Source organism: Paenibacillus nuruki (genome assembly GCF_001721045.1).
In the GTDB taxonomy this organism is placed as follows: domain Bacteria; phylum Bacillota; class Bacilli; order Paenibacillales; family Paenibacillaceae; genus Saccharibacillus; species Saccharibacillus nuruki.
Genome location: NZ_MDER01000043.1, coordinates 57,672 through 115,342 on the forward strand (window position 1 = coordinate 57,672; position 57,671 = coordinate 115,342).

Below are 57,671 nucleotides of genomic sequence, written 5' to 3' on the forward strand. Positions count from 1 at the left end.
CAGCTCGGTGCTTATCCTGTCAAACGTGGCGGTGTAAGCAAAGAATCGATCAAAACATCCCTTTTGATTTTACGTGAAGGCGGTGTATTGGGGATTTTTCCTGAAGGTAGTCGTAATGCAGGAGATGCTGCTGCCAAAAATGGCGCTGCAAGCTTTGCACTACGAACCGATGCAGCAGTAGTACCTGTCGCTATTGTAGGTCAATACAAGCTGTTCGGCAAAACGAAAGTCGTCTATGGTCCACCTATTAATCTCGATAATTATCGGGGTAAAGGGGCAATAGGTACTGTAGATGAAGCAACAGACAAGATTATGCTAGCGATACGCCAATTAATTCAAGAAAATCAATAATGTTTAATGAAGTTTTGAACCCTGCATTTTGCGGGTTTAAATAAATGGGGTTTGAATTGAGGAGGGCATTGACATGTCGGAAGAAAATAATAACCAAGAAACTACCGAAGTTACAAACCAGGAGGCGCTTGATCAGTTCGTCTCACTGAACAAAGGTGACACTGTCACAGGAACGATCGTCAAAATTGAAGATAACCAAGCTTATGTAAGCATCGGATATAAATATGACGGTATCATTCCGATCCGTGAACTTTCTTCACTACAAGTAGACAATGCTTCTGCAGCTGTTGAAGTAGGACAAGAAGTAGAATGTAAAGTTGTAAGTATCGACGATGAGAAAGAGAAATTGGTTCTTTCCAAACGTGCGATTGACAGCGAAAATGCTTGGGAGGTTCTTGAAAAGAACTTTGAATCAGGCGAAATATTTGAAGTGACTGTATCAGACGTGGTTAAAGGTGGCGTAGTTGCTGATGTTGGCGTACGCGGTTTTATCCCGGCTTCTATGGTAGAACGTCATTTCGTAGAAGATTTCAGCGATTACAAAGGACGCACATTGCGCGTTAAAGTAAAAGAATTGGATCGCGAAAACAACAAAGTCATTCTTTCACAAAAAGATGTATTGGAAGCTGAATACGAAGCTAACAAACACACAGTGATGGAAAGTCTTAAAGAAGGACAAGAATTGACAGGTACTGTACAACGCTTGACTCAATTCGGTGCTTTTGTAGACGTTGGCGGCGTAGACGGTTTGGTTCACGTATCCGAGATCGCTTGGAATCACGTAGACAAACCATCTGATGTATTGTCTGAAGGCGACGAAGTAAAAGTAAAAGTACTTCGTGTTGACCCTGAAAAAGGTAAAATCAGCTTGAGTATCAAAGCTGCTCAACCAGGACCTTGGGATTCAGCTTCTGACAAATTCAACATCGGTGATATCGTAACTGGTGAAGTTAAACGTCTTGTGAACTTTGGTGCTTTCGTTGAGATCGCTCCAGGAGTAGAAGGTTTGGTTCATATTTCTCAAATCTCTCACAAACACATCGGTACTCCACAAGAAGTTCTTGAAGAAGGACAAACGGTTTCTGTTAAAGTACTTGATGTTAACACAGAAGAAAAACGTGTTAGCTTGAGTATCAAAGAAACAGAAGAAGCTCCTGCACAATCTGCTAAACCAGAACGCAGCAACAACCGTGGCGACAGAGCTCCTAAACAAGAAGAATTGAACAACCCTAACGTATCTCTAAGCAACCAAGGATTAAGCATCACTCTTGGCGAACGTTTTGGTGACAAACTAAGCAAATTTAAGTGATCATGAGCGAGTGATTTCCTCGCTTAAGCAAACATTAACGTTTTAATAATGATTGCACTGTTTTGAACTTCAAAACGATAGCGAGTGATTTTCTCACTTCATTATTTAAATCATAGTACGGGCTTTTTATGGACGGTCCATTGATAGTCAAGCGACCGCCTTTCTAGTAAAAGTCACTCAATCAATCGGCGAATCCGCAATGGATTCGTCGATTATTGGTTTTAAAGGAATAAATGAAACAGTCGTAAAGTTCATCATAATGTTAGCCAAGTGCAATGTTTTTTGCTATGATGAAAAGCGGAAAGAATGAACAGGAGGAATGGATCGTATGGCAAGACCTGTAGTTGCAATCGTGGGCCGCCCGAATGTGGGGAAATCCACAGTATTTAACCGCATGATCGGTGATCGGCTAGCTATTGTTGAAGATAAGCCTGGTATTACGCGTGACCGTATCTATGGAACATCTGAATGGAATGGTAAAGCATTCAGTGTGATTGATACCGGAGGTATCGAATTAGATGGGGAAGATATGATGCTGAAGTCGATTCGGATGCAAGCTGAACTTGCGATCGAAGAAGCAGATGTTATCGTATTTATGTGTGATGTCAAAAGCGGATTGACTCAATCCGATGAAGAAGTAGCTGGAATACTCTATCGTTCAGGTAAACCGATTATTGTTGCTATTAACAAAGTAGATAACATGGGTCGTATGAATGATATTTATGAATTTTATAATTTAGGATTTGGCGAGCCAATCGGAATCTCAGGAAGTCACGGTAGCGGTATGGGTGATTTGCTAGATGCTGTAGTGAAAGAATTGCCTGAAACTGTTGATGATGAGTATGGCGATGATGTAATTCGTGTAGCTCTAATCGGTCGTCCTAACGTAGGTAAATCTTCGTTGGTCAATGCGATTTTGGGTGAAGAACGCGTTATTGTAAGTAGTGTAGCAGGTACAACACGTGATGCGATTGATACTCCTTTTGAGCGTGACGGACAACGTTATGTATTAATTGATACAGCAGGTATGCGTAAACGTGGTAAAGTATATGAGAATACAGAAAAATATAGTGTCATGCGTGCGATGAAAGCGATTGAACGTGCAGATGTAGTGTTAACGGTTATCAATGGTGAAGAAGGTATTATTGACCAGGATAAACACGTAGCAGGTTATGCACATGAAGCAGGAAAAGCAGCTATTTTCGTAGTAAACAAATGGGATGTTGTAGAAAAAGATGACAAAACCATGCGTCAATTTGAATCCAATATCCGTGATCATTTCTTATTTATGAGTTATGCTCCTGTTGTATTCTTGTCTGCATTGACGAAGCAACGTGTTCACAAATTATTACCGGTTGTGCAACAAGTAGCTGAGCAACACGCACTACGTATTCCAACTCATTTATTAAATGATGTAGTCTCTGATGCGATTGCTATCAATCCTCCACCGACAGATAAAGGGAAACGGATGCGTATTAACTATGTAACTCAGGTTGCAGTTAAGCCACCAACAGTAATTGTCTTTGTGAATGAACCGGAAATGATGCACTTTTCGTATGAGCGTTATTTGGAAAATAAAATTCGTGCGGCGTTCGACTTTATTGGTACACCGATTCGAATATTTACACGCCGAAAATCAGCATCAGATAATTAAGGAGAGAAGCATGTGATTTTATCAGTCGTGGCTATTATTATTAGTTATCTGATTGGTTCGATCAGCTTTAGCGTACTTATTGCTAAATGGCTGAAAGGAATCGATATCCGTGATCACGGAAGCGGCAACGCCGGAGCAACCAATACATTGCGCGTACTAGGCAAAGGACCTGCTATATTTGTACTTTTGTTAGATGCGCTCAAAGGTGTGGTAGCTATTTGGCTTGGCGTTTGGTTCAGTATCGGGCTATCCGGACATACGATGTACTGGGTTCCTGCTTTATGCGGAATTGCAGCTATTTTGGGGCATAACTGGCCGATCTATTTCCGTTTTCGCGGAGGTAAAGGAATTGCAACAACGATTGGTGTTCTCGCCACGTTATGTATTGTTCCGACATTGATTGCAGGCGTATTCGCTATTGCATCGATTGTGATCACTCGTTATGTATCATTAGGTTCGTTAATTTTTGTTACGTTAACGCCTATTGTATTACTGATTCAAGGATATTCTGCACCGATTGTTACAGTCAGTGTAATTATCTGGTTGCTTGCAGTATGGCGCCATCAGACGAATATTGTCAAAATATTCAAAGGCACTGAAAACAAAATCGGATCCAAAGCAGACAAGGGAGGAAACAAAGTTGTCTGAAAAAGTGACCGTTCTAGTAGCTGGTAGTTGGGGAACTGCGCTTGCTTCTGTGCTTGCAGACAATGGTCTACAAGTAACCGTATGGGCGCGTAGTGAAGAGCAAGTTGCCGAGATGAATCAACAGCACACCAATACAAAGTATTTACCAGATGCAGTTCTGTCCACTCAAATTACAGCAACTTCTGATCTTGCTGCTGCAATGGATGGAACAAAAGCAGTTGTGATTGTTGCCCCTTCCAAAGCAATGCGTCAAGTATGTAGTGATCTTAAGCCTTATTACCATCCTGATATGCTCTGTATTCATGCGACCAAAGGGTTTGAAACTAAGACACTGAAACGCATGTCTACTGTCATCAGCGAAGAACTAGGCTGTTTAGAGTCAGATGTGGTTGTTCTATCTGGCCCTAGTCATGCCGAAGAAGTGGTGAAACGTCTACCGACTACGGTAGTGGTTGCTTCTCACAATGCCAAAGCAGCAGCGGCGGCACAGTCTTTATTTATGAATGAAGATTATTTCCGTGTCTATACCAATCTAGATCTAGTTGGTGTAGAGCTTGCAGGTGCACTTAAAAACATTATTGCGCTAGGCGCAGGAATGGTCGACGGTCTTGGATTTGGTGATAATGCCAAAGCCGCTTTGTTGACTCGTGGACTTGCTGAAATGGTACGTGTGGGTAGTGAAATGGGTGCGAATCCATTAACCTTTTCAGGACTTGCCGGGATTGGTGACTTGATGGTCACAGCTAGTAGCCAACATAGTCGTAACTGGAGAGCAGGCTATATGTTAGGTCAAGGCAAATCACTCGATGAAGTGATGGCTTCGATGAATATGGTTGTTGAAGGTATACGTACGACGGAAGCAGCACGGGATATCTCTTTAAAATACAATGTACAAATGCCGATAGCTGAGCAATTGTATCATGTGTTATTTGAGCAGAGTGATCCTCGTACAGCAGTAGAAACGTTAATGGGACGTAATCCCAAAAATGAAATGGAAGTCATGAAGCTAGAAACATGGCAACAATGGCATTCCTAAAAAAAGAAATAGGCAGGAACGACGGGGTAGATATCATCCTTTCGTTCTTTTTGCACAGGAAGGAGTAGGAAATCATGGTGGAAACGCAGCAGCAGGTACAGCAGAAAAAAGAGCTGATACCGTCTCTGGAGCAGCTTGTTCGTCTGCTTCAACCTTTGGAGGAGCAATCTCCATGGTTGCTTGGTGGAAGCTGTGGTCTTTTACTACATGGTGTGAAATTAGACAAAGCTCCACGCGATATTGATTTATATACCGATGAGATTCGGATAGATACGCTTCACAAACAGTTGTCGAGTGAGTTCTCTATTTTGGATGAACCGATACTTGACGAGACAAGAACCTATCGCTCAACATTAAGCCATTATCAGTTAGGTACTTATACAATCGAATTGGTAGGTGGATTTGAAGTTCGAGCCAGAGAATCCTATTATCGTGTGCATGTAGAGCCTGTGCTTTATCCTGCTGCTCCTGTATATACGCTAGAATCAGGTGGTAGTATTCATTTGATGCCTTTAGCCCATGAATTGATTTTTAACCTATTACGTGATCGACCGGATCGTTACGAACCTATTAGTGAGCGTATTCGTGAGCAATCACAGGATCATGCAACACTGATTGAACAGATCATTCAACATAATGGATTTCACCCTCAATTTATGCAGCGTATACGTAGATTAGCTGGAATAAACGGTTAAAAGGAGAAAATAATGTCCAGAACAGACAAAGCTCAAGTCACCTTTTTGCCATCTGGTAAGTCGATACAGGTCAGTTCAGGAACCACAGTACTTACAGCCGCACGTAAAGCAGGCGTTCATATTGCTGTGCGTTGCGATGGCAAAGCCGCTTGTTTGATGTGCAAAGTGAATATTGCTCATCCGTATGATGAGGAGAATCAATCATGTATTTCAACAGCAGAACCTGCCGAAACACGCAAATTAGGAGTTTTGATCGGTCAGGGTGTACGATTGTCATGTCAAGCCAAAGTGATCGGTGATTTGACGGTAGAAGTTCCAGAAGATCGGCTTAAAGCCGCGATTCGCAAACAAATGGAGCAACAAAACGAAGATCTGAGTGATTGGTAGATAAAAAAGCGTAAAATGCTTGAAATTAAAGGGTGAGTATATTACTATAGGTTTGTTCCGCCTTCTGCGCTCTATAGGCAGTTGGTGATATTTTCGAAAATTCCGCGGTGTTTACGTATATTTCGTGCAAACGAAAAACCTAGCAGCAAGTGGAGCAATCGATACAAATACTTTAGGAGGTGAAACATATGAACAAATCCGAATTGATCGCGCAAGTATCAGAAACAACTGATTTGCCGAAAAAAGACGTAACTAAAGCAGTTGATGCTGTTTTTGAAGCTATCGCTGGTGCACTACAAAGTGGTGATAAAGTACAATTAGTTGGATTTGGTAACTTCGAAGTTCGTGAGCGTTCTGCACGTAAAGGACGTAATCCACAAACAGGTGAAGAGATCGATATCGCAGCTAGCAAAATCCCGGCTTTTAAACCTGGTAAAGCATTGAAAGATGGAATTAAATAAGTTATTACATATTCCATGTGCAGGAAAGACCGTGACGATCATGTTCACGGTCTTTTCCATATCTGATCTACGTTGAATACGAAAAGGGGATAACATTTATGGAATCACCAGACAATAATTATACCAATAGTGACTATATTGTGATCAAAGCGAAAGATAACGGAGTACAGGTAATTGGCTTGACTCGTGGACGTGATACTCGTTTTCATCATACAGAGAAATTGGACAAAGGCGAAATTATGGTTGTGCAATTTACAGAGAATACATCAGCGATTAAAGTGCGTGGTAAAGCGGAAGTCATGACTAAACATGGCTCTATGGATACAGAAGTATAATCAATATGGCATCTAATCTTGAATACGTAATGTACTTAAATACTGGCTTCCTCATGTTTAATAGTTGATTAAGGTTGAGGAAACCAGTATTTTTCTATGCCATGAATGAACTTACAAATCTTCACTAGCCCTGTCTTGTCAAAAAAACATATGGTATAATGAACTGAAATGGCTGAAAAGATATCTTTTAGGCTATACTATGTTTGTGAAAATAAAGACTTGCACTATAAAGGCGTCGGAGGCTGAGATGAAACCATACCGTTTGTTGGAAACATCCCGAAAATACACAGAATACGATATGATTCAAAAGCATACAGGAGTTCCCGAGTTTCCAGACACTCGTGTACATTTACTTCATGCCTTTTTGAATATGAAAGATCAGGATGATACTGTCTCACATCGTGGAGAATTATTCCCCCTTGTAGCAGGTATTGTACAGATGGCAATGGATACCCATGATATGATCGATACACTGGCTGTTCATCAAGAAGAAGAAGCAATGCGTGCTAGACAGTTAAATGTGTTAGCAGGTGACTTTTTCAGTAGTCGTTTTTACGAATTGTTGTCCAAAGCAGGCGAGATTGAAATGATCTCATTACTAAGTGCAGCCATTTGTGAAACGAATCGTCTCAAGATGAATCTGTATCACAATGTTCAAAGTGAACAATTTACAGCAGAGCAATATGTAGAGTCGCTGACACAGCTTAAAATGGAGCTGTTTATTTTGTTTACACCGTATATTCCTACAGAAGTAGCTGAATTATGGCAAGCATTATTGGTTGATTTTAGTCGTGCAGAGATACTAGCTAATGAATTGACACGTGCACATGGAGAACAAGGGCCTTTTGGTAGCTATGCTCTGTATAAAGTGCTTGCACATGTACAAGAGCAAAATAAAGAGAATCTGATGAGTGATGCCGTCACTACAGACCATTGGAATAAATGGGATCAGACGTATCAGATCAATGAACATCTTCGTTCAGAATTAAATGCTGTGTTGACAGATATTAAGCAACGTCTAGCGCAAGCCGGTTATGCTGAATTGCAGACTGAAATTGTACAGCTGACAGAGGCTTATCAGGATATAGCATCGACTAAAAATCGCTAAGTCTTTTAGTTAAAATCATAATATTCCCAAAGTAGTTACTTTAAAATGAGGTGATTGTATCGTGAGTAAACCAGAAGCTGTCAAACCTAAAGAGCAATTTGTACAATCTGTTTTTGAGTCTATTGCTCCAAAATACGATATGATGAATGATTTGCTCAGTTTCCGTCGCCACAAAGCATGGCGCAAATTTACAATGAAAAAGATGAACGTGCAACCAGGGACTTCGGCGCTGGATGTGTGTTGCGGAACATGTGATTGGACACTAAGTATTGCTGAAGCTAGCGGTACGGGTCAAATCAAAGGGTTAGATTTCAGTCCAAATATGTTGCAAGTTGGTCAGCACAAAATCAACCGTGATGGTTGGAAAGATAATATTACGTTGACTCAAGGGAATGCAATGGATCTTCCATACGAAGATAATTCTTTTGATTATGTAACAATAGGGTTCGGATTACGTAATGTACCAGATCTGGTTCAAGTGTTAAAAGAAATGCAGCGTGTTGTGAAACCTGGAGGTATGGTAGTTTGTTTAGAATTATCCAAACCCACATGGCAACCATTTAAAGGGCTGTATTATTTCTATTTCCAAAACTTATTGCCACTTATGGGCAAACTTGTAGCCAAACATTACGAGCAATACAAATGGCTGCCTGATTCACTCAAGCTGTTCCCGGGACGTGCAGAACTGGCGCAAATTTTCCGAGATGTTGGGCTAGATAATGTTCAGGCGTACCCCTTAACAGGTGGTATTGCGGCACTTCATATTGGGATCAAGGAGAAGTAGAATGTTTAAGAAATTTAAAGTATTTTTAGAAATGATTAAAATAGAGCATACGCTATTTGCGTTGCCTTTTGCTTTTATGGGAGCAATCTTAGGATCCTATGTGATTAATGGTCATTTGCCTTTATGGTCACAGATTGGATGGATTTTGTTAGCGATGATCGGAGCACGTACAGCTGCGATGAGTCTTAACCGTCTCATAGATCAGGTATTTGATGGCAAAAATCCACGTACAATGATGCGTGCGATTCCAGCAGGTCTGTTGCGTTCAAGTGAAGTGGTATTATTTACACTGATTTCATTAGTGATCTTTTTCTGGGCAGTGACACAGTTAGATCCGTTAGCTTTGAAATTATTACCGATTGCTATCTTCATGCTGGTGATCTATTCCTACACCAAACGTTTTACATGGCTTTGTCATGTGATACTGGGTATGACGCTGGGTCTAGCTCCATTAGGTGGATGGATTGCAGTAACCGGTCATTTTAGCTGGACAGCGATTGTGTTTTATATTGCAGTTACATTTTGGACAGCTGGTTTTGATGTGATTTATGCTTGTGCAGATGAAGAATTTGACCGTGAAGAAGGGTTATATTCGATTCCAAGTCGTTTTGGTATTGCTAGAGCACTCAAAATCGCACAGGGATTCCATGTGATTACAGCAGTCGGTCTGATTGCGATTGGTATTATGGCAGGATTGGGTTGGTGGTATTTCGCCGGCGCTGTGATTGCACTTGCTATCTTGTTCTATCAACATTATATTTTGACACCTAAAGATTTAAGTCGTTTGCAGACTTCATTCTTTACATTAAATAGTACGCTGAGTCTGATCGTATTTGTATTTACATTGATCGATCTGGTGGTGAAACAGTGGTGGTAAATTCTACAGAACATACAGCGAATCAACGCTATATTGTAGGAATTACAGGTGCTAGTGGTTCGATATATGGCATTCGACTAACCGAGGTATTATTATCCCTCGGTTATACTGTTCATCTAGTGATCTCGAATGCGGGTTGGCGCGTACTTAAAGAAGAGATGGACTGGGAAGCGTCAAGCCGGGAAGAAATGCTAGAGCAGTATTTCAGTACATGGTCAGCACAATTAGTCTATCATTCCTTTGCAGACATCGGAGCTACGATAGCGAGTGGATCATTTCGGGTCAAAGCAATGATCATTGTTCCTTGTTCGATGGGCACTCTGGCGAATATTGCAGGGGGAATGTCTGCTAACTTAATGACACGAGCAGCAGATGTGGTGCTTAAAGAGGAGCGTAAACTGGTTATAGTACCAAGAGAGACTCCGCTTCAAGCGATACATTTAGAAAATATGTTAAAACTAGCACGTATGGGCGTGAGTATTGTTCCGGCTATGCCTGCTTTTTATTATCGTCCGAAAACGTTGGATGATACGGTCGACTTCATGGTTGGCAAGGTGCTCGATATTCTGGACATCGAACATCAATTATTTGAACGATGGGGGAATGGTCGTGAAAAGTTTTGAACAGCCTTTCAAAATTGGTAAAATAGAATATACAAACGATTGGCCGGTGTATCATCATTTTGATTCGTCGGCTCTATCCTTGCCCGCAGAGATTCATAGCGATCTTCCTGCTAACTTGAATCGTGGTTTGTTAGAAGAAACATTGTATCTTACCCCTGTGTCTTCATTTGCTTATGGTACGCGTTCATCTGATTTCTGGTTATTGCCCGATCTATCAGTGAGTGCTAAAAATGCAGTCGGATCGATTCTTCTGTTTTCCAGAAAGCCTATTGCGGAACTGGGAAATGGAACGATCGCACTGACCAATACATCAGCTACTTCGATCAATCTACTCAAAATTATTCTGCATAAACGTTATCAATTGACACCAGAATATATTTCGATGGATCCAAGCTTGGATGAAATGATGGAACAAGCAGATGCAGCATTATTGATTGGCGATCATGCTATTGCAGCGGCACAAAAAGAAACAGGTTATATTGTGACCGATTTAGGGCAAGAGTGGAAGTCATGGACAGGACTCAGTATGACTTTTGCTGTATGGGCTGTTAACAAGAAATTTGCAGCTACATATCCTGAGTTTGTAACCGAAACAGCGCAACAATTAGTGAAAAGTAAACAACGTTCTATCGCTGATCTGAATCCAGTGATTCAAGAAGCTCAGCAAAAAATGGGCGGCGATCATGCGTATTGGAAACATTATTTTCAGCAATTATGGTATGATTTTGGAGAAAAAGAGCAACAAGGTCTAGCATTGTATTTTAAATATGCGTATGAACTCGAATTATTAGATCATGAAGTACACATGGAATTATGGACTGACAATACACTGATACGGGTGAACGAATGAAACTACTGGATATTTTCGGGACACTAAAAAAAGATATGAATGTGATAGAAAGACAGCTTAGTCATAGTATAGACAGTGAACATCCTTTATTGAATGAGACATCACTGCATCTGCTCAAAGCGGGAGGCAAACGACTTCGTCCCGCTTTTGTGTTACTTGGAGGCAAGTACGGTACGTATGATCTAGATCGTCTTAGTAATGTCGCTGTAGCTTTGGAATTGATTCATATGGCTTCACTGGTACATGATGATGTGATTGATGATGCAGATACACGTCGTGGTCAGCCCACTGTCAAATCCAAATGGGATAACCGGATAGCGATGTATACAGGCGATTATATTTATGCCAAAGCATTGATGATTGTTGCTCGTCTGGAAAATCCTCAAATTCATCAGGTATTATCTAAAGCGATGGTACAGATGTCGATTGGTGAGATGGAACAGATTAGAGACTTTTTCAATACAGGGCAAAGTATTCGTCGCTACTTACTGCGTATTCGTCGTAAAACAGCGCTATTGATTGCGATCAGTTGCCAATTAGGTGGAATTGCAGCGAATGCACCCAAAGAAATCACTCGCGAGTTGTATCGTTATGGCTACAACGTAGGTATGGCTTTTCAGATTCGTGATGATGTACTTGATCTGTGTGGTACCGAGAAGCAATTAGGTAAACCACCGGGTAGTGATTTGCGTCAAGGCAATATTACGATCCCTGTTTTGTATGCTCTTCAAGATGAATCACGTAGAGAACCGCTACTTGCTGAAATTACAAGAATTCATAACGCTAACGGCGAGACAGATGTAACGACAGCAGTACGTATGGTACGTGAAAGTCAGGGTATTCAAGAAGCTGAATTATTAGCTGATCGTTATATTCAAAAAGCAATGCATGCACTGAGTCAATTGCCAGCGGGTAGAACCCAAAAGCATTTGCAAGAGATTGCTAAATTTGTCGCTAATCGTTCACATTAATCTACAACAATGTTCGACAATTTAATGTTTTATGGCACAATATAGAAGATTGTGTAAAATAAAAGTCTTTTGGATACGTAAAATATTTCTTAATCACTAATAGAGTGGGATCATACGGTCGATATATACATTACAAAGCATATTGAATAGCGGTTCAAAGCTATATTTTGTTCAAATATTCGATATGTCCAGTAATGTATGCTACTCAGGTTTGAGTACAATCAGAAAATGTCGAAAATTGCTATGAAACGCTTCCTTTCTGTAAACAATGGTTTCTGTTAGAATACACAGGTGGGCATAATTACCAATCGTGTCCAATGCAGATCACATTGTAGATAATGGGAGAGTGAACCAATGGAACGCACATTTTTGATGATTAAACCTGATGGTGTGCAGCGGGGGTTAATAGGACGCATTGTCAGTCGTTTGGAGGACAAAGGCTTTAAGCTGGTAGGTGGCAAATTCGTAACCGCAACAGAGGAACAGGCAAAACGTCATTATGCTGAGCACGAAGGCAAAGCATTCTATGATAATTTGATTAGCTTTATTACTTCAGGTCCGGTATTCGCTATGGTCTGGGAAGGTGATGATATCATCACAATCTCTCGCATGGTTATCGGCAAAACCAAAGTAACTGAAGCACAACCTGGAACGATTCGTGGTGACTTTGCTAATCATACTCCACTCAATCTGATTCACGGTTCCGATTCAGTTGAAAGTGCTGAACGGGAGATTGCTAATTTTTTTGACGAGAACGAACTAAGCGTTTACGACAAAAATATTTCAGCATGGATCTAAACATACCCTCGCATGGACTGCACTTATAATGATGATCAAGGAAGTGATCCCATGCTTATTAATGATACTATTCATTCAGATTCGGATTATGTAGGTTTTATAAAAAAAGTAAAAGATAATACTGGAATCGATTTGTCTCAATACAAAGAAGCTCAAATGAAGCGTCGTCTGACCACATTACGTACCAAAAATGGTTTTTCTACATTTAGCGCTTTTTTCGATGCGATGTTAAAAGATAAAACGTTATTTTATGAATTTTTGGATCGTATGACGATCAACGTATCTGAATTTTGGCGTAACCCGAACCGTTGGGAAGTATTGCGTGATTCCATTTTACCGCAATTGCAAAAAAACAACGGTAAAAACTTGAAAGTATGGAGCGCAGCATGTTCTACAGGTGAAGAGCCATATACATTGTCTATGATCCTTGCTGACAAAAATCTGTTGTCCAGTACAACTTTACATGCTACGGATATTGATGATGGCGCATTGGAAAAAGCTAAAAAAGGAATGTATCTAGAACGTTCGCTTAAAGATGTTCCTGCTGATGTAGCCAAACGTCATTTTACAGCAGATGGTCATATGTTCCATATTAGTGACTCGCTGAAAAAAGCGGTTAATTTCCGTAAAGGTAATCTACTGACCGATACGTTTGAAACAGGATACGATCTAATCGTATGTCGTAATGTTATGATTTATTTTACAGAAGAAGCTAAAAACATGCTGTATCATAAATTTGCTAACAGTCTGCGTCCTGGTGGAGTATTATTTGTAGGCAGTACGGAGCAGATTTTCTCTCCGGCACAATATGGGTTTGAGACATCAGAAACATTCTTCTATTACAAAAAAGGCTAATTATTGCCTAGACTGCAATAGAAAAAGTGCACATGATTGAGGCTAGTACTACGCGATACTTATCTATGTATAGAGTGATCTGTTATGTTCTACATGCAGAAAAACGATACAATAACTTTAAATAAAAACACGCTGCTTGTATCGTCGATGACGAAAAGGTAGCGTGTTTTTTATGATACACAGGGAGAAAGAACACTTTAAATCAATGTTTTGCGCTTTCTTGTCAAACCGCTAGATGCTGTACTATAATAAGCAAAGATAATTACGGATTTTAGCAATGCACAGTTTAACAGTTTAAAGGGGGAACGCAACAATGAGTTTACGTTATTTAACAGCAGGGGAGACACATGGTCCCCAATTGACTGCGATTATTGAAGGATTACCAAGCCAGCTTGAGCTGGATTTTGAAGCATTGAATTTCCAACTAGCACGTCGTCAGAAAGGGTATGGACGAGGTCGCCGGATGCAAATTGAAAAAGATACAGCTGATATCGTAGGCGGTGTACGTCATGGATACACAACAGGAGCGCCTGTAGCTCTAGTTGTAGCGAACAATGATTGGAAACACTGGACAAAGATTATGAATATTGAGCCGATGGAAGGTACAGATGAAGAAAAACGTCGTGTACACCGTCCACGTCCAGGTCATGCGGATCTGAATGGCGGTCTTAAATATAATCATAAAGATTTGCGTAACGTATTAGAGCGCTCCAGTGCGCGTGAAACTGCTATTCGTGTAGCTTGTGGAGCAGTAGCACGTCAGTTCCTTGAAGCATTCGGAATCAAAGTAGCTGGACAAGTCATTCGTATCGGTGAAATTGTAGCTCCACCTCACAATCTTCCACTGGATGAGCTGGTTGCTCAGACAGAAGAGTCTTCTGTACGTGTAGTGGATAAAGAAACCGAGCAAAAAATGGAAGCTTATATTGAGCAAATCAAAAAAGAAGGCGACTCGATCGGTGGCGTCGTTGAATGTATTATCGAGGGCGTGCCTGTAGGTTTGGGAAGTTTTGTTCAATATGATCGCAAGCTCGATGCACGTATCGCTCAAGCTGTAATGTCGATCAATGCTTTTAAAGGCGTAGAGATTGGCATAGGCTTTGAAGCAGGTGAACTTCGTGGTTCACAAGTGCATGATGAGATTTTATATAATGAAGAGCGTGGATATCACCGTGCAAGCAATCGTTTAGGCGGATTTGAAGGCGGAATGACAAATGGTATGCCTATCGTGGTTCGTGGTGTCATGAAACCTATTCCTACTTTGTACAAACCGCTACAAAGTGTAGATATCGATACCAAAGAAGCATTTACAGCTCAAGTCGAGCGTTCAGATGCTTGTGCTGTACCTGCCGCTAGTGTTGTGCTTGAAAGTGTTGTTGCTTGGGAAGTAGCCAAGGCTTTCCTTGAGAAATTTGGTGGCGATTCGATGGATGAGATTCGTAATAATCTTAAAAATTATTTAGCTCAAGTGGAGCAATACTAATGTCTGCGGTGAGAACCGTTGATGTCCAACTTGGCGAACGCTCTTATCCGATTTATATTGGAGAAGATTTGTTACAACAGGCAGGAACGTATTTAGACAATCATCGCATTTCCAAGCAAAGCCCGATACTGATCGTTACCGATGAACATGTGGCTGATCCTTATTTTGCTATCGTGGAGCAGTCTTTGACTGCTTCTGGATTTACAGTTGTGACAGCGATTGTAGGTGCAGGTGAACAATCCAAATCGATGTCTGTATTTGAAGAAGTGATGACCAAAGCCATTCAAGGCGGTCTGGATCGGAAATCGACTGTAATTGCACTCGGTGGCGGCGTAGTAGGCGATCTAGCTGGGTTTGTAGCTGGTTCATATATGCGCGGGATTCGTTTTATCCAAATGCCTACCAGTGTACTTGCCCATGATAGTAGTGTGGGTGGTAAAGTAGCGATTAATCATCGTCTAGCGAAAAATATGATTGGTGTTTTTCATCAGCCGGAGTTCGTATTATATGATCTGACAACACTTCAAACATTACCCAAACGTGAAGTTTATGCCGGACTTGCAGAGATGGTGAAGCATGGTTTAATCTGGGATAAAGAATTTGCTTACTGGTGTCTGGAACACGCTGACGAACTGAAATCAGTCGATATGACAGCGATGGGTTATGGTCTGGAAAAAGGCTGTTCTATCAAAGCGATCGTGGTTTCTCGTGATGAGCGTGAGAACGACTTGCGAGCTATTCTTAATTTGGGACATACGATAGGGCATGCCATCGAAGCTGTAGCAGGGTATGGCGAGATTATTCACGGTGAAGCGATCTCAATCGGTATGGTTGGTTCTGCGCTTATCGGTGAACAATTAGGTGGAGAACCGGGTCTTGTTGATACCACCCGTCATATGTTGACAGCTCTTGGGTTACCTACAGTATTGCCTCAGCGTCTAGATGTCGATCAGATTATGGAAGCAATGATGCATGATAAGAAATTCCAAGAAGGATCAATGACATTTGTGGTTCCCAAATCAATCGGTGTTGTGGAAATCAATCACAACGTAGATTATGATCTGGTACGCCGGGTTGTTGAGCAATTAAAGGAAGAGGTGTAAACGATGTACAATCGAGGAATTCGTGGGGCTACTACAGTGATCAATAACGAAAAAAAGGAAATATTGGATGAAACCGTAGTATTGCTGAAGGAGATTGTAGACCGTAATCAATTTGAACCTGAAGATATCAGCTGTATCTGGATTACGATGACCCCTGATCTGGATGCTATTTTTCCAGCACTTGCTATTCGTGAGATGGAAGGTTGGAATATGGTTCCTTTAATGTGTGCGGTAGAAGCAGCGGTACAGAACAGCTTACCTCAATGTATCCGGTTAATGATTCAAGTGAATACGACGAAATCACAACAAGAAATCAGACATGTGTATTTAAACGAAGCCAAGCGATTACGTCCTGATTTGGCACTTTCAGAATAGGGATAAGATGTAAGGGTTGCGTTAGACGTTTCTTTTGCTGTATAGTAGTCGTTAAGATAAATAGTAAGAGCCGTGTAATGAGCTGAGATGCAAGTTAGAGGTAGAGAAGAGTATAGATGAGAATGAAACGTAAGCCTTGTCGGCGGGCAGAGCGGATTGATCCATAGGTGTGAAGACACTGTATGTTATTCAATTCGGATCGTGTGCCAGCAGGAAGACAACAGCGAAGACGTTTCAAGCAGTATAACGGAGTATAGCTAGAAATAGAATCATAGAAAGAACTGTATGGTGAGATAGTCATCATCGATTGGATTATTATTGTATTCATTATTTATAGATAACGAGAGGTACAAGAGTGTATCGCTGTTATGCTAAATAAACAATAAGAGATTCATAGATGCTAACTTGATCGCTAACAGATTATAAGTCAGCCGTATACATAGATATGTTATACGATTGCTACTTTCTTTATACTATTTGTAGTGTAATACTTCGGGTCTGCCAGAATCTGAGGTAGTCGATTCTGACATTTGTACATTTTGTACGTCTATTGTAGCCTTCATGCGTCAACACGCGTGAAGGCTTTTTTAGTACCCAAAATACAAATCTGAGGAGCGACTTCTATGATTCAACCTAATATCGAACAAGTGATTGCAACATCGAAAGAATATAATTTGATTCCTATTGTCAAACGTTTGCTAGGAGATATGGAGACACCGATTCGGATTTTTCAACGTTATGCTGATCATAAGCGTGCATTTCTGTTGGAAAGCGTAGAGGGCGGTAGCAAATGGGCGCGATATTCATTTATTGGTAGTGATCCATTTTTATTGATCTCTGGGAAAAAGGGTAGAATCAAGCTTGAAATCAATGGTCAAGAAGCTGAATTAGCAGGTAAGCCGATTGAACAACTCAAAACATTATTACAGCGTTATCGCAGTCCCAAAGTAGAAGGCTTACCTCCATTTACAGGTGGAGCTATTGGTTTCTTCGGTTACGATCTACAGCAATATTATGAAAAATTACCTGCTCATCGAATAGATGATATGCAGATGGACGATATTCAGTTTATGTTCTGTGATCAGATTGTCGTCTTTGATCATGTGAAGCAACATATTTTGCTAGTTGGTAATGTACATGTACCGGATAACGCAACAGAACAACAGATTCGTGAAGCGTATATCAAAGCTAGTCGTAAGCTAGAAGCAACAGAAGATTTGTTGAAAACACAACCTTCTATAAGCACGATGGGACGTAGCCCGGTATCGGAAGATGTAGAAATGGGCGAAATTCAATCCAATATGACCAAAGAAGAATATATAGATGGTGTGCATCGTGCCAAAGAATATATTCGTGCCGGTGACATTTTTCAAGTGGTGTTGTCACAACGTTTTCATATCGAGACTGAGGTTTCACCACTTGAAGTGTATCGGGTGTTACGTACGATGAACCCGTCGCCTTATATGTATTATTTGAAAATGGATGATGAGATTATCGTCGGGACATCACCAGAAGCGCTTGTCAAAGTAGCGGGTGATCGCTTAGAGACTCGACCGATAGCAGGCACACGTCCTCGCGGTAAAACAGAAGCGGAAGATCAAGCTTTGGCTGAAGAATTGCTTCAAGATGAAAAAGAACGTGCAGAGCACCTTATGCTTGTCGATCTAGGACGTAATGATCTAGGACGTGTCTCTGAATTCGGAAGTGTCAAAACAGATACGTTTATGGAAATTGAACGTTATTCGCATGTAATGCATATTGTGTCTGGAGTATCAGGTACACTGCATAAAGATAAAGACTTTTTCGATGCTTTCTTATCTTGTCTACCCGCAGGAACCGTATCAGGTGCACCTAAGTTAAGAGCGATGGAGATTATCGCTGAGATCGAAAATGAAGCACGTGGTGCGTATGCAGGTGCTATCGGATATCTTGGATTCTCTGGCAATATGGATGCTTGTATCACGATTCGGACGATTATTTTCAAAAATGGTAAAGCTTATGTGCAAGCCGGAGCAGGTATTGTATGGGACTCGGTTCCAGAAAAAGAATATGAAGAGACGGTAAATAAAGCAAAAGGAATGCTGAAGTCGATTCGTGTAGCGGAAGCGATGTTTTTACCTAAACCACAAGATCATGATTCTGAAATTAATCAAGATTATATGTACGGATATGATCGTTAAATAGCATTACATCAAGTTATTAAGTATTACATCCATAAATATAGAAAGATAAAAGAGTTAAAGGAGAGACAGAGATGGTTGGGAATGAACTGATGCAACAAGCGATAGCTACCATTATAGAAGGCAAGCACTTAACACGAGAGCAATCCAATCAAGTGATGCATGTCATTATGAGCGGTATTGCGACACCTTCACAGATTGGAGGGTTACTGACAGCTCTTCGTATTAAAGGAGAAACGGTCGAAGAAATCACAGGTTTGGCTGAAGCTATGCGTACAAATGGTGGGAGCGTGCCTGTATTATCCGATGGATTATTAGATACTTGTGGAACAGGCGGTTCCGGGATTCACAAATTCAATATTTCAACCGTATCGGCGATTATTGCTTCTTCGATCGGTGTAAGGGTAGCAAAGCATGGTAACCGCTCTGCTTCAGGTAAAGCTGGAAGTGCAGACGTATTAGAAGCTTTGGGTGTGAATATTAGTCTTAATCCGGATCAAGCAGCTAAATGTCTAGAAGATATCGGCATCTGCTTTATGTTTGCACAGGTCTTTCATCCATCAATGAAGCATGCCGCAGCGACTCGTCGTGAATTAGGCGTACGAACGGTATTTAATATGTTAGGGCCTTTAACCAATCCAGCAGGAGCAGATCGTCAATTGATTGGACTGTATGATATTACAAAAATCGAGACCGTAGCACATACCCTTCATTTATTAGGGCTAAAACGTGCACTGGTTGTTGCAAGTCTGGATGGTCTGGATGAGATCAGTATATCTGCACCTACAAGAGTCGCTGAATTAAAAGATGGACACGTACACACATATGAGATCAGTCCTAGCGATTTTGGATTACCGACTCATCCAATTGAACATACATTAGGCGGAGACGCTATGGAAAATGCAGATATTATTCGTAGTGTGCTTCGTGGAGAAGAAAGTGCTTATCGAGATGTAGTCGTAGCGAATAGCGCAGCTTGTATTTACCTTTCAGGGCAAGCAGAGACATTGGCTCAAGGAGCGATTATAGCAGCACAAGCGATAGATTCAGGTGCGGCTGCTCATAAGTTACAGCAATTAATAGACACAACGGAGGGATTAAGTTATGTATCTTGATCGTATTGTAGTGACCAAACAGCAGGAAGTAGAACTATTGAAAAAAACATTTTCGGTAGAACAAGCCAAAGAACAGATTAAAGCATTGCCTGCAACTAAAGGTTTTCGCAAAGCTTTAATTCAGCATCCTCATCATTCAATGGGCTTGATTGCAGAAGTGAAAAAAGCTTCACCGTCTAAAGGTTTGATTCGTCCTGATTTTGATCCTGTTCAGATTGCTCAAGCGTATGAAGATGCAGGAGCTGATTGTATTTCTGTATTAACTGATGTTGACTATTTTCAAGGAAGTAAAGAGTATTTAACGGCTATTCATCAAGCGGTAAAGCTTCCGTTATTGCGTAAAGATTTTATTATTGATGAAGTACAGATTTACGAAGCACGCTTAATCGGTGCAGATGCTATTTTGCTTATCGCGGCTATTTTGACACCTGAACAATTACAATCCTATTTCGATCTAGCATTATCAATCGGGTTGGATGTATTGATTGAAGTGCATGATCATGAAGAATTGGCAACCGTCCTGCAAATAAAAGGTGCTGCTGAACATGGATTGATTGGTGTAAACAATCGCAATCTCAAAACATTCGAAACTTCACTGGCGACAACGGTTGAACTGATTAATCTTGTTCCTGAAAATGTTCCTTTGATCAGTGAAAGTGGTATTTCTGGTGTGGACGATATGGTCTATTTATCGGGTGCAGGAGCTAAAGGAGTATTGGTAGGCGAATACTTTATGCGTAAAGACGATATTCATGACGCTGTAAAAACACTTATGGAACCTACCAAAAAACAAAATCATGACTGAAAAAAAATACGTAAAAATTTGTGGACTTCAAAGCGTTGAAGTGCTAAAATCTATGATACAATTACCGATTGATTACATCGGTTTCGTTTTTGCTACAAGTAAGCGTCAGGTGAATTCTGAACAAGCCTCTATTCTGATTCAAACACTTCAGGAATGGGAAGATTACCCTGCTCCTCAAAGTGTTGGCGTGTTCGTTAACCCGACGCTGGAACAACTCAAAGAGATTGTTGAGATCGCTCCACTTGATGTGATTCAGCTTCATGGTCAAGAAAGCCCTGAGCTATGCAGACAGATCAAGGAACAATTGCATAAGCAGGTATTCAAAGTGGTTTCACTCACACAGACAGACCAACCACAACCGGTAGAACAACAACTTTTACCTTACAAAGGCGTAGTCGATGCCTTTTTATTAGATACGTATGACCCTCTATATGGAGGAGGCTCAGGTAAGACATTTGCTTGGGATCAGATACAACCGTATCACCAGTGGACAGCGCAACAAGGGATTCCATTGCTTGTAGCTGGAGGATTAACACCGGAGAATATATCTTCTCTATTGGACAACCATTTGCTTGAAGGCGTTGATGTATCGAGCGGCGTGGAAACGGATGGTATCAAAGACATCATGAAAATAACAACATTTGTAGAAAGGGTGAAGGCATAATGACTACATTACCAGATGCAAAAGGACGTTTCGGCGATTTCGGAGGAAGATATGTGCCTGAGACTCTTATGAATGCACTTATCGAATTGGAGCAGTCTTATTATCAATATGCAGAAGATGAAGAATTTCAGACTGAGCTGAAATATTTGCTCAAAGAATATTCAGGTCGGGAAACGCCTCTTTATTATGCACAACGCTTAAGTGAAGAATTGGGTGGTCCTAAAATTTATCTCAAACGTGAAGATTTAAATCATACAGGTGCACATAAAATCAATAATGCGCTTGCTCAAGGGTTGCTTGCGAAGCGTACCGGTAAAAAGAAAGTTATTGCTGAAACGGGTGCAGGGCAGCATGGTGTGGCGACAGCGACGGTAGCCGCATTGTTTGGACTTGAGTGTAAAGTATTTATGGGTGAAGAAGATATTCGCCGTCAGCAATTGAATGTATTTCGGATGAAGTTATTGGGAGCAGAAGTGGTTCCTGTGACTTCAGGTACGATGACACTTAAAGATGCAGGAAATGAAGCATTACGCTACTGGGTAAGTAATGTCGAAGATACGTTTTATATTCTAGGATCAGCGGTAGGTCCTCATCCATATCCGATGATGGTGCGTAATTTCCAACGTATTATTGGAGATGAGACACGCCGTCAGATACTTGAACTTGAAAATCGCTTACCGGATACAGTCGTAGCTTGTATCGGTGGCGGCAGTAATGCAATCGGTATGTTCTATCCATTTATTGAAGATACTGAGGTTAATTTGATCGGTGTAGAAGCAGCAGGACGTGGGATTGATACGCCTTTGCATGCGGCAACGATGAGTCTGGGAACCAAAGGTGTCTTTCAAGGTTCTATGAGTTATTTACTACAAGATGAATATGGACAAGTACAGCCTGCACATTCGATTTCAGCTGGTCTCGATTATCCGGGTGTAGGTCCTGAACATTCGTATCTTAAAGATATCAAGCGTGTTCAGTACGTGCCTGTAACCGATGCAGAAGCGTTAGATGCTCTAAAATTATTGTGTCGTACCGAAGGTATTATCCCTGCACTCGAGTCTTCACATGCAATTGCCCATGTGGTTAAAATGGCGAAAGATATGAATAGTGATCAGTTGCTAGTGATCTGCCTTTCCGGTCGTGGCGATAAAGATGTAGAGTCAATTATGCAGTATGAGGAGGGCGTACAATGAGTATGACTGATCAAAGTCAGAACCGTATGGATGCTACATTTGCTAGACTCAAAGAAGAAGGCAAAACAGCATTGATTCCCTTTCTCACTGTAGGCGATCCTGATCCACAGACAACGATCGATATTATTGTAGAATTGGAAGCAGCAGGTGCCGATATTTTGGAATTAGGCGTTCCTTATTCTGATCCACTGGCAGATGGCCCTGTCATCCAGCGTGCTTCTCAGCGTGCACTTACCCATCATGTAACGATCAACACTTGCCTCGAAGTTGCTGACGGAGCACGTCAACGCGGGGTAGAAATGCCTTTTATTTTGTTTACGTATTATAATCCGATTTTGCAATTTGGACTAGAACGCTTTTTTGAGACGATGCAAGCTCATGGCATTAGTGGCATGATTATTCCAGATCTACCAGTTGAAGAATCCGGCGAAATGAGAGAGCGTTCCAAAGCCGCAGGTGTTAGCTTAATTCCGCTAGTGGCTCCTACATCACATGATCGAATTGCAGCCATTTTAGACGGTGCGCAAGGATTCGTCTATTGTGTATCTTCACTTGGAGTGACAGGAGAACGAGCTTCTTTTCATAATAACGTAGAGCAATTTATCCGTGATGTGAAAAGCAATACCGATCTTCCCGTTGCTGTTGGGTTCGGTATTTCAAGTAGTGAGCAAGTGAGAGAATTTTCAAAATTCTGTGATGGCGTTGTTGTAGGTAGTGCGATTGTACGCCAGATCGAATCACAAATACCTCTTCTAACTAATCCAGAGCGCAAAATCGAAGGATTATTGCAAATTCGCAAATTTGTGGCAGAATTAAAAGAATAACAATAGTCATTACTATATCCAATAAAGATGGAGCCCTATATTAGTGGCTCCACCTTTTACATGAAGGAGTCAAAAACCATGAAGCCAAAATCTCGTATTGTCAATATCCCTGTATACCAACCAGGTAAGCCTTTAGAAGAAGTAAAGCGTGAATTAGGTCTAAGTGAAGTCATTAAGTTAGCTTCGAATGAAAATCCATACGGTTCTGCTCCATCTGTTCAGGCTGCGATTGCTCAAGAATTAACGCAACTACATATCTATCCTGATGGTGGAGCTGTAGAGCTAACTGCACAATTAGGCGCACATCTAGGTGTTCAGTCGGATCAGATTATTTTCGGTTGTGGATCAGATGAGATTATTGCATTGATCACACGTGCTTTTTTAGAGCCCGGCGACGAGACGATTATGGCAGATCAGACTTTTTCAGTCTATAAAAGTAATGCCGATATCGAAGGAGCGCTTGTGCATGAAGTGCCTTTAAAAGACGGCGTACATGATCTTGAAGGTATGATGGCGCAGGTGAATGGTCGTACCAAAATCATCTGGGTATGTAATCCTAACAATCCGACAGGTACGATTGTATCTCATGAAGAATTAATTGGCTTTTTGGAACAAGTCCCTAGTAGCGTAATGGTGGTATTGGACGAAGCATACTATGAGTATGTAACCGATGCGGCTTACCCACAAAGTCTTAAATTGCTTGAAAAATATACAAATCTAGTGATCCTACGTACATTCTCCAAAATCTATGGTCTGGCTGCACTCCGAATTGGTTATGGTGTAGGACATGCCGACGTTATTAAATTGATCAATCAAGTGCGTGAGCCGTTCAATACTTCACGTATTGGTCAAGCAGCTGCACGTCAAGCTTTGGCAGATCAAGATTTCGTGCAAGAATGTCATAACAAGAATAAAGAAGGTATCGAGTATCTAACGGCGGAGTTTGACCGTCTAGGACTTCATTACTTCCCAACACAGACAAACTTCATTATGGTCGATGTGAAGCATCAAGCATTAGAATTGTTCCAATCGATGCTTCGTCGTGGAGTCATTGTACGTGCAGGGCATCAGAAATATCCAACGTATATTCGTGTTACGGTTGGAACAGCACGTGAAAATGAAATCTTTATTCGTGCATTAGAAGAGTCGATGCAAGAACAATCAACAACTGTTTAATTTCGTAAGCAAGTGCGTTCGTATCAGGATCAATGCAAGCAGAAAAGATCTAGCTAAGCATGGTCCTGATATGAACCATACTTGATATCAGATAAAGAATGAGTGGGATATGTGATGACAACTAAAATTGCAATTTTCGGTGTAGGGCTGATTGGTGGCTCGCTTGCACTATGTTTTAAAGGCAAGCCTGATCTATATGTAACGGGCTACACGCACCTCCCTGAATTAATACATACGTATCAAGAACGGGAAGTTGTTGACCATGCTACACTTTCGATAGAAGAGGCGGCGTTAGATGCCGACTTTATTTTTTTATGTGTGCCTGTTAGCTTGATTGGTACTTATTTGGACAAGTTAAGTCATTTGCCACTTAAAAAGGGTTGCATTATAACAGATGTAGGCAGTACCAAAGCATCTGTAATTGCTCATGCAGAACAATTGAATTTGGATTCCGTGTATTTTATAGGCGGTCATCCTATGGCAGGTTCAGAACGTGCAGGGGTAGGAGCTGCCTCAGCGCTTTTATTTGAAAATGCATATTACGTACTTACACCTCCAGAAAATGTACCACAGGACGTTGTAGACCGTTTAGGTCATCTTTTGGAACAGACAACAAGAGCACAGATTGTAAAAGTAGAACCGGTTATGCATGATGAAATTGTGGGGGCGATTAGTCATTTACCACATGTCATTGCAGTCGCACTGGTCAATCAAATTCGTCAATACAATCAGGATAATCCATTGTATCGTATGTTAGCCGCAGGTGGATTCCGTGATATTACACGTATCGCTTCCAGTGATCCGATCGTATGGCGAGATATTTTACTGAATAATCGACAGATTATATTGTCTTTGTTAGAAGATTGGAATAGCGGTGTAGCTGACTTTATTGAATTATTGAATCAACAAGACTCTCGTGGGATTGAAGAACAATTTGAAAAAGCAGGCGCTTTCCGTGATCAATTGCCTGAACGTCGTAAAGGTATGATTGCTTCGCTTTATGATCTTTATCTCGAAGTACCCGATCATCCAGGGATTATTGGTAAAATCACAACTGAAATTGGTAATCAAGGCATTAACATTAGCAATGTTCAGATTGTGGAGAGTCGAGAAGATGTACCGGGTGTAATGCGGTTATCGTTTAGACAAGAACATGATATGGAAAAAGCAAAGATTATGTTACAAGATCAGCAATATAGTGTATTTGTATAAAATAGAATCATAAGTATTAGATAAGATATAAAGTTAGAATAATTGAAGTAAACATTAAGGAAACCAGTCTACATCTACAATTTACTGTACCGTAAACTGGCTTCCAAAAATGGATTTTTAAATTATTTATAGAAAAATATGAAAAAATTAACTAAGAGTGTTGACAGAATGAAAGCGTATACAGTATACTGAAAGTACAGTATGGTTTCTCTCCACTCCTATCCAATACTAGATCCCCCTTATTAGGTGGGAACAAACCGCTAACTTATGTTAGCGGTTTCTTTTTGTGTTTTGAGGGAAAATTAGCTATGTTAATATACAATGACTAAGAATAAACACATCGAAAATATATCAATTATAATCATTGTGGATTCTAGTGTATCAACGTAACAGGAGGTCAATTCATGAGAGCCGTAACGATTAGACAACCGTGGGCAACTTTGATTGCGCTAGGAGAAAAAAGATTTGAAACCCGTAGTTGGGCAACCAAGCATCGTGGAGCCATAGCGATTCATGCAGGTAAAGCAGTAGACAAAAAAGCATGTGCACATCCAGCGATAAAAACGATACTGTCAAAGCACGGATATTCTACACCTAACGATCTTCCAATAGGTGCAGTCATCGCTACAGGAGTGTTAATGGATTGTTGGCAATCTTTTATACAGGAAGCTCAAGTTGTACTTGAATCAGCAGGCAGAATTAAAAACATTACTGCTTTTGAAGAATCCCTAGGAGATTATACCGAAGGACGATATGCTTGGGAGTTAGATCAAATGAACATACTACAAAAGCCTATTCCAGCTAAAGGATACTTAAGTCTTTGGAATTGGGAAGAAAGTATAGAAGGGAACTAAAGCAATATAAGTATAATAAGTGTGAATTGAACATATACCCTTGCTAAATAATTTCATCAGATATACAGGTCTAACCGATAACTATGTATAGTCAAAAGGAGACACTACATAAAGAAGCATAAAAGTAGCCAAATTGAAGGCATTGAGTACCTGTTAGACGAACCTACTCCAAGCTTCAAATCGATTTTCAAAAATAAATTCGAATTTTTTTAAATTTTTTTGCTAAAATCAGCAACCTTTTTGGTACATGCTCCGTCTGATAATTAGATAGGTTATAAAAGGGCATTTTTCTGAGGCTTATTTTAAATCAATAAAGCTCTCTCAATCGTAACAACTGACGATCATTCATCGCTTATTATATTGCAGTTTAGTGACATTCGTAATTTTTATCATTCAAATACATTTCAAACTAGAGAAGTTGTTGTAAAGTTGTGGAAACTTGGTTTTCTACCGCAACTTTTGCCGTTCGTTTCGGTATTACATAGTATACATGGAACGGAAAGATGCGGCGGCAGCAACGAGGAGGGTCGCATTAGAATGACAGATGATTCCCTGTTGATTCAGGAAATTAAAAACGGTGATGTGGAGTTATATTCAGAGCTGATGCGTCGTTATCAGCGCAAAATTTTGGCATTTGTGTATCACATGCTCAAAAACTCCAGTCTCGAAATGATGGCAGAGGATTTATGTTCAGAGACGTTCTACAAGGCTTATAAAAGCCTTCATTCCTTCCGGGAAGTAGATGCTTCGTTCTCGACATGGTTGTATACAATTGCACGCAATACTGTACTTAGTGAACTGCGCAAACAAAAAAATGGCAGTGTACCGCTTGAAGAAAGTGGTTTTGTTCCATTAGCACCGAATAGTATGGTGCCTGAGCAAGCTGCATTGCGTAATGAACGTGTACAAATGGTACGTGAAGCAATTGATCTGTTACCTGAAAAGCAAAGATCTGCATTGATCCTCCGCGAATATGATCAGATGGATTATCAGGAAATCGCTGAAATCCTTTCTCAGAGCGTAAGCTCCGTCAAGTCTCTTTTGTTCCGGGCAAGAGCGAGTGTAAAAATTCGGTTAGAACCGTATTTTTATGATTCGGTCTATGATGAGCCTATTGAAGGGATGAAAAGAAAATGAATTGCAGAGAGGCCGAAGAGTTATTCGGGATTTATCACGATCTTCCGAAAAATGATTCGCGCCGCCAGGCACTTGACCGTCATATAGAAGAGTGTCCGGCTTGTGCGGCGGAATTTCAAATATGGCAGGAAAGTTATGATTTAATTCAAGCTCAGGTTGCAGAAGATGAAGCTGCTGAGCTGATGATGAATGCTGAGGCAGAGAAAGTAAACCTTAGCGTTATGGATCGTATTTACGCTGAATCTCCATGGGTATTACAGACCGATCGTAAGCATGGACCTATTTTGCGTTTGTTCCGCCGTCGTTTATCGGCCTGGATTCTCTGCTTGTTTGCTATATTTATATGTAGTTCGTTATATTTAACACTTGATTTTTCAGGCACATTTGATCGAGATGCGGCGCAAGAGCGTGTATCAGGGATTGTACCTACGGCTATTGCCACAAGCGATAGCGCAACAGTAGCTAATTCTTCTCTACATTTTGTAGGCTCTGAACGTGGTCTAATCGATCCTTTGGTGATTCCTATGAACCCAAGCCATCCTCAATACTGGATGATTTTATCGGTAGTAGGTATGATGCTTGCTTTACTGTCATTACGCTGGCTTGCCAAAGCGCGTCATTAATCATTTGCTGATATTCCAAACAGTTCACAATCGTAACCATGAACGGAACATGGGGATTGTGAACTGTTTTTTGTTTGGAATACATGTAAATTGTGTTAGTATAGATTATTGTTTTGTATTTAAAGTGACATGGAATAAAAATAGAAAGTAGGGTAATCACTAATGCGTATAGGCTTAATAAGACATGGACTCACTGATTGGAATGCTTTGGGACGGATTCAAGGACATAGTGATATTCCTTTAAATGATGAAGGCAGACGACAAGCGGGATTATTAGCAGAACGTCTTGTGACTGAACGTGAATCCGTACAATGGGATTTTATCGTAGCAAGTGAATTGTCTCGTGCTCAAGAAACCGCTCAAATTATAGCAGATCGTTTACATATTCCTTTGTTGGAACCGGATCAACGATTGAAAGAGCGTTCTTTTGGACAGGTGGAAGGATTAACATGGCAAGAACGAGAAGAAAAGTGGGGCGCTGATTGGGAAACATTAGAATTGGGTCAAGAAAAAGTAGAAGATATTCAAGCGCGTGGATTGGAATTTTTGAATCATACGATGGAACAATATCCAGAGCAAAATATTCTCGTTGTCAGTCATGGTGGATTTTTATCACAGTTATTTACATTACTACTAAAAGAAGCTCACACCGAGCGAATTGGCAATCTTTCTTTGACGGTTTTGGAGCGTACAGAGCAGGAGTGGACGACCATTTTATATAACAATATACAGCATTTACAATAACCCTTCTTTAGACGGGTTATTTTTTATTTTATTTTTTTGTATAATTAGTGATGCGCTTACAAATAAATTGGTTAAATGCCATTAAGGAGTTAATCACATGTTATTGCCTTATCATAATCAACTACCGAATATCGATCCCACTGTTTTTGTTGCAGAAGGTGCCAAATTAATTGGTCATGTAACTGCCGGCAAAGACAGCAGTATATGGTTTAATGCTGTACTTCGTGGCGATCTTGCTCCAGTAATCATTGGAGAGCGTTGTAATATTCAAGATTTAGTTGTAGGACATGTACATGAGAAACATCCGTTATGGATTGAAGATGATGTCTCTGTCGGACACTCCGCTATCGTACACGGTTGCCGAATAGGTAAAGGTTCTCTCATTGGAATGGGAGCTATTATTCTGAACGGTGCTGATATTGGAGAGTATGCTTTGATTGGTGCAGGTTCACTCGTCACTGAGAACACAATAATACCACCTTATACTCTTTCTTTAGGTTCACCAGCACGTGTAATACGCGAGCTTACCGAGCAAGATTTGGAACGGATGGCACGTACTACACAGAGTTATGTGGACAAAGGAGCAGAGTTCAGGAATCCATGAAATAGCATTATGGAGGTGCGCCCTATGTACAAGATGAAAGTAACCTATGAAGTTATGCTGGGACTAGCGGCTGAAATGGTATGGGATCAAGTACTACGTGAGCATCGGATGAATGAATTACATCTTTTAATTGATCAAGCACTTGCGGAAAGAGATGAAGATTCTTTTCAACGTCTAACCGATGAGTTACGTACTCTTGCTTCTACAGTTGTTGTGGAAGAACCGGTGTTAGAAATCGTTGAACGAAAATCATTATCTTTTTAATCAAAAAGTGTGTAAGATCCTGATCTGTTTGTAAGCGTAGCAAGCAGAACAATAATAATTCGTATGGATGCCGTTGTCGGACATAAGGAAGAAACGGAATTTGATTATAAAAAGTTAGTGTATGCTAACTGTCGGAGTCTGCCTATATCAGGCAGGCTTTTTTGTGTATATGAATCGCAAATAAAACGGTTGGCTCTAGGTATAGTACTTGCGCCTGATCTCACATCCTATTAAAATGATATAGATTCATGGCTAACCAAGAATACAGCAGAGTGGTAACAGATAAAGGGGAATGTTGATGTCGATTTCATTATTGTGGAGTAAAGCACTGTTAACAGATCGTAGAGTGCTCTGGTTACTACTTATCTGTAATGCACTGGGGACAGTGTATGGATACATATGGTATGGATTGCAATTAGAATATACATTAGAGATCAAGCCGACATGGATGATCATTTTTGTACCTGATAGCCCAACCGCAAGCTTATTTTTTACGGTAGCTTTAGCTTTTATTTTATATCCACCCAAGCAAAAAGCATGGATTGTGATTCGGAAATTGTTTGAAGCACTCGCAGTAGTCACTTCTGTAAAATATGGAATCTGGGCAGTGGTAATGATCTTCTGGGGCGTAGCGTTAGGTGATCCATTATACTGGCAAGATTGGATGTTAACCGCTTCTCATTTAACGATGGCAGTCGAATCGTTATTGTTTGTACGCTTTTTTGTTTTTGGCTGGAAATACCTTCTGATCGCTTTGGCATGGACACTGCTAAACGATTATATGGATTACTCACAACATATTTATCCATGGCTCAGTCCGCTTCTTGTCGACCGATTAGATCAAGTTCGGAATTTTACAGTCATGCTTACTTTCGCGTCTGCTTTGGCAGGAGCTCTAGCATTAAGACAAGCCCGTAAAATACGGTTGTTTGATTAATAGACTTTGTCATATCTGTATACGTCGAAAAAATCTGTACATGAAAGAACACGTTAAAAAGATTCACTAAAACAGTATATTCAACAAAAGAACCACAAACCTTTTTAAGGATTGTGGTTCTTTTGCTCTATAGCGACGATAAGAACAATAATTTTGCTGAAGTCGATGATGCAAAAGCGAATACTTCTATGACTTGAATGGTACCAACTCAGCTATCCTCACGAAATCCTTCACCATGTACATCATTCACTTCATTAATAATCATGAAAGCACGCGGGTCCACAGAACGAACAATCATTTGCACCCGTCGAATCTCTTGCCTAGATACGACACAATACGCAATTTCTTTGGCGTGTTTAGAATAAGCGCCAATTGCTGGAATTAAAGTAACTCCACGATCCAATTCTTTCATAATAATTTCAGCAATCTCACCGGCATGATCACTAATAATAGTAAACGCTTTACCTGAATACGCACCATCTTGAATAAAGTCGATTAACTTGGAAGCAATATAGACAGTGACTAAGGTGTACAATACTAATTCTTTACTGATAAAAAATAATGAAGATCCAATAATCGCAATATCAATAACTAACATAATCTGACCCATACTCCAACCGAACTTTAAATGAAGAATACGAGCAATAATATCTGAACCACCGGTAGTGCCTCCAAAGCGGAATACAATCCCAAGTCCTGTACCTAACGTTACACCTGCATAAAGCGCAGCTAAAATATAATCATTTTTGGTCTGAAATGTACCGATCCAACCCATTTTAATCATTCGTTCAAATAACCATAAGAAAAAGGTAAGCGAAGCAATCCCTACGCCAGTATAGATCATCTGACGTTTACCTAATAATTTAAGACCAATTAGAAATAAAGGAATATTCAAAATAAGTGTAGATAAGGAGGGCGATATACCAAATGCATAATTCAGCAGTACGGTGATTCCTGTGACTCCACCTTCCATCAAGGTGTTGGGAATAATAAAATAGAGCAAACCAAATGCATACAAGCCGGCTCCGAATATAATCGGAATAATCAATCGAAGTTGATTCCAATATTTGTGCTTTGACATCGCCAATACCTCCGTAAAATAAACTAACCTTTAACAGTATACATTTTTTCGTGCATAATTGCATAAAAGTTATTGCAATGAGTATAGTCACAAATATTGATTTGTGTTCAAAATCGCTTTAGGATAACATTGTAGTAACAATGAACATCGTTAATTTGTTGGAAATACAGGGTACATAAGATTGAAAATGTGTAATGGAGGCTATAATTAATGACAGAGAAATCTTTAGCAGAAATGCAGCGCGAAGTTGATGCGTATATTTCACAATTCAAAGAAGGTTATTTTTCTCCACTCGCCATGTTAGCACGCATGTCTGAAGAAGTGGGCGAGTTGGCACGTGAAGTCAATCATTCTTTTGGCGAAAAACCGAAAAAAAATGATGAAGATGATAATTCTATCGAATTGGAACTGGGTGATATTTTATTTATTACGATGTGCTTTGCCAATTCATTAGGAATTGATCTTACACAAGCACATAATCAAGTGATGCATAAATTTAACACACGCGATAAAGATCGCTGGACACGTATAGACGAAAGTAGCACTGAAGAACAATAATATCAATCAAGCTATTTTAAAGTAAAAGGAGTCTGTTATGACAACATTGATCAAAGTAATCGTCGCCGGAGCTGGCGGGCGTATGGGTAAAGAAGTCTTGAAATTAGTACTAGGTGACAAACAACTAGAGTTAGCAGCGGCAATCGGTCGCTCTGATGCGGGCAAAGACGCTGGCGAATTAGTAGGTCTGCCTACAGCACACATCCAAGTCGTTGCTGATCTCAAGCAAGCATTAGCAGACTATCCAGCAGATGTATTAGTAGACTTTACGACACCTGAATATGCGTATGAGCATGCTTCATTAGCTATCGAAGCAGGTGTGCGTCCAGTGATGGGTACAACAGGATATACAACCGAGCAAATTCAGGAATTAGATCAGAAATGTCAGGCAGCTGGTCTAGGTGGATTGATTGCACCGAACTTTTCGATCGGAGCTATTTTAATGATGCGTTTTGCAACACAAGCCGCCAAACATTTTCCGAATCTAGAGATTATTGAATATCACGGCGATCAGAAATTAGATGCGCCTTCAGGCACAGCTGTCAAAACAGCAGAAATGATCTCAGAAGTTCGTGAATCGATGAAACAAGGTAACCCGAATGAAAAAGAAAATATAAAAGGTGCTCGTGGTGGAGAATATGACGGATTCCGTATCCATAGTGTTCGTTTGCCAGGCGTATTTGCACAACAAGAAGTGATTTTTGGCGGTGCTGGAGAATCACTCAAAATCCGCAATGATTCGTATGAGCGTTCTAGCTACATGCCAGGTGTAAAGCTAGGGGTTCAAAAAGTAATGGAATACAGCGGTATGATCTATGGATTTGAGCGTTTTATCGATTAATTTGAAGAGTAGGGGAGATTTCGATGTTTAATATCGCTTTTATTGCCCATGACCGTAAAAAAGATGAGATGGTCAACTTTGTGATTGCTTATGAAAATGTTTTTGATGGACATCAATTATATTCTACAGGTACCACAGGAATGCGTATTATGGAACACACCCAGTTGAAAATTCATCGTTATTTATCAGGTCCACTAGGTGGAGATCAACAGATCGGTGCTATGGTTGCGCAAAATGATATGGATTTGATTATCTTTTTACGTGATCCATTGATGGCACAGCCGCATGAACCGGATATCAGTGCTTTGCTTCGTATCTGTGATGTACAAGGGATTCCTGTAGCTACCAATATTGCAACCGCTGAGATTCTGGTTAAAGCGTTAGATCGTGGCGATTTTGCATGGCGTGAGCTTGTTCATAAATACAAGCCGGAGGCACTGTAATGAGTCAGTCTGTTGATATTCTTGTATTTGGCGCGCATGCAGATGATGCAGAGATTGGTATGGCGGGTACGATCGCTAAGCATGCCGCGGCAGGTCTAAAAGTAGGCATTTGTGATTTGACAGAAGCAGAGATGTCTTCGAATGGGAATGTGGAGTTGCGTAAGCAAGAAGCAGAGGCCGCAGGTAAAGTATTGGGATTAGCTTATCGTAGTAACTTAGGATTGCCTGATCGCCGTTTGGCACGTTCTACAGAGCAATTGGATGCGATTACTGCTGAGATTCGTAAGCTATCTCCCAAAATTGTATTTGCTCCGTATTGGATCGATCGTCATCCCGATCATATGATCTGTAGTCAACTGGTAGAAGAAGCTGTATTTAATGCGAAGTTGCGTCGTTATATGCCAGAACTTCCTCCAGTAACTGTGCAGCAGACCTATTATTATTTTATTAATGATCCTGCGCCTACCGATCTTCTTGTAGATGTTACTGATGTATATGAGCAGAAAGAACAAGCTTTACTTTGTTATCGTTCTCAATTTGGCGGATTAGGTGCAAATATCGATATGGTTGAGACACCGCTAACACAAGGGTATGTCGAACGAGTACGTTATCGGGATAGCTTAGCAGGTCAACGCAGTCAGATTAAATTTGCTGAAGGATTTGTAACGAAGACTCCTTTTGTCGTTGATCTTTTTCGCTAAAATCTCTTTTTTTGCTAACACAATTATAAAGAGTATGTATATAATATAAAGTAATGAACTTACCTGATATAAAACGTAGAGCTTACATCATGATAAATGAGGTAAGTGAAAGGAGACAGCCCTTATGGACACGATGCTCAAAATCGGCATCACATGTTATCCGTCGCTGGGCGGCTCCGGCGTCGTGGCAACAGAATTAGGCAAATTACTTGCTGAAAAAGGGCATCAAGTGCATTTTATTTCGCACAGTGTTCCTTTCCGATTAGGAACATTTCACAAAAATATTTTTTATCATGAAGTTGAAGTGAATGATTATTACGTGTTTAAATATCCGCCGTATGATCTAACACTGGCTAACAAAATGGCTCAAGTCGCTAAAATGCAACAGCTGGATGTTCTGCATGTGCATTATGCTGTGCCTCATGCAGTATGTGCTTTTCTAGCGAAGCAAATGGTTGGCGATCATCTGAAAGTCGTTACGACTTTGCATGGAACAGATATCACAGTGCTCGCACAAGATGAATCTTTGAAAGATTTGATTCGATTAGCGATCAACGAAAGTGATGCTGTAACAGCTGTATCGAAAGACTTGATTCGTGAGACGCACGAATTGTTAGATATTACACGCAATATTGATTTGACGTACAATTTTGTAGACAAACGAATGTATTATCCACGAGATACGACTGAATTGCATAAAGATTATGCTTTTGGTGATGATCGTGTACTGATGCATGTATCGAATTTTCGCCCGGTCAAACGTGTTAGCGATGTGGTAGAGATTTTTGCCAAAGTCAATGAGAAGATACCTTCCCGATTGTTACTTGTAGGTGAAGGGCCTGATCTGCCCAAAATTCAATTTCAGATTCAAGAATTGGGCTTAACCGATCGTGTGATGTTTCTCGGTAAGCAAGATGATATCCCGCAAGTGATCTCGTTAGCTGATATTTTGTTACTGCCTTCGGAAAAAGAAAGCTTTGGCTTGGTAGCGTTAGAAGCTATGGCATGCGGTGTACCCACTGTAGGTTCACAAGCAGGCGGTATTCCTGAATTGATTATTCATGGAGAAACGGGTTATCTTGCGCCGATTGGCGATACAGACAAAATGGCAGAACATGCCATCGAATTATTAACCAACCATCAGTTGATGCAGACGATGATCAAAAATTGTCTGGATCGTTCGCAACGTGAATTTAGCAACGAACGCATGATGGCTGAATATGAACAAATTTACTACCGGGTACTTGGACGTGAATTGTCTCAGCCTTCTCCGGTATGTGGTTGAGGGGATTATACCATGCAATGGAAATGGGTAGATCCGCAAACGGCGGAGCAGGGACAATCTCTGCTCCGCCGTTTGACTGATCAGGGATATGAAGGATATTTTGTAGGTGGATGTGTACGTGATGAATTAATGGGGCGACCGGTCAATGATATGGATATTGCAACCAATGCCACACCAGAGCAGGTGATGGCTTTATTTGAACGTACCATTCCGACAGGATTAGAACACGGTACAATTACCGTTTTGATTGAAAATGAGCCTTTTGAAGTGACTACATACCGTACGGAAACGGAATACGTCGATCATCGTCGTCCAGAACAGGTACAATTTGTGCGTGAACTGAGTGAAGATTTACGCCGACGTGATTTTACAATGAATGCTATTGCACGGGGGATAGATGGAGAGTACGTCGATCCTTTTCATGGCATCGAAGATTTACGCAATGGAATTATTCGCTGTGTAGGTATAGCGGATGAACGGTTTGAAGAAGATGCATTACGGATGGTACGAGGGATTCGATTTGCTTCGGTGTTTGATTTTGAGATTGAACAGCAGACATGGCAAGCGCTTCTCAATCATCAAGCTTTAATCAAACATATTGCTACTGAACGTATTCGTGTCGAAATGGAAAAAATGATAGCAGGTCCATATCCGTATCATGGAATTGAATTGCTGTTAAGCAGTGGATTGATTCCTTATATGAAAGTCGATGTACCTTGCGAAAAGTTGAATCTTGATTTACTACGCTCATTAGAATCATTACCCTCATCGCCATTGGTTTTGCGTTGGACATTGATTGCATTAGCGTTAGGTATGGATGAACAACAGATCAAGCAATATTTCAAATCATGGACATTTCCAAATACAATCACAGATCAAGCATCTAAAATCGTACGGATGAATCAGCGCTTATATGATGGAATAGTAGAACAAGAATCTGTATCACTGGTAGAGAATGAAGTGGTTATAGAGTCAACATCCAGCATCGATCAGTCTTATGTGAGATTTGTCAGTTGTGTATTGGATTATGGGAAAGAGATTGCGCAACACTGGCGTACACTGTATGCTGTTTTATCATCCACACAGCAACAACGATTATCTACCATCGGACAGCAAGCAGATAGTTGGTTAGAGCAGTTAACGATTTACAGTCTAGCTGATCTACCGATTAAAGGACAAGAAGTGTTGGAATATGTAAAGATTCCCGCTGGAAAATGGTTGGGCGAATTATTTAATGAGATTCTACTTGTTGTTGCTACAGGGCAATTGGAAAATAACAAAGAGGCTATATTACATTATGCAGATCAGGCCTTAGTAAGGAAGGGATTACGATGAATGATGAACATCTGCTTCAATTGCTGAATGAACATCCAGGACAATATATTTCAGGTGAAGAAATCAGTCGCCGCATGTCGGTGAGTCGAACAGCCATCTGGAAAGGAATTAATCGTTTGAAAGAAAAAGGGTATGAATTTGACTCGACTTCTCGCAAAGGATATCGGATCACACGTCGTCCAGATCGATTCGATGTCACAGCTCTACAATTAGCATTAAGTGAAAAAGGTTCGTGGGGTCAGCCTCTACATTTATTCGAATCTGTACTTTCTACACAGGATGAAGCACGAACTCTTGCAGAACAACAGACTGCTGAAGGGACATTAGTAATTGCTGAAGAACAGACCGCAGGTCGTGGCAGACAAGGAAGACCTTTCTTTTCCCCATCCGGTAGAGGCATCTGGATGAGTCTGGTGATGCGTCCGACACAACCATTACAGTATATGTCTCAATTAACATTACTGGCTGCTGTAGCGGTATGTAGAGCGTTACGTAACATCACACAATTAGATATCGGCATTAAATGGCCGAATGATCTATTAATAGATGGACGCAAAGTATGCGGTATTCTGATCGAATCGGCGGCGGAAGATGGACGTGTACGTTATGCGATTGCAGGTATCGGTATAGATGCTAACTTAACAGCAGAAGATCTGCCAGAACATTTACAGCCGATTGCAACTTCTCTACGAATCGAATCCGGTCAGATTATAGATCGTACAGTTGTTGTTGCTGAAGTGATCTCTGAACTAGAAACATTGTATCAATTGTATGCAGAAGAAGGATTCACACCCATTGCAGCTTTATGGGAAAGTATGGCGATTTCAATCGGCAAATCGATTCAAGTCCACAATGCACAAGGTTCTTTACAAGGGATTGCTCAAGGTCTAGGGATGAACGGTGAACTGTTACTACGCCTTGCTGATGATCAGGTGGTTCCTATTTATTCAGGAGATATCGAATTTTAATTTAAAAATAATTGTGACCCAAACTAGTGAATTTAAGTATTTGTTCTGTTATACTATATCGGAAGACGGTATCGGCAAGACCGAACCGTACTTTTTGATGTTAACTTGATGTTACCAGCGCTTGGCAATATAAGCGCGACCAAGTTCAATGAGAAAATGATTTTTGCAAAGCAAAATATCTTTCTATCAGCGCTTGGCAATATAAGCGCGACTAAGTTCAATGGAAAATGATTTTTGCGAAGCAAAATATCTTTCTATCAGCGCTTGGCAATATAAGCGCATTATGCAAGCCACTCTAATGTTCACTCAACCACCGAGGTTATCTGTCTGTTGAAAAGATCACTGTTATTCAGCAGAAATAAACCTACAATTTTTGAGTTGCAGATTAGAGTGCTAACTGAATAGGTATCCCATCCAGGATACACATGTGAAGCGAGGTGTTGGCTTACATTCAATTCTGCTCTGAGCCGTTTTATAGGACCGAGACAGGAGAGATGATCGCAAAGTGACTCTTTTTTGGACTCAGGACCTTTTTAGTGAACGACTAGACTAAAAGGTTTTTTATTTTGTCCGAAAGACTATACCCAACTTAAAAGGAGCTTGATGTCACCATGGCAGCCAAAATGCCGCTTAATATTTTGAAAATGAAAAAAATGAAACAGGAAGGTCATCCGATTACGATGATTACCGCCTACGATTATCCAACAGCTCAGCTTGCCGAAGAAGCGGGAGTAGATATGTTATTGATTGGAGATTCGTTAGGTAATGTCGTGCTTGGATATGATTCGACGATTCCTGTAACTATAGATGATATTGTATACCATTCGCGTGCAGTTGCTCGCGGCGCAGGATCTACGTTTATCGTAGCTGATTTGCCTTTTATGACGTATCACGGAAGTATTGACGAGACATTAAAAAGTGTTCGTCGATTAATGCAAGAAGGTCATGCTCATGCAATCAAACTTGAAGGTGGTGCAGAGATTGCAGATACCGTCAAAGCGATTGTACAAGCAGGTGTGCCAGTTATTGCGCATATCGGTCTAACTCCACAATCGGTACATCAGATTGGTGGATATCGGATTCAAGGGAAAGACGAGAAGGATGCACAACGTTTATTGGACGATGCTCTGGCATTAGAAGCGGCAGGCGCATTTGGAATTGTGTTAGAGCTTGTTACCGAAGAAGCAGCGACAACCATTAGCCAAAAGTTATCGATTCCAACAATTGGTATTGGAGCAGGTCGAGGTTGTGATGGTCAAGTGCTAGTGTTCCACGATGCAGTGAAATACACATCGTCTTACCGTGAAAAACGATTTGTTAAAACGTATGCGGATATAGGCGATACGATTCGTACGGCTTTGCAAGAGTATGTCAATGAAGTGAGAAGCGGTGCATTCCCAGCAGAGCAGCATGTATTTAGTGGAGATCAAGAAGCATTAGGATCATTGTATGGAGCCAAACGGAAGGTGGAGACTCAATCGTGAAAGTAGTACGTAGCATCATCGAAATGAGAACCGAAGTCAAACAATTACGCAAACAACGTTCGACGATAGATCATGAAGCAACAGTTGGACTTGTTCCGACAATGGGATTTTTGCATGATGGACATGCTAGTCTAATGCAAAAAGCAACAGAAATGAGCGATATTGTAGCGATCAGTATTTTCGTTAATCCGATTCAATTTGGACCGAATGAAGATTTCGAACGTTATCCTCGTGATGAGAAGCGTGATCTTGCATTAGCTGAAAAAAATGGAGTCGATCTGGTCTTTATGCCAGATGTTGAAGATATGTATCCTACACCGATCAAAACCCATGTCACTGTTGCTGATCTCACAGATACACTATGTGGTGCTTCGCGTCCAGGTCATTTTGATGGAGTATCGACTGTAGTCACCAAGCTTTTCAATATTGTAAAGCCTGATTATGCGTTTTTCGGTACAAAAGATGCACAACAAGTTGCTGTGCTTCGTCAAATGGTGACTGATTTGAATATGGATGTGGACATTGTCCCTTGTCCGATTGTCCGTGAACAAGATGGACTGGCACTAAGTTCTCGTAATGTGTACCTATCTCGTGAAGAACGCGAACAAGCATTGGTGCTTTCACGTTCCTTAAATAATGTACAGCAACAGATTCGTGATCAAGAGGATATGACAGCAGTGCAAGTACGCGAATTCCTGCGTACATCGATTGCTCAATCAACCATTGCTGAGGTTGATTATGCAGATATTTTAAGTTTTCCACGGTTAGAATCGTTGGCAGAGCATACTGTTTTAGCTGAGTTGGATCATGAAGTGATTATTGCATTGGCTGTCAAATTCGGACGTACCCGTCTGATCGATAATGTTATTCTGGAAGCGAAAGGTGTTGCGCTACATGTATAGAACAATGATGAAATCCAAAATTCACCGTGCTACAGTAACGGAAGCAAACTTGAATTATGTAGGTAGTATTACGATAGATGAAGATTTAATGGATGCGGCAGATTTGCTTGAAAATGAAAAAGTACAAATTGTTAACAATAACAATGGTGCTCGCTTGGAAACGTATGTGATCGTAGGTGAACGTGGGAGCGGAGTTGTCTGTCTAAATGGTGCAGCAGCACGTCTAGTACAGCCGGGAGACACTGTGATTATTATTTCGTATGCGATGATGAGTGCTGAAGAACTAGCCACTCACCGTCCGACGGTAGTATTCGTTGATGAAACGAACAAAGCAGTTATGGAAGCTCACAAAGAAGTTCACGCAACGATTATGTAAGAATGAGGGTTGAATAAGGTTGGTGGGGGCGTTTTTAGTTACCTCGCTTCGGGAATGGAATTGTTCTTGTCGTCGCTGATTGACTAGAATCCCTGTTATATACCGCATAGCGGTAGGGATTATAGTCAAAAGGCGATCGCTTCGCTCTTTCAGAACAATTTCCATTCCCTTCGCTAGAGCGGGTAGCTAATACGCTGTTCACAAATAGTTTATTCAGGTTGGCTCGCCAAGGGCATTCTTGGTAGGAGAACATTTTATAGATTGAAGGATTGAAGGATTGAAGGATTGAAGGATTGAAGGATTGTGTTAGTGGGAGGATCTGGTGGGTAAGTGACTAGGTTCTTTTTTGTTTTGAAATGATAGAAATGAGGTTGGTAGATAATGCAAAAAGAAGAAGTATCCTTTTTAGGATGCTTCTTCTTTTTGATGGATAGAGGATATATTTTAATTAGTGGTGGTGTAGTTAGATGAAGCGGCTGTGATATCTGCTTTTGCCCAGTGGGTGGATGGGACGTCAGTCCATGGGGTTGTTGAGGTTTGAGTTTTATCTAATTTCAGTATACGGTTAAGAGTGGTTACGGCTTCAGCACGAGTTAGTGGTTGATTAGGTTTAAACGCTGTTGGCGTTAGACCTTGCATAAATCCAGCTTGATTCACTCGTTTAATATCAGCAACAGCCCAGTTGTTTTGAATATCTGTAGCATTTGATGTTCCTGTGCCACTTAGTTTTTGCCAGCGACTAATAATAGTTGCCATCTCAGCACGTGTAATGGCTTGGTTAGGCTTAAATGTACCATCAGGTAGTCCACTCATCAAGCCATTGGTTTGTACATCTTGAATCGCTTGGTGAGCCCACAGCGAACTCGGAACATCTGAGTAAGAAGTTGTAGATGGTTCAGATGTAGAATGTGTACTTAATCGAGATAGCATAGAAGCCATTTCAGCACGAGTCACTTTCTGATTCGGACGGAATGTTTGATCGCTATATCCTTGAATATACGCTTGATACACATTCTGGCTAACTGTTGATAGATTAGCTGGAACTGGAGTCGTTGCTTCCAATTTTGGAGATGGTATATCCAAAATCGTAAATGTGCTAAACGCAGTCACTGTAAATTTCAAACCTGTCTGACCGTTAGCTTCATTAACTACAGTCGGTTGAATTAACTCATGCTCTCCATTGCTATGTTCTATAAAAATGCGAAGTTGTTGTAACCATTCTGTTTTAGCAATCGCATTTTGAGGAATAGCCTTAGCATCTACAGGCATAACCAGATCTACTGACTGATTCTGCAAATTCGTTTCAATATTCATCGGTGTACCAACGACTGTGATATTTCCATCTTTGGATACATTTTTCACCAGTGATTGTTGTTGTGCACGTAACTTAACAGCATTTTGATCAGTAGAAGAGGTTAAAGTAGTGACTTGAAATTGCAAATCGTTTTTCAACGATTGTAATGATGCTGTTGGAATAGCCAATTGAACATGTTCTGTATTAAAATCCAAGTTCATATTAGCTTGATTTAGACTGTTTAAAGCTGTTTGCGGCATCGTCATTTTCAATGAATTAGCAGTGTTTGGAATAGTAATAGTTGCTGTTTTTTGATTATTTGCCTGTAATTTATTAATTTCTGTTTGTAATTTGTCTGTAGAAAATAAAATACTAGATTGCGGCTGTCCATTTGCTGAAGATATTTGTGTTGTGCTACTTATATTATTAGCAGATAGTACAGTTGATTTACTAGTATTGGTTGCTACATTAGAATTACCATTTGTATTCGATGAATTGGTATTTTTATCATCGGATTCTTTGACGTTCACTGTTGCAGTTGCTTTAAAATTGCCATCTACAGTAGTTGCTGTAATGATTGCAGTTCCTTTAGCGATAGGTGTAACCACTCCATTTTTCACCAGTGCTACTTTCTCATTGCTACTCATCCAAGTGATATCTGCTTGAGTTGCGTTAACAGGAGCAACGGTTGCTTGAAGAGTTACAGGTTGATCTTTCTTATTGATTGTAAGTGTAGAAGTACTTAGTGTAATACCAGTAACATCTACAGTTTGCTTAGGATCTGTAAAGTCTAGTTTTTGAATAGCTGGTCTCCCATTGAAACTACGATCAAAACTACTTCCATAAGCAGTACCATCAGGTAAGAAAACAATACTATTATCATTATTTTTTTTAATTTCCTTTAAATCATTAATGTTTAACGGCAAGGTAGTTAATGATGAAGATTTAGCTTGAAATAGATACCCATTATTTGCGTTGATGTATAAATTTCCAGCAGGACTCACATCAATATCATTTGTTTGATTAGGAAAATCAATCACTAATTTTGGAGTGTCAGCAGTAGTCCCATCCATTTTCAAAATTTGACTGATTTTATTTTTAGTTACAGACATATAAAGCTGATTTTGATGATCAAAAGCTAAGCCATTTATATACAATCTATCTTCATCTGTAAAATGATAATAAGGTTGGCTTAATGTTGAAAGCTCTTCTTGGGTTAATGGTGTTGAACGATTTAAATATTGAGCATCTAATTTAAATATATAATGGGTAGCATACAGCGTGAAAAATAAATTTCCGTGTTGATCTACAGCCACAGCATTTGCCAAAGGTGTTGCAGCAAGTAACGATCTTTTGTAACCATTACTTGTTTTAATAACCTCATAAAATCCTTTTTCATGATTAGTAATATATAAATGATCTTTCCAAGCCGTCATAGCAACTATATGAGGAATATCTAATCCTTCTATACTTAAAGGAAGAGGTTTAACAATTACTTGTCTGGTTACTTCTAATGCTGCAACATTTGCAGGGTTAGTTGCATTATAGTGAATAATATAATGACCTGGAATAGAAGTATTTAAAGAATCCACAGGTTTGCTATCAAGCGTATAAGTGATTTTTGTTGTGAATTCAGAATATGTCGCATCCTGTACAGTTATACCTTCTTCTACATAAGTATCACCAACAAAAAGACTAGGATTATAATCTCCTTTTAATGTGATTATAGGTTTAGAGCGAGGATAAATAGCTTTAATTTTTCCGTTATCGTTATAATAGCCTCGACCATCAGGAAGGAAAACCATTCCTTTGGCATTAGGATACAATGAACCGATATCACGATATAATTCTGAAGCATCATCAGATACGGGTAATTGTTTTAATTTATCAGCAGGTATTTTGAAGAAGCCATGTTTTGCAAAGTCAGGTCGAGATACATTTCCGTTAAAGTAAAAATTATCATTTTTATCTAAAGCCATAACTTGAAAATTTTCAACATCTGATTGTATGATTGCTTCTAACTGTTGACTATTTTGATTCCATCTATACAAAACAGCATCAAAATAAAAAACGGGGTTAGCAATATAAAGTTGATCGTGAGAATCAAATGCGATATTAGAAATATTTTTGATAGGTTCATGGTCAGCAGGGGCTTTATCGCTAAGATCCAAATAAACAGAACTATACTGACGAAGCTCTTCTGAATTTAGAGGAGAACTTTGCAAGTATTTGGCATCTACTTTGTTAATCTTTGCTTGATTTTCTAAAGTATAAAATAGGTCGCCAGCTTGGTTGAAAGCAACAGTGACAATAGTATCAGCATAGTAACCACCATACACGATAGAAGTAACTGTTCCAGAGCTTAATTCAACTTTTGATATGCCTGAACTACCTTTTGCAAGATAAACAGAACCGTTGTGATAAGTCATACCCAAGTTACTAAGGATATTCAATTGATCAATATCATTTTGATTTGCAGTAGCAACAACATCAACTGTACGTTTTGAAGGATAAGATCTTTTTCCGGCTGGATTCTCTGCAACATATGTAATGACGTATACTCCAGGTATATTAGTATCAATCTGACTTACTGGTACAGAATTTAAAGTATATGTAATATCAATTTTTAATTCATCTTTACTATATACACTATCCGATACATTCCAGCCTTCTTCAATAAAAGGTTCTCCTTGCTTTAATGTTATATCATAGTCTCCAGAAAGACTGAAGTTAGGCGTACTTATAACCTCATTACTTGCTACCAAATTACTTGTTTCTTCCTCACTTGCAAAAAGCGTAGCAGGCGCTGACCCCATTAATGTCACCACCAACACCAAAAACATCATCATAAACTTTCTCATTTTACTTTAATTCCCTCCATTTATAATTGTATTGAAATCCTTTACTAAATATAACAGATGCTACTCAATATGGGTAAATTAAAATTCACACAATTTAAAGCTATATGATATTTTATGTAACTCTATATATGTTCCTCATTTCCTGCTTCTTCCTAAACGAGTTATTCAAAATTATGCTTATGCACCTACACCAGCGGAGAGGAGAAAATCATTCTGAAAGAGCGAAGCGCTCGCCTTTGTAAATGAATCCTGACTGTGAAGCAGTCATTTAAAGGATTCATTTACAACAAGCGACGACAAGAACGATTTTCTCCTCGCAGCGCCACCCCACGAAAAGCTAAAATTTAAATAACCACCCACCCTTTGATTTTCAAAACCGTCTTCTTCTGGTATGCTGATAGGTGAACATTTCGACATCAGGTTGAGACGACAGCAAGGAGAGGATTTAGACATCCATGAAATTTGCCGTACTGGATTTTGAGACCACAGGTACTCAGTCCACCGATGATATTATTCAAGTTGGGCTTGCCATTATAGATCATGATTTAAGTATTTCCACCGTATATTCTTCTATGGTGAAGCCAGGAGTGCCTATTCCTCCTTTTATAGAAGGTTTAACCGGAATTAAAAATGAAGATGTAGTCGACGCTCCAGAGTTGGATGATGTCATTTTGGAGATGATTCCTCTACTAGAAGACGCTGTGCTTGTTGGGCATAACGTTGGATTTGATTTAGGATTTTTACAACGAGCTTTGGATCAGACAGGATATTTGGCTTTTACAGGTCGAGTATTAGATACTATGGATTTATTGCGTATTTTTTTCCCGAATCTTTCAAGTTACCAGTTAAGTATGGTCAGTAAAGATTTAGGATTTGTCCATGATCGTCCTCACCAAGCAGATAGCGATGCGTTAGCGACAGCTCATGTATTTCTGAAATGTTTGGAAGAATTGAATGACCTCCCATTGATTACGGTACAACGATTATCCGAACTATTTGATAATCAGGATAGCGATCTAGGTTGGTATTTTGATGGAGTACGGATGGAGAAAGAAGCACAACCGATTCAAGATTTAGACGAACATCGCTTTTTCCGTCAATTGGCGTTAAAAGTAGGCGATTGGAATGAGATTTTACCTGCTCATGAAGAGCGTGGAAATATGCCACTTGCCGATGTGTCATTTGATGAATTTTTGGAGCAAGTGAAACAGAATTTGCGTAATTTACTTCCTCATTATGAAGAACGTGAACCGCAGAATCGGATGTTTGAAGAAGTGATCAAAGCGATGACGGATGATAAACATCTATTGATTGAAGCAGGAACAGGAACGGGCAAATCGTTAGGTTATTTATTACCTTCGATTTATCATAGCGTAAAAGAAAACGATCGTGTGATGGTAAGTACACATACGATTAATTTGCAAGAACAGTTACGAGAACGGGATATTCCATTACTGACTCAAGTGATTCCATTTGCATTTCGTGCTGCCGTATTTAAAGGACGCCAGCATTATTTGTGTCTGCGCAAATTTGAGCATAAAATAAATACAAAAGAATTTCAAAGTCCTAAAGAAGATGTATTGATTGCTGCTCAAATGATTGTCTGGTTAAATTCGACGGAAACCGGTGACGATGAAGAGCTGAATATGGGTAACCGTGGAGCCGATTTCTGGGAAACGGTAGCGAGTGATACCGATTCTTGTCTTGGTCGTGCATGTCCGTGGTTCCGCAAATGCTTCTACCATCGTGCGAAGCATGAAGCAGGTACAGCTGATGTCGTTATTACGAACCATTCCAAATTATTTACCGATGTCAAAGCAGGGCATCAATTATTGCCTGCTTACGATCGATTGGTGATTGATGAAGCGCATCATTTAGAAGATGTAGCAGGTAAGCACTTGGGTATGCATATGAAATATTTCACATTGGTTCATCCGTTACTTCGTTTGTTCAAAGACAGTAAAAATGGTCAGCTGGCTATTTTGCGTCAACAGTTAGGTTCATCTGGTAATGAGCGTGGTATGGATTGGGCGATAGCGATAGATAATCTATATCCTGAAATTGTAGATGTCAAAGAAAATTGGGACAAATTGAGCGAATTATTATTTGCTTTATTACCTCAGCGTAGTGATGCCGCTCCAGGAGAAGCTGGACAATTTACATTACGTTTGTTACCTGAGAAGCAACCGACAGAATGGACGGTAATTACGGATTTGGAGAATCAGATCCATATCGGACTGAGTCAATTGATTCGTAAAGGCGAACAAGTAATGAATCAGATCAAAGAAAGCGATGAACAGTTGGGCACAGATAGTCTGGTGACTGATGTATCGGGTCTATTCAAAGATTTGACTGTTGTTCGAGACGATCTACGTCAATTTGTGAAGCTGGAAAGTACAGATACGGTCTACTGGTATGAAGCTAATGGAAATTACCGTAGCAAGTCTTTACAGATGTATGCTGTGCCTGTGGATGTGAGCAAGCAATTGAAAGAGTACTTTTTCGATAAAAAGAAAAGTATTATTCTAACATCCGCAACATTATCAATAGAAAAGAAATTCCAATATATGATTGAACAACTGGGACTTGTCGAAGCGGAAAAAGAAGGCAGATTGATGACTGAACAGTTATCTTCACCTTTTAATTATCGTGAGCAATCGCTATTGTTGATTCCACGTGACTTCCCGAGTGTCAAAGGCAGTGTCGGTGATGCATTCTTTGTAGATACATTAGCGAACTCGTTAGCAGAGACCGCCAAAGCAACGCAAGGACGAATGATGGTTTTATTTACCTCATATCGAATGCTCAAGCAGGTGTATGAGCCATTAAAAGAGAAGTTATCACATAGTGATATTGCTGTATTTGGTCAAGGCGTTGATGGAGGGAGTCGGACGAAGCTTACTCGTAGATTTCAGGAGCGTTCTGCTTCTGTATTGCTTGGAACAAGTAGCTTCTGGGAAGGTGTCGATATTCCGGGCGAAGCATTAACATGTCTGGCGATTGTACGATTACCTTTTCAACCGCCCAATCATCCATTGCTAGAAGCCAAAAGCGAACGGCTTAAAAAAGAAAAGAAAAATCCATTTATGAAATTATCTGTACCGCAAGCAGTTATCCGTTTCAAACAAGGTTTTGGTAGATTAGTACGGACATCTAGTGATCGGGGAATCGTTATTGTCTATGACACTCGTGTGATCGAGTCCTATTATGGCAAGCATTTTCTATATTCATTACCCGGTCCCAAAATGGAACATATGCCGACAGAGCAGATGGTACCCCGTATTACAGAATGGCTTAGCCAGGCCGAACCTGAAAAGGAAACTGTAAATCAAGAGGGGGAGCAAGCATGAAATCCGACAAAATATCAGAAGCAGTCGTGCGAAGACTACCTGTATACCTTAGATATCTGAACGAACTTCACACCCGTGAAGTTCCCACAGTGTCTTCGCAAGAATTGGGACAAAAATTAGATTTGAATCCAGCACAAATTCGCAAAGACTTAGCTTATTTTGGAGATTTTGGACGTAAAGGAATCGGGTATGATGTATCTTATCTGATTGAGAAAATACGTCATATTTTAAAATTAGATCAACAGATTAATGTTGCACTTGTAGGTGCAGGTAATCTAGGACATGCCCTTTCGAACTATAATATGTATTTGAAAGAAACGATGAAAATCGTAGCTGTGTTTGATTCTCTAGAACCCAAAGTCGGTTCGATGATCAATACATTAGTTGTACAACCGATCGAAGAACTTGGAGCAACAGTCAAAGCGAAAAGTATTCGTATTGGTATTATTACTGTGCCTAATATTGAAGCACAGCGTGTAGCAGATCAATTGATTGAAGCAGGGATCGAAGCCATTTTGAACTTTGCACCGATTATTTTGAAAGCTCCACCGCATATTCGTGTACACACTGCTGATTTTACAACGGACTTACTAAGCCTTGCCTATTATCTGGAAGATGGAAAGGAACATGAAACTAATGAATAACACCTCGAACAAATGGGTTATCAAAAACGGTATGTTTGCTGTAATGAGTGAAGAAAAATCGATGCTTTTCGGACATATGGTGATTGAAGATGGATGGATCACTTATCTTGGAGAAGAAGAGCCTGTGATTGAAGAAGGAACAACAGTAGTCGATGGTAATCATTTGTTCTTTATCCCGGGTCTAGTGAACAGTCATGGTCATGCGGCAATGTCTTTGCTACGTGGATATGGCGACGACCTTGCACTACAAGTATGGTTACAGGAAAAAATGTGGCCGATGGAAGCGAAGTTTACCAGTGACGATGTATACTGGGGAACATCATTATCTGTACTTGAAATGTTAAAAGGCGGTACTACGACATTCCTGGATATGTATGATCGTTCAGAGCGTGTTGCTGAAGTCGTAGAGCAATCAGGAATGCGTGCTGTATTGATGCGTGGTGTTATCGGCTTATGTTCAGAAGAAGAGCAAAAGCAAAAGTTACAACAATCTATCGACTTTGCACGGGATTGGCACGGTCAAGCTGATGGACGTATTACAACAATGATGTCTCCACATGCGCCGTATACATGTCCTCCTGCATACATCGAACAATTTGTACAAGCAGCACATGACTTGGATTTGCCGCTGCATACACATATGTCTGAGACGTTAGCTGAAGTACAATTAAATGTAACTGATTATGGATTACGTCCTGTAGCTCATTTGGAGAAATTAGGATTTTTCACGCGTCCAGCCCTTTTGGCACATGCTGTTCATTTGAATGATGAAGAGATCGAAATGCTGGCGCAACATAAAGTAGCTGTTTCGCATAATCCGGGTAGTAATCTGAAATTAGCAAGTGGTGTTGCTCGTGTTCCTGATTTATTGCGTGCAGGTGTAGTCGTTTCTTTAGGAACAGATGGCCCGGCAAGTAATAACAACTTGGATATGTTTGAAGAGATGCGTTTGGCAGCTCTTATTCATAAAGGAGTATCCGGAGATCCAACAGCAGTACCTGCATTAGAAGCATTGAAAATGGGTACAGAATACGGTGCGAAATCTGTATTTTTGAATGACGTAGGTACATTTGCTGTCGGTATGAAAGCCGATATTACGGCATTAAATGTAGATCAACCGCATTTCTTGCCACGTACTGACTTTATCTCACATACCATTTATTCTGCATCAGCTAAAGATGTATTGCATGTCTGGGTAGATGGTAAGCAATTAATCAAAGATGGTATATCATTAACACTGGATGAAGAAAAAATTCGTCATGAAGCCCAAAGTGCTTTTGAAGGTTTGCTCAAACGCTAACCGGAAGTCGACAGGAAAGGATGGCGTGTTTTGCGAAATTTGGGAAGTGGAAAATGGATCGCAATCATTATTGTAGTGGTAGGATTGCTTGTATTAGGTGTTAATCAATTTTATGTTCATGTTATGGCGCAGCCATGGAGTAAAGAGCAGCTGGCGATCAACAGTGCACAGGAAAAGGCTGATATCGTATCTGTGACACGTACATTTAATTCTGTCTGGACAGATACTTCAACGTATTGGGTAGTTGAAGGTAAGAACACAGCACAAGAAGACCTTATGGTCTGGGTGAAGTTCAATATTGATGGCTCAGTCGCTGAAGGTGCTAATGCCGTACATGTTGAGAAAACAGCAGGTACAGTGACATACGAAAAAGTAAATGCTTTACTACAAAATGATCTGCCTGGAGCAGAAGCTGTACGTATTGTTCCCGGTTCATTCAAAGGAAAATATGCATGGCAAGTCTTTGCCAAACTCAATGAACGTTACTATTATATTTTTTATAATTTCCGTGATGGAGCTAAATTAAGTGAACCGATGGAACTGCCAGCAACATTAAAAGGAACAGGTCAAGAAGATTGACACAAGAAGAGTAAATCAAAAAAGCATGATCTTTTGAATTCAGCGTATGAATTCATCCAGATCATGCTTTTTTTGTTGCAGTGGAGGTATATAGGATTATAAGCGGAATTGTAAAACAGTACTCTGTAATTTCTCTGCCATCGCATGAAGTGTAGCCGTATGCGCTGTGCTTTCTTCAAGGAAAGCTAACTGCTCTTCTGTAGCCGCACTTACACTTTCGGTATTTGAAGCGACATGATCGGTTAATCCTGAAATATTTTCCATTGATTTTACAATTTTCTCCGAATGACCGGATAAATGATGAAGTGAATCAGTGACTTCTTTAATCTCGGCGGTTGTATGATCGGTCAAAGTTTTGATCGTATTGAACAGATTGCCTACAGAATGGGCAGCCGTGATACCTTGACTCACTTCTTTAACCATACTTTCAACCGATTCAGTTGCACCTCTAGTCTCATTCTGAATCGTATTCACGAGTTCTTTAACACGTTTAACAGAATCATTGGTTTCATTGGATAGTTTGCGAATTTCGGAAGTTACTACAGCAAATCCACGTCCATGTTCTCCAGCCCGAGCCGCTTCAATCGCAGCATTCAGTGATAATAGACCTGTTTGTGAAGCGATCGAAGAAATAGCATTATTGATTTCTTCGATTTCACTAGAGCGTTTGTTAAGCGACGAAATAATGATTTCTAGCTTACTCATCCGTTGCTGAATTTGATCCATTTGATTCATAACATGAGATATTTCTTTATCACCTAGTAAAGCTTGTGTCTGTGCTTGTTGAGCGACATTCATTGCTTGTTGACTACTTTGATCGATCTGCTGAATATCTTTATTCACATCATATACAGCTTGTAGACCGCCTTCAACAATTTTGACCTGATCTTGGGTACTATTTGAGAGGTCTGACATAATATCAGCTACATGTTCTGCTGCTTTGCCTGTTTCAGATGTTCCGCTTGCTACATCTCTAGAAATAGAAATGACTTGTGCGGCATTATCATTAATTTCATGAACGAGATGCCGCAGATTATTTTTCATACTGTTAAAAGAAAACGCTAGCTCGCCTAGTTCATCTTTTTGCTTGACGGTTACATCTTCAATATTAAGATCACCTGTAGATATCGCTTTAGCCGCTTTATTTAATTTCTGTAATGGCTTGGAGATCAGACGAGAAATAATGATACCGATGATAATAGCTAGAGCAAAGTTAATAACGCTGATCGTAATTGCCAGTTGACGAGCATGTAATACTTTTTGCAGATTTTCATTTTTAGCAGTTTCCATAAGAGCATCTTGCTGATCTGAAAATTGTTGAGCAAACTTAACAATAACACTACCTACAGGAATAACGCTTGTAATGATATCGAGATAAGACTGATCTAGTTGTGTAGGAGGAAGGTTAAATAATTCTTGAGCATGTGTTTTGTAGTAGTCATTCATTTTGAGCATATAATCTATTTTTTCAGTATCTTCAGTAGAGACGACTAGACTTTTCATATCTGTTAAAAGTTGAGTCGTCTGATCGTTGGTACTTAATAATTGAGAACCATAATAAGAATCACGACTTAACATATAGGTCTGCATATATCCATTTTGACTGGTCGCATAAAATTTCAAATTATCGGCTTGCGATTTAAGTGTGACATAACGATCTAGAATTGTACTCATTGATTTTTGTATTTGTTGTAGAGACATAATATAAATGACTCCTGCACAGCCAGCAATCAAGGCAATGGCAAGAAATCCAGCTAAAAGCTTATGCAGGATAGATAGACGCATCAGAGACCACTCCTTTATATATAATCATTTCCATTTGGCAATATACTTTTCTGTATTGGCTTCGGTAATTAATTCATAAGGAATAATGATTTCTTTTTCGACTTGTTTGCCATTTGCAGCTTCGATCGTAGTTTTGAGCCCTTGAGATCCTTGAGCAGCCGCATTTTGATAAACAGAGACTTTTAACTTATTGGCTTTCATAAAATTAAGAGCGTCCATCGTACCATCGACACCGGCAAATATAATATTTTGATCTTGACCTTCCACTTGTGCCGCCAAAATAGCGCCAATAATCATTTCATCGTTATTGGCTACCACCGCATCAATTTTTTGACCGGATGCTAACCATTTAGCCATCAATGCCATACCTTTAGCACGATCATAATTAGCGGTTTCTTCAAAAACGATCTTCATATTCGGATATTTGGCAATAACGTCCTTGTTACCTTGAGTACGGTTTATCTGGGCATCACTGCCCATATCGCCATCCATAATGGCAATATTACCTTTGCCACCTAACAATTTAGCCACTTCGTTCATTTGAAGTGTACCGGCAGTCAAAGAATCAGAGCCGATGTAAGATGTGGTAGTTGTTAATTCTTTAAATGTACGATTTACCGCAATAATAGGAATATTCGCTTGATTAGCTAAATCTACAATCGTTTTGGAAATAGTAGCGTCCATCGGTAAAAAAGCAATTGCTTTGACATCCTGAGCAATAAATTCTTTGATTTGTTGAAGTTGAATAGAAGGATCATTTTTGGCATCTGCATAAGTGACAGTGATATCAGGTTGTGTTTTGGCATAGTCTTCCATACCAGCCTCTACATAACTGATAAAGCGATCATTCATATCTGGAATAGATACACCAATAGTGATCTTTCCTGCTGTGTTAGTCGTAGTTGTAGGAGTTGTTGCTGCTGTAGTTGTAGAAGAGGCAGTAGAATCGGTTGTAACAGGAGCTACAGAAGGGCTAGAAGTACAACCCGAAATAAGCACAATCAGAGCGATCAACAAAAGAGCGGGGGGAAACCGAAAAAATACGCGCATTGCCTAACCTCCATACTATTCATTTTTAGAAATATATAACGTTTACATTTTGAAAACAATTTAAATGAGGACAAAATGTGACAAGATATAAAGTATATCGACACAGGGTGTATTTTTAATAATAGGGAGTTTTATTTATTTTAAAGGGGAAAAAAGAAAGGGCTGAATATTACTAAAAGTAGTGCTATTAGAAATCAAAAAACACATATGATATACTAGATATAGATAAATAAATGTGAACATAACAAAAAAACCTATCCATTAACTGTTACCGATAGGCTAGAAGATGCCGAAATAAAATATATGTTGCTATGTACATCGTGTTGACTACATTAAAGGAGGACGTATATGAAACTCCGTATCATGCCTATTTTTATTACTGTAATCGTATCTGCCACTGTACTTTTTGGTGGATGGTTTACGTATCGTCAGCTGACTCTCTACAGTCCGCTAACAAAAATTGTACAGAACTATCCTGGGGTCAATAACTCTCATATTAGTATTAACCCAAAAGAAGTCATGTTGAAACTTGATCTTGCACCTTCCGCAGATTTAGGTGGTTTGGTACAACTATTGAATAAGCAAGGAACAGATATTTGGGGAAAACGTACACTTCAACTTGAAGTCACTGATCACTCCAATACAGAACTAGATAAAGTATGGGAAAATGCAATGTTCTCTGTCTCTCAAGCAATGGCTACTCAAAAATACACTGAAATTCCGCAAACGGTTGAAAATATTATGCAAGCCAATAAAGATATTCAAGTGAAAGCAGAAATGGATGAACGTAATGTATACGTATCTTTGAGCAATGGTAAAGGAAGCAAATTCCTGATCTTGCCACGTCATTCCCAAGTCACAGGAGGAAGCGCCTAATGCCTAAATCAACAAAAGAGATTGTTATTGGATTTGTACCTGTATTACTCATTTTTCTTATTTTTATAGGGTATAATATTTTACCATTACTATTGATTGCTGCTCTGGCTGGTGGAACATTTTTGGTTCTGCAAATGCGTGGTGGATTAGCTGTAGGTGCTGCTCAAGAACGCAAACGTAAAAAAAATGGTCCGCTCAAATTAACGTTTGAACAAATTGGTGGTCAGGACAATGCTAAGCGCGAATTGCGTGAAGCCCTTGATTTTCTTGTTCGTCATGATGAAATGAACAAATTTGGAATTCGTCCGTTAAAAGGTATCTTGCTGACAGGTCCTCCGGGGACAGGTAAAACATTGATGGCCAAAGCGGCTGCTCATTATACCGATTCTGTGTTTGTAAGTGCTTCAGGTAGCGAATTTGTAGAAATGTATGTCGGTGTTGGTGCAGGGCGTATCCGTGATCTATTCAAAGACGCTCGTACTCGTGCCGCCAAAGAAAATAAGCAAAGCGCGATTATTTTTATCGATGAAATAGATGTTATTGGTGGTAAACGTGAAGGTGGACAACAACGTGAGTATGATCAGACGTTGAACCAGCTGTTAACCGAGATGGATGGGATCTACAGTAATGAAGCTCCACGTATCCTAATTATTGCAGCAACCAACCGTAAAGAAATGCTTGATAGTGCATTGTTACGCCCGGGTCGTTTTGATCGTCATATTCAAGTGGATCTACCTGACAAAAAAGGTCGTAAGCACATTCTAGAGCTTCATGCAGCAAACAAACCGCTTGGAGAAGAAACGGATCTGGATAAATTAGCAGAAGAAGCATATGGATTCTCTGGGGCTCAATTAGAAAGTGTGATGAATGAAGGTGCAATCTATGCGATGCGTCAGAATGCAGATCATATTTTGCAAAGTCATTTATCTATGGCGATTGATAAAGTCATGATGGGTGAAAAAACAGATCGTGAATCCAGTGTCGAAGAAAAGCGTCGTGTCGCTATTCATGAACTAGGACATGCGATTATGGCTGAAGTGGTTCGTCCGGGCAGTGTAGGACAAGTAGCGCTTAGTCCACGTGGACAAGCACTGGGTTATGTACGTCATAATCCTGCGCAAGAACAATACTTGTATACGAAGCCATTTTTGGAAGAGCAGATTATGATTGCTCTAGCTGGAGCGGCGGCTGAGGAAATGTATTATGAAGGACGGAGTACAGGTTCTAGAGGCGATTTTGATCAGGCACTCAGTATTGTACAAACGATGATGGAATCGGGATTGACCAGACTTGGAATTGTAAGTATGAATATGGTTCCTAAAGAACAACTAATGAAAGAAAATAATACAATTCTTGAAGATTTAACCAGACGTACCAAGGAAATTCTAGATAGTCGCCGTCTTATTTTTGACACATCTTTAGACATTTTGTTAAAAGAAGAAGTGTTATCTGGCGAACAATTTCGACAACAGTTCAAGAAAAGTTCAAATGTACCAGCATAATTTAAAATGCTGGTACTTTTTTTTTACTTTTTGCCTGCGCTACGCTATTATTAGATGTTGGAGAGCATATCAAAGCCTGACGTTACGTTTTGATTTTTTAAGCTTTAATATACGTGTACATCCGATCAATTGCAATCGATCGATGTATTAGGTATGAACGTAAGCTATAGAAAAGAAGATAACTAATTAAAGGCTTCAAAGGATATAGACGAAGTAGAATGAGTCTATACACTTTATGAATATTGGAAGGGTGGAAAGAAACCATGAATTTTAAAAAAGTTGGCGTTATCGGCGGCGGTACAATGGGACAAGGTATTTCTGAAATGCTTGCTAAGAAGGGCATCGAGGTCTTACTTGTTGAGAAAACACAGGACAAGCTGAACCATGCTTGGGATATGATTGAGACGAGTCTAGACAAACAAATGGAGAAATGGGCATTAACTCATGCAGAGAAAAAATTGATTTTGTCCAAAATCGCTAAAGTGACTCATTTTGCAGATCTAAGTTCATGTGAATTGGTTATTGAGACCATCAGCGAAGATCCAGAAGCGAAAAAAGAAGTCTTTGCTCAATTGGATCAAGTATGTCCAAGCAACGTTATTCTGGCAAGTAATACATCTACACTGAGCTTAACAGAATTGGCTAGTTCTACAATGTACCCAGAACGCGTGATTGGGATGCACTTTATTTATCCAGTATCCAAAATTGATCTAGTGGAGATTATTCGTGGTCTTCGTACATCGGATCAAACGTTTGAAGTGACGAAGAACTTTATTGAGCAAACAGTAAACAAACGCGGAATCATGGTTTATGAATCTCCTGGATTTGTAACAAGCCGTATTATCTGTTTATTGATCAATGAAGCATTGCATGTACTTGAAGAAGGTGTAGCTTCTGCTGAAGATATCGATGATTCGATGCGCATTGGTTACCAATTCCAATATGGTCCGCTTGAAATGGCTGACCGTTTCGGATTAGATTCAGTCAATGCAGCACTTGAGCGTATGTTCCGTGAATATGGAGAGCTGAAGTACCGCCCGGCAATCATTTTGAAAAAAATGGTGCGTGCAGGTAGTCTTGGCGTGAAAACAGGCGAAGGATTCTTCAAGTATGACAAGGATGGTGACCGGATATGAAAGTACTCGTAATTAATGCAGGTAGTTCTTCTCTAAAATACCAACTGTATAACATGACAGACGAAAGTGTTCTAGCTAAAGGACGTGTAGAGCGAATCGGAATGGATTCTTCTATCCTTGTGCATGAGCCTACAGGCGGCGAAGAATACAATACAGTAAGCGAAATTCTAGATCATACGATTGCAATCCGTCGTGTACTAGAAAGCTTAACAGATGAAAAACATGGTGTTATGAAATCTGTAGATGAAATTGATGCTGTAGGACACCGTGTAGTACAAGGAGCAG

Annotated in this window: 57 protein-coding genes (2 of these 57 cut by a window edge); 53 read left to right on the plus strand and 4 right to left on the minus strand. The window is 40.0% G+C overall.

Translation table 11 applies throughout. The annotated features are described in order from the left end of the window. The 35 genes from PTI45_RS12405 to PTI45_RS12575 all read left to right on the plus strand — a co-directional run. On the plus strand, positions 1-351 hold the 3' portion of the coding sequence (locus PTI45_RS12405; RefSeq protein WP_069327903.1) for a lysophospholipid acyltransferase family protein. 228 nt of this gene lie to the left of the window's left edge; the window shows 351 of its 579 coding nt (coding positions 229-579); the start codon falls outside the window, past its left edge; it ends in the stop codon at positions 349-351. A gap of 73 nt (positions 352-424) precedes the next feature. Further along, complete coding sequence (rpsA, locus tag PTI45_RS12410) at positions 425-1,660, plus strand: 30S ribosomal protein S1 (protein WP_069327904.1); 1,236 nt, start codon at positions 425-427, stop codon at positions 1,658-1,660. Positions 1,661-1,988: 328 nt separating this feature from the next. Continuing rightward, entirely contained in the window at positions 1,989-3,314 is a 1,326-nt protein-coding gene (gene der / locus PTI45_RS12415; RefSeq protein ID WP_069327905.1) for a ribosome biogenesis GTPase Der, read from the plus strand. Positions 3,315-3,326: 12 nt separating this feature from the next. Beyond that, entirely contained in the window at positions 3,327-3,962 is a 636-nt protein-coding gene (plsY, locus tag PTI45_RS12420) for a glycerol-3-phosphate 1-O-acyltransferase PlsY (RefSeq protein ID WP_069327906.1), read from the plus strand. After that, positions 3,955-4,998 (plus strand): NAD(P)H-dependent glycerol-3-phosphate dehydrogenase, encoded by a 1,044-nt coding sequence (locus tag PTI45_RS12425; protein WP_069327907.1) that lies wholly within the window; start codon positions 3,955-3,957, stop codon positions 4,996-4,998. The genes plsY and PTI45_RS12425 overlap by 8 nt, the downstream gene beginning before the upstream one ends. 74 nt (positions 4,999-5,072) lie before the next feature. Then, positions 5,073-5,693: a hypothetical protein gene (locus PTI45_RS12430; protein ID WP_069327908.1), complete on the plus strand. Its 621-nt coding sequence runs from the start codon at positions 5,073-5,075 to the stop codon at positions 5,691-5,693. Positions 5,694-5,705: 12 nt separating this feature from the next. Then, the gene (locus PTI45_RS12435; RefSeq protein WP_069327909.1) at positions 5,706-6,080 is read left to right on the plus strand and encodes a 2Fe-2S iron-sulfur cluster-binding protein; all 375 of its coding nucleotides are present in this window, start codon (positions 5,706-5,708) and stop codon (positions 6,078-6,080) included. 188 nt (positions 6,081-6,268) lie between these two features. Continuing rightward, positions 6,269-6,541 (plus strand): HU family DNA-binding protein, encoded by a 273-nt coding sequence (locus PTI45_RS12440; protein ID WP_069327910.1) that lies wholly within the window; start codon positions 6,269-6,271, stop codon positions 6,539-6,541. Between the two features lie 98 nt (positions 6,542-6,639). Further along, positions 6,640-6,876 carry a trp RNA-binding attenuation protein MtrB gene (gene mtrB, locus PTI45_RS12445; RefSeq protein WP_069327911.1) on the plus strand — a complete coding sequence of 79 codons (237 nt, stop codon included), beginning with the start codon at positions 6,640-6,642 and terminating at the stop codon, positions 6,874-6,876. Between the two features lie 247 nt (positions 6,877-7,123). Next, entirely contained in the window at positions 7,124-7,984 is an 861-nt protein-coding gene (locus tag PTI45_RS12450) for a heptaprenyl diphosphate synthase component 1 (RefSeq protein ID WP_069327912.1), read from the plus strand. A gap of 61 nt (positions 7,985-8,045) precedes the next feature. Next, a complete protein-coding gene (locus PTI45_RS12455; RefSeq protein WP_069327913.1) occupies positions 8,046-8,768 on the plus strand; it encodes a demethylmenaquinone methyltransferase in 723 nt (240 codons plus the stop codon). A gap of 1 nt (position 8,769) precedes the next feature. Then, the gene (locus PTI45_RS12460) at positions 8,770-9,645 is read left to right on the plus strand and encodes a UbiA-like polyprenyltransferase (RefSeq protein WP_069327914.1); all 876 of its coding nucleotides are present in this window, start codon (positions 8,770-8,772) and stop codon (positions 9,643-9,645) included. After that, the gene (locus tag PTI45_RS12465; protein ID WP_371748179.1) at positions 9,636-10,268 is read left to right on the plus strand and encodes a UbiX family flavin prenyltransferase; all 633 of its coding nucleotides are present in this window, start codon (positions 9,636-9,638) and stop codon (positions 10,266-10,268) included. The genes PTI45_RS12460 and PTI45_RS12465 overlap by 10 nt, the downstream gene beginning before the upstream one ends. Next, on the plus strand, positions 10,249-11,118 hold the full coding sequence (locus PTI45_RS12470; RefSeq protein ID WP_069327915.1) for a menaquinone biosynthesis protein: 870 nt from the start codon (positions 10,249-10,251) through the stop codon (positions 11,116-11,118). Before PTI45_RS12465 ends, PTI45_RS12470 begins: the two co-directional genes overlap by 20 nt. Then, a complete protein-coding gene (locus tag PTI45_RS12475; RefSeq protein ID WP_069327916.1) occupies positions 11,115-12,089 on the plus strand; it encodes a polyprenyl synthetase family protein in 975 nt (324 codons plus the stop codon). The genes PTI45_RS12470 and PTI45_RS12475 overlap by 4 nt, the downstream gene beginning before the upstream one ends. Positions 12,090-12,443: 354 nt before the next feature. Next, positions 12,444-12,887 (plus strand): nucleoside-diphosphate kinase, encoded by a 444-nt coding sequence (gene ndk, locus PTI45_RS12480; RefSeq protein ID WP_069327917.1) that lies wholly within the window; start codon positions 12,444-12,446, stop codon positions 12,885-12,887. Positions 12,888-12,938: 51 nt separating this feature from the next. Continuing rightward, positions 12,939-13,742 (plus strand): CheR family methyltransferase, encoded by an 804-nt coding sequence (locus PTI45_RS12485; protein ID WP_069327918.1) that lies wholly within the window; start codon positions 12,939-12,941, stop codon positions 13,740-13,742. 313 nt (positions 13,743-14,055) lie between these two features. Next, positions 14,056-15,225: a chorismate synthase gene (aroC, locus tag PTI45_RS12490; RefSeq protein ID WP_069327919.1), complete on the plus strand. Its 1,170-nt coding sequence runs from the start codon at positions 14,056-14,058 to the stop codon at positions 15,223-15,225. 8 nt (positions 15,226-15,233) lie between these two features. Continuing rightward, complete coding sequence (gene aroB / locus PTI45_RS12495; protein ID WP_069327987.1) at positions 15,234-16,328, plus strand: 3-dehydroquinate synthase; 1,095 nt, start codon at positions 15,234-15,236, stop codon at positions 16,326-16,328. A 3-nt stretch (positions 16,329-16,331) separates the two neighbouring features. Then, positions 16,332-16,703 (plus strand): chorismate mutase, encoded by a 372-nt coding sequence (gene aroH / locus PTI45_RS12500; RefSeq protein ID WP_069327920.1) that lies wholly within the window; start codon positions 16,332-16,334, stop codon positions 16,701-16,703. Between the two features lie 623 nt (positions 16,704-17,326). Beyond that, entirely contained in the window at positions 17,327-18,883 is a 1,557-nt protein-coding gene (gene trpE, locus PTI45_RS12505; protein ID WP_069327921.1) for an anthranilate synthase component I, read from the plus strand. Positions 18,884-18,957: 74 nt separating this feature from the next. Beyond that, complete coding sequence (trpD, locus tag PTI45_RS12510; protein WP_069327922.1) at positions 18,958-19,998, plus strand: anthranilate phosphoribosyltransferase; 1,041 nt, start codon at positions 18,958-18,960, stop codon at positions 19,996-19,998. After that, complete coding sequence (gene trpC / locus PTI45_RS12515) at positions 19,988-20,803, plus strand: indole-3-glycerol phosphate synthase TrpC (RefSeq protein ID WP_069327923.1); 816 nt, start codon at positions 19,988-19,990, stop codon at positions 20,801-20,803. Before trpD ends, trpC begins: the two co-directional genes overlap by 11 nt. Then, complete coding sequence (locus PTI45_RS12520) at positions 20,796-21,467, plus strand: phosphoribosylanthranilate isomerase (protein WP_069327924.1); 672 nt, start codon at positions 20,796-20,798, stop codon at positions 21,465-21,467. The genes trpC and PTI45_RS12520 overlap by 8 nt, the downstream gene beginning before the upstream one ends. Then, on the plus strand, positions 21,467-22,660 hold the full coding sequence (trpB, locus tag PTI45_RS12525; protein WP_069327925.1) for a tryptophan synthase subunit beta: 1,194 nt from the start codon (positions 21,467-21,469) through the stop codon (positions 22,658-22,660). The genes PTI45_RS12520 and trpB overlap by 1 nt, the downstream gene beginning before the upstream one ends. Then, on the plus strand, positions 22,657-23,484 hold the full coding sequence (gene trpA / locus PTI45_RS12530) for a tryptophan synthase subunit alpha (protein ID WP_083243511.1): 828 nt from the start codon (positions 22,657-22,659) through the stop codon (positions 23,482-23,484). Before trpB ends, trpA begins: the two co-directional genes overlap by 4 nt. Before the next feature lie 78 nt (positions 23,485-23,562). Then, positions 23,563-24,660 carry a histidinol-phosphate transaminase gene (gene hisC / locus PTI45_RS12535; protein WP_069327926.1) on the plus strand — a complete coding sequence of 366 codons (1,098 nt, stop codon included), beginning with the start codon at positions 23,563-23,565 and terminating at the stop codon, positions 24,658-24,660. A gap of 114 nt (positions 24,661-24,774) precedes the next feature. Beyond that, entirely contained in the window at positions 24,775-25,872 is a 1,098-nt protein-coding gene (locus PTI45_RS12540) for a prephenate dehydrogenase (RefSeq protein ID WP_069327927.1), read from the plus strand. A 404-nt stretch (positions 25,873-26,276) separates the two neighbouring features. Beyond that, entirely contained in the window at positions 26,277-26,726 is a 450-nt protein-coding gene (locus PTI45_RS12545) for an ASCH domain-containing protein (protein ID WP_069327928.1), read from the plus strand. 537 nt (positions 26,727-27,263) lie between these two features. After that, positions 27,264-27,863, plus strand: coding sequence for an RNA polymerase sigma factor (locus tag PTI45_RS12550; RefSeq protein WP_069327929.1), 600 nt, complete (start codon positions 27,264-27,266; stop codon positions 27,861-27,863). After that, a complete protein-coding gene (locus PTI45_RS12555; RefSeq protein WP_069327930.1) occupies positions 27,860-28,486 on the plus strand; it encodes an anti-sigma factor family protein in 627 nt (208 codons plus the stop codon). Before PTI45_RS12550 ends, PTI45_RS12555 begins: the two co-directional genes overlap by 4 nt. A 162-nt stretch (positions 28,487-28,648) precedes the next feature. Then, positions 28,649-29,230 (plus strand): histidine phosphatase family protein, encoded by a 582-nt coding sequence (locus tag PTI45_RS12560; RefSeq protein ID WP_069327931.1) that lies wholly within the window; start codon positions 28,649-28,651, stop codon positions 29,228-29,230. Positions 29,231-29,327: 97 nt separating this feature from the next. Beyond that, a complete protein-coding gene (locus tag PTI45_RS12565; RefSeq protein WP_069327932.1) occupies positions 29,328-29,834 on the plus strand; it encodes a gamma carbonic anhydrase family protein in 507 nt (168 codons plus the stop codon). Between the two features lie 24 nt (positions 29,835-29,858). Next, positions 29,859-30,098, plus strand: coding sequence for an IDEAL domain-containing protein (locus PTI45_RS12570; RefSeq protein ID WP_069327933.1), 240 nt, complete (start codon positions 29,859-29,861; stop codon positions 30,096-30,098). A gap of 298 nt (positions 30,099-30,396) precedes the next feature. Further along, on the plus strand, positions 30,397-31,035 hold the full coding sequence (locus PTI45_RS12575) for a DUF1405 domain-containing protein (protein ID WP_069327934.1): 639 nt from the start codon (positions 30,397-30,399) through the stop codon (positions 31,033-31,035). A gap of 208 nt (positions 31,036-31,243) precedes the next feature. On the opposite strand, the gene PTI45_RS12580 is transcribed toward PTI45_RS12575, so the two are convergent. Then, on the minus strand, positions 31,244-32,116 hold the full coding sequence (locus PTI45_RS12580; protein ID WP_069327935.1) for a YitT family protein: 873 nt from the start codon (positions 32,114-32,116) through the stop codon (positions 31,244-31,246). A 210-nt stretch (positions 32,117-32,326) separates the two neighbouring features. Between PTI45_RS12580 and PTI45_RS12585 the strand changes: the two genes are divergently transcribed. The 10 genes from PTI45_RS12585 (at position 32,327) to panD (ending at position 41,009) form a co-directional block, all read left to right on the plus strand. Then, complete coding sequence (locus tag PTI45_RS12585) at positions 32,327-32,674, plus strand: nucleotide pyrophosphohydrolase (protein WP_069327936.1); 348 nt, start codon at positions 32,327-32,329, stop codon at positions 32,672-32,674. Between the two features lie 37 nt (positions 32,675-32,711). Beyond that, positions 32,712-33,515 (plus strand): 4-hydroxy-tetrahydrodipicolinate reductase, encoded by an 804-nt coding sequence (gene dapB, locus PTI45_RS12590; protein ID WP_069327937.1) that lies wholly within the window; start codon positions 32,712-32,714, stop codon positions 33,513-33,515. A 23-nt stretch (positions 33,516-33,538) separates the two neighbouring features. Continuing rightward, positions 33,539-33,958, plus strand: coding sequence for a methylglyoxal synthase (locus tag PTI45_RS12595; protein ID WP_069327938.1), 420 nt, complete (start codon positions 33,539-33,541; stop codon positions 33,956-33,958). Next, the gene (bshB1, locus tag PTI45_RS12600) at positions 33,958-34,659 is read left to right on the plus strand and encodes a bacillithiol biosynthesis deacetylase BshB1 (protein WP_069327939.1); all 702 of its coding nucleotides are present in this window, start codon (positions 33,958-33,960) and stop codon (positions 34,657-34,659) included. Before PTI45_RS12595 ends, bshB1 begins: the two co-directional genes overlap by 1 nt. A gap of 124 nt (positions 34,660-34,783) precedes the next feature. Beyond that, positions 34,784-35,944 carry an N-acetyl-alpha-D-glucosaminyl L-malate synthase BshA gene (gene bshA / locus PTI45_RS12605; protein ID WP_069327940.1) on the plus strand — a complete coding sequence of 387 codons (1,161 nt, stop codon included), beginning with the start codon at positions 34,784-34,786 and terminating at the stop codon, positions 35,942-35,944. A gap of 12 nt (positions 35,945-35,956) precedes the next feature. Continuing rightward, positions 35,957-37,279 carry a CCA tRNA nucleotidyltransferase gene (locus tag PTI45_RS12610; protein WP_069327941.1) on the plus strand — a complete coding sequence of 441 codons (1,323 nt, stop codon included), beginning with the start codon at positions 35,957-35,959 and terminating at the stop codon, positions 37,277-37,279. Further along, on the plus strand, positions 37,276-38,247 hold the full coding sequence (locus PTI45_RS12615; RefSeq protein WP_069327942.1) for a biotin--[acetyl-CoA-carboxylase] ligase: 972 nt from the start codon (positions 37,276-37,278) through the stop codon (positions 38,245-38,247). The genes PTI45_RS12610 and PTI45_RS12615 overlap by 4 nt, the downstream gene beginning before the upstream one ends. A gap of 611 nt (positions 38,248-38,858) precedes the next feature. After that, a complete protein-coding gene (gene panB, locus PTI45_RS12620; protein ID WP_069327943.1) occupies positions 38,859-39,731 on the plus strand; it encodes a 3-methyl-2-oxobutanoate hydroxymethyltransferase in 873 nt (290 codons plus the stop codon). Further along, positions 39,728-40,633 carry a pantoate--beta-alanine ligase gene (panC, locus tag PTI45_RS12625; RefSeq protein WP_069327944.1) on the plus strand — a complete coding sequence of 302 codons (906 nt, stop codon included), beginning with the start codon at positions 39,728-39,730 and terminating at the stop codon, positions 40,631-40,633. The genes panB and panC overlap by 4 nt, the downstream gene beginning before the upstream one ends. After that, positions 40,626-41,009: an aspartate 1-decarboxylase gene (panD, locus tag PTI45_RS12630; protein WP_069327945.1), complete on the plus strand. Its 384-nt coding sequence runs from the start codon at positions 40,626-40,628 to the stop codon at positions 41,007-41,009. The genes panC and panD overlap by 8 nt, the downstream gene beginning before the upstream one ends. 444 nt (positions 41,010-41,453) lie before the next feature. On the opposite strand, the gene PTI45_RS12635 is transcribed toward panD, so the two are convergent. Further along, entirely contained in the window at positions 41,454-45,164 is a 3,711-nt protein-coding gene (locus PTI45_RS12635; RefSeq protein ID WP_069327946.1) for an S-layer homology domain-containing protein, read from the minus strand. Between the two features lie 455 nt (positions 45,165-45,619). Here PTI45_RS12635 and dinG point away from each other — a divergent pair, with 455 nt between their 5' ends. From dinG to PTI45_RS12655, 4 genes are read left to right on the plus strand one after another with little or no spacing between them, the layout of a single operon-like run. Next, the gene (gene dinG, locus PTI45_RS12640) at positions 45,620-48,514 is read left to right on the plus strand and encodes an ATP-dependent DNA helicase DinG (RefSeq protein WP_069327947.1); all 2,895 of its coding nucleotides are present in this window, start codon (positions 45,620-45,622) and stop codon (positions 48,512-48,514) included. Further along, on the plus strand, positions 48,511-49,158 hold the full coding sequence (locus tag PTI45_RS12645) for a redox-sensing transcriptional repressor Rex (RefSeq protein ID WP_069327948.1): 648 nt from the start codon (positions 48,511-48,513) through the stop codon (positions 49,156-49,158). The genes dinG and PTI45_RS12645 overlap by 4 nt, the downstream gene beginning before the upstream one ends. Continuing rightward, a complete protein-coding gene (locus PTI45_RS12650; protein WP_069327949.1) occupies positions 49,151-50,458 on the plus strand; it encodes an amidohydrolase in 1,308 nt (435 codons plus the stop codon). Before PTI45_RS12645 ends, PTI45_RS12650 begins: the two co-directional genes overlap by 8 nt. A 30-nt stretch (positions 50,459-50,488) precedes the next feature. Next, positions 50,489-51,037 (plus strand): cell wall elongation regulator TseB-like domain-containing protein, encoded by a 549-nt coding sequence (locus PTI45_RS12655; protein ID WP_069327950.1) that lies wholly within the window; start codon positions 50,489-50,491, stop codon positions 51,035-51,037. A gap of 96 nt (positions 51,038-51,133) precedes the next feature. On the opposite strand, the gene PTI45_RS12660 is transcribed toward PTI45_RS12655, so the two are convergent. Further along, positions 51,134-52,822 (minus strand): methyl-accepting chemotaxis protein, encoded by a 1,689-nt coding sequence (locus PTI45_RS12660; RefSeq protein ID WP_069327951.1) that lies wholly within the window; start codon positions 52,820-52,822, stop codon positions 51,134-51,136. A 24-nt stretch (positions 52,823-52,846) separates the two neighbouring features. Further along, positions 52,847-53,872 carry a sugar ABC transporter substrate-binding protein gene (locus tag PTI45_RS12665; protein WP_069327952.1) on the minus strand — a complete coding sequence of 342 codons (1,026 nt, stop codon included), beginning with the start codon at positions 53,870-53,872 and terminating at the stop codon, positions 52,847-52,849. Between the two features lie 348 nt (positions 53,873-54,220). Between PTI45_RS12665 and PTI45_RS12670 the strand changes: the two genes are divergently transcribed. The 4 genes from PTI45_RS12670 to PTI45_RS12685 form a co-directional block, all read left to right on the plus strand. Then, positions 54,221-54,748: a hypothetical protein gene (locus PTI45_RS12670; protein ID WP_069327953.1), complete on the plus strand. Its 528-nt coding sequence runs from the start codon at positions 54,221-54,223 to the stop codon at positions 54,746-54,748. Further along, positions 54,748-56,250 carry an AAA family ATPase gene (locus PTI45_RS12675; protein ID WP_069327954.1) on the plus strand — a complete coding sequence of 501 codons (1,503 nt, stop codon included), beginning with the start codon at positions 54,748-54,750 and terminating at the stop codon, positions 56,248-56,250. The genes PTI45_RS12670 and PTI45_RS12675 overlap by 1 nt, the downstream gene beginning before the upstream one ends. A 263-nt stretch (positions 56,251-56,513) precedes the next feature. Further along, a complete protein-coding gene (locus PTI45_RS12680; protein WP_069327955.1) occupies positions 56,514-57,386 on the plus strand; it encodes a 3-hydroxyacyl-CoA dehydrogenase family protein in 873 nt (290 codons plus the stop codon). Further along, positions 57,383-57,671, plus strand: the 5' end (the start) of a protein-coding gene (locus PTI45_RS12685; protein ID WP_069327956.1) for an acetate kinase. It continues 911 nt past the right edge of the window; only the first 289 of its 1,200 coding nucleotides appear in the window; its start codon is at positions 57,383-57,385; the stop codon falls past the right edge of the window. Before PTI45_RS12680 ends, PTI45_RS12685 begins: the two co-directional genes overlap by 4 nt.

Excerpts from the sequence above, each read along its gene's own strand:
- PTI45_RS12550 (WP_069327929.1), top strand. The coding sequence starts at position 27,264 with ATGACAGATGATTCCCTGTTGATTCAGGAAATTAAAAACGGTGATGTG.
- PTI45_RS12440 (WP_069327910.1), top strand. The coding sequence starts at position 6,269 with ATGAACAAATCCGAATTGATCGCGCAAGTATCAGAAACAACTGATTTG.
- hisC (WP_069327926.1), top strand. The coding sequence starts at position 23,563 with ATGAAGCCAAAATCTCGTATTGTCAATATCCCTGTATACCAACCAGGT.
- der (WP_069327905.1), top strand. The coding sequence starts at position 1,989 with ATGGCAAGACCTGTAGTTGCAATCGTGGGCCGCCCGAATGTGGGGAAA.
- PTI45_RS12470 (WP_069327915.1), top strand. The coding sequence starts at position 10,249 with ATGGTCGTGAAAAGTTTTGAACAGCCTTTCAAAATTGGTAAAATAGAA.
- PTI45_RS12610 (WP_069327941.1), top strand. The coding sequence starts at position 35,957 with ATGCAATGGAAATGGGTAGATCCGCAAACGGCGGAGCAGGGACAATCT.
- PTI45_RS12575 (WP_069327934.1), top strand. The coding sequence starts at position 30,397 with ATGTCGATTTCATTATTGTGGAGTAAAGCACTGTTAACAGATCGTAGA.
- PTI45_RS12615 (WP_069327942.1), top strand. The coding sequence starts at position 37,276 with ATGAATGATGAACATCTGCTTCAATTGCTGAATGAACATCCAGGACAA.
- trpB (WP_069327925.1), top strand. The coding sequence starts at position 21,467 with ATGACTACATTACCAGATGCAAAAGGACGTTTCGGCGATTTCGGAGGA.
- trpD (WP_069327922.1), top strand. The coding sequence starts at position 18,958 with ATGGTTGGGAATGAACTGATGCAACAAGCGATAGCTACCATTATAGAA.
- panB (WP_069327943.1), top strand. The coding sequence starts at position 38,859 with ATGGCAGCCAAAATGCCGCTTAATATTTTGAAAATGAAAAAAATGAAA.
- PTI45_RS12675 (WP_069327954.1), top strand. The coding sequence starts at position 54,748 with ATGCCTAAATCAACAAAAGAGATTGTTATTGGATTTGTACCTGTATTA.
- PTI45_RS12555 (WP_069327930.1), top strand. The coding sequence starts at position 27,860 with ATGAATTGCAGAGAGGCCGAAGAGTTATTCGGGATTTATCACGATCTT.
- PTI45_RS12485 (WP_069327918.1), top strand. The coding sequence starts at position 12,939 with ATGCTTATTAATGATACTATTCATTCAGATTCGGATTATGTAGGTTTT.
- PTI45_RS12665 (WP_069327952.1), bottom strand. The coding sequence starts at position 53,872 with ATGCGCGTATTTTTTCGGTTTCCCCCCGCTCTTTTGTTGATCGCTCTG.
- PTI45_RS12645 (WP_069327948.1), top strand. The coding sequence starts at position 48,511 with ATGAAATCCGACAAAATATCAGAAGCAGTCGTGCGAAGACTACCTGTA.
- panD (WP_069327945.1), top strand. The coding sequence starts at position 40,626 with ATGTATAGAACAATGATGAAATCCAAAATTCACCGTGCTACAGTAACG.
- PTI45_RS12430 (WP_069327908.1), top strand. The coding sequence starts at position 5,073 with ATGGTGGAAACGCAGCAGCAGGTACAGCAGAAAAAAGAGCTGATACCG.
- dapB (WP_069327937.1), top strand. The coding sequence starts at position 32,712 with ATGACAACATTGATCAAAGTAATCGTCGCCGGAGCTGGCGGGCGTATG.
- bshB1 (WP_069327939.1), top strand. The coding sequence starts at position 33,958 with ATGAGTCAGTCTGTTGATATTCTTGTATTTGGCGCGCATGCAGATGAT.
- rpsA (WP_069327904.1), top strand. The coding sequence starts at position 425 with ATGTCGGAAGAAAATAATAACCAAGAAACTACCGAAGTTACAAACCAG.
- PTI45_RS12460 (WP_069327914.1), top strand. The coding sequence starts at position 8,770 with ATGTTTAAGAAATTTAAAGTATTTTTAGAAATGATTAAAATAGAGCAT.
- aroC (WP_069327919.1), top strand. The coding sequence starts at position 14,056 with ATGAGTTTACGTTATTTAACAGCAGGGGAGACACATGGTCCCCAATTG.
- dinG (WP_069327947.1), top strand. The coding sequence starts at position 45,620 with ATGAAATTTGCCGTACTGGATTTTGAGACCACAGGTACTCAGTCCACC.
- PTI45_RS12595 (WP_069327938.1), top strand. The coding sequence starts at position 33,539 with ATGTTTAATATCGCTTTTATTGCCCATGACCGTAAAAAAGATGAGATG.
- PTI45_RS12545 (WP_069327928.1), top strand. The coding sequence starts at position 26,277 with ATGAGAGCCGTAACGATTAGACAACCGTGGGCAACTTTGATTGCGCTA.
- trpE (WP_069327921.1), top strand. The coding sequence starts at position 17,327 with ATGATTCAACCTAATATCGAACAAGTGATTGCAACATCGAAAGAATAT.
- aroH (WP_069327920.1), top strand. The coding sequence starts at position 16,332 with ATGTACAATCGAGGAATTCGTGGGGCTACTACAGTGATCAATAACGAA.
- PTI45_RS12435 (WP_069327909.1), top strand. The coding sequence starts at position 5,706 with ATGTCCAGAACAGACAAAGCTCAAGTCACCTTTTTGCCATCTGGTAAG.
- ndk (WP_069327917.1), top strand. The coding sequence starts at position 12,444 with ATGGAACGCACATTTTTGATGATTAAACCTGATGGTGTGCAGCGGGGG.
- PTI45_RS12475 (WP_069327916.1), top strand. The coding sequence starts at position 11,115 with ATGAAACTACTGGATATTTTCGGGACACTAAAAAAAGATATGAATGTG.
- PTI45_RS12540 (WP_069327927.1), top strand. The coding sequence starts at position 24,775 with ATGACAACTAAAATTGCAATTTTCGGTGTAGGGCTGATTGGTGGCTCG.
- PTI45_RS12670 (WP_069327953.1), top strand. The coding sequence starts at position 54,221 with ATGAAACTCCGTATCATGCCTATTTTTATTACTGTAATCGTATCTGCC.
- PTI45_RS12580 (WP_069327935.1), bottom strand. The coding sequence starts at position 32,116 with ATGTCAAAGCACAAATATTGGAATCAACTTCGATTGATTATTCCGATT.
- PTI45_RS12520 (WP_069327924.1), top strand. The coding sequence starts at position 20,796 with ATGACTGAAAAAAAATACGTAAAAATTTGTGGACTTCAAAGCGTTGAA.
- PTI45_RS12565 (WP_069327932.1), top strand. The coding sequence starts at position 29,328 with ATGTTATTGCCTTATCATAATCAACTACCGAATATCGATCCCACTGTT.
- PTI45_RS12560 (WP_069327931.1), top strand. The coding sequence starts at position 28,649 with ATGCGTATAGGCTTAATAAGACATGGACTCACTGATTGGAATGCTTTG.
- trpA (WP_083243511.1), top strand. The coding sequence starts at position 22,657 with ATGAGTATGACTGATCAAAGTCAGAACCGTATGGATGCTACATTTGCT.
- PTI45_RS12660 (WP_069327951.1), bottom strand. The coding sequence starts at position 52,822 with ATGCGTCTATCTATCCTGCATAAGCTTTTAGCTGGATTTCTTGCCATT.
- PTI45_RS12635 (WP_069327946.1), bottom strand. The coding sequence starts at position 45,164 with ATGAGAAAGTTTATGATGATGTTTTTGGTGTTGGTGGTGACATTAATG.
- PTI45_RS12450 (WP_069327912.1), top strand. The coding sequence starts at position 7,124 with ATGAAACCATACCGTTTGTTGGAAACATCCCGAAAATACACAGAATAC.
- mtrB (WP_069327911.1), top strand. The coding sequence starts at position 6,640 with ATGGAATCACCAGACAATAATTATACCAATAGTGACTATATTGTGATC.
- bshA (WP_069327940.1), top strand. The coding sequence starts at position 34,784 with ATGGACACGATGCTCAAAATCGGCATCACATGTTATCCGTCGCTGGGC.
- PTI45_RS12650 (WP_069327949.1), top strand. The coding sequence starts at position 49,151 with ATGAATAACACCTCGAACAAATGGGTTATCAAAAACGGTATGTTTGCT.
- trpC (WP_069327923.1), top strand. The coding sequence starts at position 19,988 with ATGTATCTTGATCGTATTGTAGTGACCAAACAGCAGGAAGTAGAACTA.
- PTI45_RS12570 (WP_069327933.1), top strand. The coding sequence starts at position 29,859 with ATGTACAAGATGAAAGTAACCTATGAAGTTATGCTGGGACTAGCGGCT.
- PTI45_RS12585 (WP_069327936.1), top strand. The coding sequence starts at position 32,327 with ATGACAGAGAAATCTTTAGCAGAAATGCAGCGCGAAGTTGATGCGTAT.
- PTI45_RS12680 (WP_069327955.1), top strand. The coding sequence starts at position 56,514 with ATGAATTTTAAAAAAGTTGGCGTTATCGGCGGCGGTACAATGGGACAA.